Annotated in this window: 57 protein-coding genes (1 of these 57 cut by a window edge); 36 read left to right on the top strand and 21 right to left on the bottom strand. The window is 35.9% G+C overall.

The window, feature by feature from the left end; translation table 11 throughout:
- On the top strand, positions 1-58 hold the end of the coding sequence (gene map, locus MKY60_RS16000; protein WP_090568372.1) for a type I methionyl aminopeptidase. Its footprint begins 692 nt before the window's first position; 58 of the gene's 750 nt are visible here — the last part of the coding sequence; the start codon falls outside the window, past its left edge; its stop codon occupies positions 56-58.
- Positions 59-253: 195 nt separating this feature from the next.
- Here map and MKY60_RS15995 read toward each other — a convergent pair whose 3' ends face one another.
- On the bottom strand, positions 254-982 hold the full coding sequence (locus MKY60_RS15995) for a tryptophan-rich sensory protein (protein ID WP_340930540.1): 729 nt from the start codon (positions 980-982) through the stop codon (positions 254-256).
- 157 nt (positions 983-1,139) lie between these two features.
- Between MKY60_RS15995 and MKY60_RS15990 the strand changes: the two genes are divergently transcribed.
- Both MKY60_RS15990 and MKY60_RS15985 read left to right on the top strand, forming a co-directional pair.
- Positions 1,140-2,942: a M3 family oligoendopeptidase gene (locus MKY60_RS15990; protein ID WP_340930538.1), complete on the top strand. Its 1,803-nt coding sequence runs from the start codon at positions 1,140-1,142 to the stop codon at positions 2,940-2,942.
- 6 nt (positions 2,943-2,948) lie between these two features.
- Positions 2,949-3,494: a GNAT family N-acetyltransferase gene (locus tag MKY60_RS15985; protein ID WP_090568382.1), complete on the top strand. Its 546-nt coding sequence runs from the start codon at positions 2,949-2,951 to the stop codon at positions 3,492-3,494.
- Between the two features lie 99 nt (positions 3,495-3,593).
- On the opposite strand, the gene MKY60_RS15980 is transcribed toward MKY60_RS15985, so the two are convergent.
- The 4 genes from MKY60_RS15980 to MKY60_RS15965 all read right to left on the bottom strand — a co-directional run bounded on the left by MKY60_RS15980 (position 3,594) and on the right by MKY60_RS15965 (position 7,322).
- A complete protein-coding gene (locus tag MKY60_RS15980; RefSeq protein ID WP_090568385.1) occupies positions 3,594-4,163 on the bottom strand; it encodes a beta-class carbonic anhydrase in 570 nt (189 codons plus the stop codon).
- Between the two features lie 436 nt (positions 4,164-4,599).
- Positions 4,600-5,607: a rod-share determining protein MreBH gene (mreBH, locus tag MKY60_RS15975; protein WP_090568387.1), complete on the bottom strand. Its 1,008-nt coding sequence runs from the start codon at positions 5,605-5,607 to the stop codon at positions 4,600-4,602.
- Between the two features lie 256 nt (positions 5,608-5,863).
- Complete coding sequence (locus MKY60_RS15970) at positions 5,864-5,998, bottom strand: hypothetical protein (protein WP_269915757.1); 135 nt, start codon at positions 5,996-5,998, stop codon at positions 5,864-5,866.
- A gap of 91 nt (positions 5,999-6,089) precedes the next feature.
- On the bottom strand, positions 6,090-7,322 hold the full coding sequence (locus tag MKY60_RS15965) for an aminopeptidase (RefSeq protein WP_340930536.1): 1,233 nt from the start codon (positions 7,320-7,322) through the stop codon (positions 6,090-6,092).
- A gap of 191 nt (positions 7,323-7,513) precedes the next feature.
- Here MKY60_RS15965 and motA point away from each other — a divergent pair, with 191 nt between their 5' ends.
- The 4 genes from motA to MKY60_RS15945 all read left to right on the top strand — a co-directional run bounded on the left by motA (position 7,514) and on the right by MKY60_RS15945 (position 11,190).
- Positions 7,514-8,317: a flagellar motor stator protein MotA gene (motA, locus tag MKY60_RS15960; protein WP_269922350.1), complete on the top strand. Its 804-nt coding sequence runs from the start codon at positions 7,514-7,516 to the stop codon at positions 8,315-8,317.
- Positions 8,301-9,074 (top strand): flagellar motor protein MotB, encoded by a 774-nt coding sequence (gene motB / locus MKY60_RS15955; RefSeq protein WP_090568395.1) that lies wholly within the window; start codon positions 8,301-8,303, stop codon positions 9,072-9,074. Before motA ends, motB begins: the two co-directional genes overlap by 17 nt.
- Before the next feature lie 107 nt (positions 9,075-9,181).
- The gene (locus MKY60_RS15950) at positions 9,182-10,282 is read left to right on the top strand and encodes a carbohydrate kinase (RefSeq protein ID WP_090568398.1); all 1,101 of its coding nucleotides are present in this window, start codon (positions 9,182-9,184) and stop codon (positions 10,280-10,282) included.
- Complete coding sequence (locus tag MKY60_RS15945; RefSeq protein WP_090568401.1) at positions 10,279-11,190, top strand: pseudouridine-5'-phosphate glycosidase; 912 nt, start codon at positions 10,279-10,281, stop codon at positions 11,188-11,190. The genes MKY60_RS15950 and MKY60_RS15945 overlap by 4 nt, the downstream gene beginning before the upstream one ends.
- Before the next feature lie 430 nt (positions 11,191-11,620).
- On the opposite strand, the gene MKY60_RS15940 is transcribed toward MKY60_RS15945, so the two are convergent.
- Entirely contained in the window at positions 11,621-11,842 is a 222-nt protein-coding gene (locus MKY60_RS15940) for a DUF1128 domain-containing protein (RefSeq protein WP_090568404.1), read from the bottom strand.
- 65 nt (positions 11,843-11,907) lie between these two features.
- The gene (locus MKY60_RS15935) at positions 11,908-13,266 is read right to left on the bottom strand and encodes an alanine/glycine:cation symporter family protein (RefSeq protein ID WP_090568406.1); all 1,359 of its coding nucleotides are present in this window, start codon (positions 13,264-13,266) and stop codon (positions 11,908-11,910) included.
- A gap of 193 nt (positions 13,267-13,459) precedes the next feature.
- Between MKY60_RS15935 and MKY60_RS15930 the strand changes: the two genes are divergently transcribed.
- Together MKY60_RS15930 and MKY60_RS15925 are read left to right on the top strand one after the other, a co-directional pair.
- Positions 13,460-13,843 (top strand): hypothetical protein, encoded by a 384-nt coding sequence (locus tag MKY60_RS15930; RefSeq protein WP_090568409.1) that lies wholly within the window; start codon positions 13,460-13,462, stop codon positions 13,841-13,843.
- 26 nt (positions 13,844-13,869) lie between these two features.
- The gene (locus tag MKY60_RS15925) at positions 13,870-14,841 is read left to right on the top strand and encodes a YihY/virulence factor BrkB family protein (protein ID WP_340930531.1); all 972 of its coding nucleotides are present in this window, start codon (positions 13,870-13,872) and stop codon (positions 14,839-14,841) included.
- 666 nt (positions 14,842-15,507) lie between these two features.
- Here the strand turns inward: MKY60_RS15925 and MKY60_RS15920 are convergent.
- From MKY60_RS15920 to MKY60_RS15910, 3 genes are all read right to left on the bottom strand, one after another.
- A complete protein-coding gene (locus MKY60_RS15920) occupies positions 15,508-17,418 on the bottom strand; it encodes a heavy metal translocating P-type ATPase (RefSeq protein ID WP_340930529.1) in 1,911 nt (636 codons plus the stop codon).
- Positions 17,419-17,819: 401 nt separating this feature from the next.
- Positions 17,820-19,349: a fumarate hydratase gene (locus MKY60_RS15915; RefSeq protein WP_090568415.1), complete on the bottom strand. Its 1,530-nt coding sequence runs from the start codon at positions 19,347-19,349 to the stop codon at positions 17,820-17,822.
- A gap of 544 nt (positions 19,350-19,893) precedes the next feature.
- Entirely contained in the window at positions 19,894-20,079 is a 186-nt protein-coding gene (locus MKY60_RS15910) for an SE1561 family protein (protein ID WP_090568418.1), read from the bottom strand.
- Between the two features lie 394 nt (positions 20,080-20,473).
- On the opposite strand from MKY60_RS15910, the gene MKY60_RS15905 reads away from it, so the two are divergent.
- The 4 genes from MKY60_RS15905 (at position 20,474) to MKY60_RS15890 (ending at position 25,098) form a co-directional block, all read left to right on the top strand.
- Entirely contained in the window at positions 20,474-21,652 is a 1,179-nt protein-coding gene (locus tag MKY60_RS15905) for an MFS transporter (protein ID WP_090568423.1), read from the top strand.
- Entirely contained in the window at positions 21,649-23,400 is a 1,752-nt protein-coding gene (locus tag MKY60_RS15900) for a methyl-accepting chemotaxis protein (RefSeq protein ID WP_340930527.1), read from the top strand. Before MKY60_RS15905 ends, MKY60_RS15900 begins: the two co-directional genes overlap by 4 nt.
- A gap of 125 nt (positions 23,401-23,525) precedes the next feature.
- Positions 23,526-23,972 (top strand): hypothetical protein, encoded by a 447-nt coding sequence (locus MKY60_RS15895; protein ID WP_340930525.1) that lies wholly within the window; start codon positions 23,526-23,528, stop codon positions 23,970-23,972.
- Between the two features lie 286 nt (positions 23,973-24,258).
- Positions 24,259-25,098, top strand: coding sequence for a DUF2785 domain-containing protein (locus tag MKY60_RS15890; RefSeq protein ID WP_340930523.1), 840 nt, complete (start codon positions 24,259-24,261; stop codon positions 25,096-25,098).
- Positions 25,099-25,149: 51 nt separating this feature from the next.
- Here the strand turns inward: MKY60_RS15890 and MKY60_RS15885 are convergent, their stop codons facing one another.
- Positions 25,150-26,289 (bottom strand): zinc-dependent alcohol dehydrogenase, encoded by a 1,140-nt coding sequence (locus MKY60_RS15885; protein WP_340930521.1) that lies wholly within the window; start codon positions 26,287-26,289, stop codon positions 25,150-25,152.
- A gap of 142 nt (positions 26,290-26,431) precedes the next feature.
- On the opposite strand from MKY60_RS15885, the gene MKY60_RS15880 reads away from it, so the two are divergent.
- Positions 26,432-26,773, top strand: coding sequence for a MerR family transcriptional regulator (locus MKY60_RS15880; protein WP_090568442.1), 342 nt, complete (start codon positions 26,432-26,434; stop codon positions 26,771-26,773).
- Complete coding sequence (locus tag MKY60_RS15875) at positions 26,773-27,225, top strand: SRPBCC family protein (RefSeq protein ID WP_340930519.1); 453 nt, start codon at positions 26,773-26,775, stop codon at positions 27,223-27,225. The genes MKY60_RS15880 and MKY60_RS15875 overlap by 1 nt, the downstream gene beginning before the upstream one ends.
- Before the next feature lie 48 nt (positions 27,226-27,273).
- On the opposite strand, the gene rlmD is transcribed toward MKY60_RS15875, so the two are convergent.
- Genes rlmD through MKY60_RS15860 form a run of 3 tightly spaced genes read right to left on the bottom strand, consistent with a single transcriptional unit; the run spans position 27,274 to position 30,450 of the window.
- Entirely contained in the window at positions 27,274-28,647 is a 1,374-nt protein-coding gene (rlmD, locus tag MKY60_RS15870) for a 23S rRNA (uracil(1939)-C(5))-methyltransferase RlmD (protein ID WP_340930517.1), read from the bottom strand.
- Between the two features lie 42 nt (positions 28,648-28,689).
- Complete coding sequence (locus MKY60_RS15865; RefSeq protein ID WP_340930515.1) at positions 28,690-29,499, bottom strand: polysaccharide deacetylase family protein; 810 nt, start codon at positions 29,497-29,499, stop codon at positions 28,690-28,692.
- 51 nt (positions 29,500-29,550) lie between these two features.
- Positions 29,551-30,450 (bottom strand): TIGR01777 family oxidoreductase, encoded by a 900-nt coding sequence (locus tag MKY60_RS15860; protein WP_340930514.1) that lies wholly within the window; start codon positions 30,448-30,450, stop codon positions 29,551-29,553.
- A gap of 104 nt (positions 30,451-30,554) precedes the next feature.
- Here MKY60_RS15860 and recX point away from each other — a divergent pair, with 104 nt between their 5' ends.
- The 3 genes from recX to MKY60_RS15845 are packed head-to-tail and all read left to right on the top strand — an operon-like array spanning position 30,555 to position 31,957.
- Positions 30,555-31,367, top strand: coding sequence for a recombination regulator RecX (gene recX / locus MKY60_RS15855; RefSeq protein ID WP_090568457.1), 813 nt, complete (start codon positions 30,555-30,557; stop codon positions 31,365-31,367).
- Entirely contained in the window at positions 31,360-31,689 is a 330-nt protein-coding gene (locus MKY60_RS15850; RefSeq protein ID WP_340930512.1) for a YfhH family protein, read from the top strand. Before recX ends, MKY60_RS15850 begins: the two co-directional genes overlap by 8 nt.
- Before the next feature lies 1 nt (position 31,690).
- A complete protein-coding gene (locus MKY60_RS15845) occupies positions 31,691-31,957 on the top strand; it encodes a YfhJ family protein (RefSeq protein WP_090568464.1) in 267 nt (88 codons plus the stop codon).
- Between the two features lie 260 nt (positions 31,958-32,217).
- Here the strand turns inward: MKY60_RS15845 and MKY60_RS15840 are convergent, their stop codons facing one another.
- A complete protein-coding gene (locus tag MKY60_RS15840; protein WP_090568469.1) occupies positions 32,218-33,201 on the bottom strand; it encodes a metal-dependent hydrolase in 984 nt (327 codons plus the stop codon).
- Between the two features lie 120 nt (positions 33,202-33,321).
- On the opposite strand from MKY60_RS15840, the gene mutY reads away from it, so the two are divergent.
- The 10 genes from mutY (at position 33,322) to nikC (ending at position 43,974) form a co-directional block, all read left to right on the top strand.
- Positions 33,322-34,401 carry an A/G-specific adenine glycosylase gene (mutY, locus tag MKY60_RS15835; RefSeq protein WP_340930511.1) on the top strand — a complete coding sequence of 360 codons (1,080 nt, stop codon included), beginning with the start codon at positions 33,322-33,324 and terminating at the stop codon, positions 34,399-34,401.
- Entirely contained in the window at positions 34,388-35,134 is a 747-nt protein-coding gene (gene fabL, locus MKY60_RS15830; protein WP_090568475.1) for an enoyl-[acyl-carrier-protein] reductase FabL, read from the top strand. Before mutY ends, fabL begins: the two co-directional genes overlap by 14 nt.
- Positions 35,135-35,404: 270 nt before the next feature.
- A complete protein-coding gene (locus MKY60_RS15825) occupies positions 35,405-35,557 on the top strand; it encodes a gamma-type small acid-soluble spore protein (RefSeq protein WP_241598517.1) in 153 nt (50 codons plus the stop codon).
- Positions 35,558-35,822: 265 nt separating this feature from the next.
- Positions 35,823-36,362, top strand: a complete 540-nt coding sequence (gene ntdP, locus MKY60_RS15820) for a nucleoside tri-diphosphate phosphatase (RefSeq protein ID WP_090568481.1) — start codon at positions 35,823-35,825, stop codon at positions 36,360-36,362.
- 62 nt (positions 36,363-36,424) lie between these two features.
- Positions 36,425-38,176 (top strand): ABC transporter ATP-binding protein, encoded by a 1,752-nt coding sequence (locus tag MKY60_RS15815; protein WP_340930510.1) that lies wholly within the window; start codon positions 36,425-36,427, stop codon positions 38,174-38,176.
- Between the two features lie 179 nt (positions 38,177-38,355).
- Positions 38,356-39,375, top strand: a complete 1,020-nt coding sequence (locus MKY60_RS15810) for an ABC transporter ATP-binding protein (RefSeq protein ID WP_093495065.1) — start codon at positions 38,356-38,358, stop codon at positions 39,373-39,375.
- On the top strand, positions 39,350-40,333 hold the full coding sequence (locus tag MKY60_RS15805; protein ID WP_090568490.1) for an ABC transporter ATP-binding protein: 984 nt from the start codon (positions 39,350-39,352) through the stop codon (positions 40,331-40,333). The genes MKY60_RS15810 and MKY60_RS15805 overlap by 26 nt, the downstream gene beginning before the upstream one ends.
- Before the next feature lie 25 nt (positions 40,334-40,358).
- Positions 40,359-41,987: an ABC transporter substrate-binding protein gene (locus MKY60_RS15800; protein ID WP_241598524.1), complete on the top strand. Its 1,629-nt coding sequence runs from the start codon at positions 40,359-40,361 to the stop codon at positions 41,985-41,987.
- A gap of 68 nt (positions 41,988-42,055) precedes the next feature.
- A complete protein-coding gene (locus MKY60_RS15795; protein WP_340930509.1) occupies positions 42,056-43,060 on the top strand; it encodes an ABC transporter permease in 1,005 nt (334 codons plus the stop codon).
- A gap of 14 nt (positions 43,061-43,074) precedes the next feature.
- Complete coding sequence (gene nikC, locus MKY60_RS15790) at positions 43,075-43,974, top strand: nickel transporter permease (RefSeq protein WP_340930508.1); 900 nt, start codon at positions 43,075-43,077, stop codon at positions 43,972-43,974.
- 234 nt (positions 43,975-44,208) lie between these two features.
- On the opposite strand, the gene MKY60_RS15785 is transcribed toward nikC, so the two are convergent.
- Complete coding sequence (locus MKY60_RS15785) at positions 44,209-45,291, bottom strand: FUSC family protein (RefSeq protein WP_090568508.1); 1,083 nt, start codon at positions 45,289-45,291, stop codon at positions 44,209-44,211.
- 38 nt (positions 45,292-45,329) lie between these two features.
- Positions 45,330-46,616, bottom strand: coding sequence for a glutamate-1-semialdehyde 2,1-aminomutase (locus MKY60_RS15780; RefSeq protein ID WP_093495061.1), 1,287 nt, complete (start codon positions 46,614-46,616; stop codon positions 45,330-45,332).
- A 176-nt stretch (positions 46,617-46,792) separates the two neighbouring features.
- Between MKY60_RS15780 and bcp the strand changes: the two genes are divergently transcribed.
- From bcp to MKY60_RS15745, 7 genes are all read left to right on the top strand, one after another.
- Entirely contained in the window at positions 46,793-47,275 is a 483-nt protein-coding gene (gene bcp, locus MKY60_RS15775; protein ID WP_090568515.1) for a thioredoxin-dependent thiol peroxidase, read from the top strand.
- A gap of 2 nt (positions 47,276-47,277) precedes the next feature.
- Positions 47,278-48,219 (top strand): D-2-hydroxyacid dehydrogenase, encoded by a 942-nt coding sequence (locus MKY60_RS15770; RefSeq protein WP_340930506.1) that lies wholly within the window; start codon positions 47,278-47,280, stop codon positions 48,217-48,219.
- A 113-nt stretch (positions 48,220-48,332) separates the two neighbouring features.
- Positions 48,333-48,776, top strand: coding sequence for a peroxide-responsive transcriptional repressor PerR (perR, locus tag MKY60_RS15765; protein ID WP_139176021.1), 444 nt, complete (start codon positions 48,333-48,335; stop codon positions 48,774-48,776).
- Positions 48,777-49,120: 344 nt separating this feature from the next.
- Positions 49,121-49,678 (top strand): GNAT family N-acetyltransferase, encoded by a 558-nt coding sequence (locus MKY60_RS15760; RefSeq protein ID WP_340930505.1) that lies wholly within the window; start codon positions 49,121-49,123, stop codon positions 49,676-49,678.
- Positions 49,679-49,789: 111 nt separating this feature from the next.
- Positions 49,790-50,263: a GNAT family N-acetyltransferase gene (locus MKY60_RS15755; protein ID WP_340930504.1), complete on the top strand. Its 474-nt coding sequence runs from the start codon at positions 49,790-49,792 to the stop codon at positions 50,261-50,263.
- A 178-nt stretch (positions 50,264-50,441) separates the two neighbouring features.
- Complete coding sequence (locus MKY60_RS15750; RefSeq protein WP_340930503.1) at positions 50,442-50,843, top strand: hypothetical protein; 402 nt, start codon at positions 50,442-50,444, stop codon at positions 50,841-50,843.
- A gap of 146 nt (positions 50,844-50,989) precedes the next feature.
- Positions 50,990-51,565 (top strand): histidine phosphatase family protein, encoded by a 576-nt coding sequence (locus tag MKY60_RS15745; RefSeq protein WP_340930502.1) that lies wholly within the window; start codon positions 50,990-50,992, stop codon positions 51,563-51,565.
- Between the two features lie 452 nt (positions 51,566-52,017).
- Here the strand turns inward: MKY60_RS15745 and MKY60_RS15740 are convergent, their stop codons facing one another.
- The 4 genes from MKY60_RS15740 to MKY60_RS15725 all read right to left on the bottom strand — a co-directional run bounded on the left by MKY60_RS15740 (position 52,018) and on the right by MKY60_RS15725 (position 56,513).
- A complete protein-coding gene (locus tag MKY60_RS15740) occupies positions 52,018-53,481 on the bottom strand; it encodes a carbon starvation CstA family protein (protein WP_340930501.1) in 1,464 nt (487 codons plus the stop codon).
- Positions 53,482-53,614: 133 nt separating this feature from the next.
- Complete coding sequence (locus MKY60_RS15735) at positions 53,615-54,331, bottom strand: LytR/AlgR family response regulator transcription factor (protein WP_090568543.1); 717 nt, start codon at positions 54,329-54,331, stop codon at positions 53,615-53,617.
- Entirely contained in the window at positions 54,328-56,085 is a 1,758-nt protein-coding gene (locus MKY60_RS15730; RefSeq protein ID WP_093495051.1) for a LytS/YhcK type 5TM receptor domain-containing protein, read from the bottom strand. Before MKY60_RS15730 ends, MKY60_RS15735 begins: the two co-directional genes overlap by 4 nt.
- Before the next feature lie 83 nt (positions 56,086-56,168).
- A complete protein-coding gene (locus MKY60_RS15725; protein WP_093495050.1) occupies positions 56,169-56,513 on the bottom strand; it encodes a YgzB family protein in 345 nt (114 codons plus the stop codon).
- A 133-nt stretch (positions 56,514-56,646) separates the two neighbouring features.
- On the opposite strand from MKY60_RS15725, the gene MKY60_RS15720 reads away from it, so the two are divergent.
- Complete coding sequence (locus MKY60_RS15720) at positions 56,647-57,513, top strand: nucleotidyltransferase-like protein (protein WP_090568552.1); 867 nt, start codon at positions 56,647-56,649, stop codon at positions 57,511-57,513.
- Positions 57,514-57,671: the final 158 nt, after the last annotated feature.

Raw genomic sequence — 57,671 nt, 5'->3', positions numbered from 1 at the left:
TGAGCATACAATTGTTGTAACAAAAGGTGCTCCTATATTATTAACTAAATTAGACTAAAACAAAAAGCCTTCGAAATTTACTTTTTCGAAGGCTTTTTTTAAATTAAGAATATGGATTAACATACTGCGGATTTCCGTGGGTGTTGAAGTTTTAGGAGAGTGGCGGACAGGCAATACGTCATAATATTAACAAAAAAAGGGATGCTTAGTTGTGAGGTCTGTCACAACCAAGCATCCCTAAAAAGTTTTAACTTTAAAGGGGTCTTGTGCTTTTCTTAAAGAATATAATCCCCACGATTAGGACGCAGCTTAGAAAAATGGATGCTGCGGTTAGGAGTAGTTCGCTAAAGTTGTGGTGAATTGCTACTCCAATGAAAGTCCAGATAAAAACAATTGGCATAAGACGGTCTAAATAATGATAACGAAAATGAAGAGCTATAGCTGTCGCAATGGTTAAGAAAATAACTCCCCAAAGTGATTTTGTCATACCAAATCCATCAAATTCATAAAACGTTAGGAGATAAGATAGGTTTGTGAAGAAACTGATAAATGTCCAACCTAAAAGGAAGGAAATTGGCAATCGATTTTTTCGGCTTAAATCATCTAAAGGATAGGTTAGATACAATTTAAACAAGCAGCTTAGTAAGACTGTGAGAAAACCAAAAGCGTATCCAAACAGTTCGTAATGCCAGCTTAATATACACAAAATATATAACACAGAGGCTATTCCGTATAATAGAATACGCTTCGTAGGAATAGGACGAGAAGATTTATAATCCTTCATATTGTTCCAAATCCACCAAGCTAATAATATAAAAATAACAATCCATATGTAAAACACATAATTTGCTGGAGTAAAAAATACGGGAAGTCTGTTGAATATCTCGCCACTAGTTTGACCATTTATGGGTAGTAAAATAGATAATAGTTTAACAATTACAGTAGATATAAAAAATAACATTAAAAGGATTATTTTAAACATTCAGCTGCCTCCTTCTATTTAATAAGTATACCTTTGATATATAGCAACAACAAATTAGAATTATGAATGTTATGTGACGAAAATCAAACAATCTGTATTAGAAAAACATGATATACTAGAATTCTAAAATAATTGTCAATATAGGAGGAATATTTAGATGATTGAACAAACTTATCCGGTTGTCTGGGATCTCGATCGCTTTTTTGAAGGGGGAAGTAACTCACCATCTCTAAGAAGCCATTTGGATAAAGTAAAAGAAAAGCTAAGCAGCTTTGAAACTAAACTAAAAGACTTTGATTCACCAACATCTATTGCCGATGTCTCAAATATCGAGAAAATGGTTAATGAGCTAAAAGATATAGCAACTAATTTATCAGAAGGTGGAGCAGTAATTGGGTGTTTTTTAGCACAGGATACAACGGATAAGCAGGCGGCATTGTTACAGGGCGAGGTAGGGTCGCTATACGCTAAGTTCTCTTCTCAAATGCTAACCATTCAACAAGTGCTAAGTAAAACGAAGGAAACTGTGTGGGAGGAACTGCTTCAAACGACAGAACTTTCTCCTTTTGCATTTGTGTTAAATGAATGGAGAGATGAAGCAAAGCGAATGCTCTCTGAAAAAGAGGAAGACATGATTACGACACTAGGAGTGGATGGCTATCATTCATGGGGTCAACTTTATGATTTACTAGTCGGTGATATTCGCATTAAACTTACTATAGATGGTGTACAAAAAGAAATGTCGGTTGGTCAAGCAAATAATCTTAGTTCCCACGAGGATGCAATGATTCGTAAAGAGTCATTTGAAGCGTTAGAAGCTGCTTGGACAGATAAAGAGGAGTTCTTTGCGAAAACACTAAATCATATTGCAGGCTTCCGTCTTGCAATTTACGAAAAAAGAGGATGGGATTCAGTTTTAGAGGAGCCTCTTCATATTAATCGCATGAAAGAAGAAACACTAAATGCAATGTGGGGTGCTATCTCGAAAAATAAAGCTCCATTCGTAGAATACTTAAATAAAAAATCGGCAATGCTAGGCGAAAAACAAATGCATTGGTATGACTTAGATGCACCAGTTAGTACTTCTACAGAGAAAATGGATTATCAACAAGGTGCGGAGTTTATATTAAAGCATTTTAAAGAATTTGGACCGAAATTAGAATCATTTTCAAGAAATGCATTTGAAAAGGGTTGGATAGAGGCAGAGGACCGTCCAAACAAACGTCCGGGAGGATTTTGTACAGGAATGCCTGTATCAGAGGAATCACGTATTTTCATGACGTATAGTGGATCAATGTCCAATGTCTCTACATTAGCTCATGAATTAGGTCACGCCTTCCATTCATACGCTTTAAGACCAGTACACTGGATGAATCGTCAATATGCAATGGGTGTTGCTGAAACTGCCTCTACATTTGCCGAAATGATTGTAGCGGATGCTGCAGTAAAAGAAGCAAAAACAGATGATGAAAAAATTGCTTTACTGGAAGATAAAATTCAACGTAGTGTAGCATTTTTTATGAATATCCATGCTAGGTTCTTATTTGAAACTAGATTTTATGAGGAACGTAAAAATGGAATTGTTTCTGCTGCACGCCTAAATGAATTAATGGAGTTAGCCCAACAAGAAGCATATGGTGATGCATTAGATACAACACATCCGCACTTTTGGGCATCAAAGTTGCATTTTTATATTACGGAAGTACCGTTCTACAACTTCCCTTACACATTTGGTTACCTATTCTCTTTAAGTATTTATGCAAAAGCTATAAGCGAAGGCGCAAACTTTGAGGAAAAATATATTGCTTTATTGCAGGACACAGCTGTAATGTCAGTAGAAGATTTAGCGATGAAACATTTAAATGAAGACATTACACAGGAAGCATTTTGGCTAAAAGGTATTGATCTGTGTATTCAAGATGTGAGTGAGTTTATCCAATTAACTAACGCAAAAGGGTGAAGGTGTTTGATTTATCTAGAAGGAGATACATGCTATTTACGAACATTAAATACGAAAGATGCACCAGCCTTAGCGGATCTTACTTATCGTAATAAGATGTATTGGTCCGTTTATGAACCTCTGCATCGGGATGATTATTACACAACTTCTGTTCAACGGGAGAAGATTCGTGAATCTCTCACGTTATCGAAGGAAAAAAGAGAATATAGCTTCGGTATTTTCGAACATCAAACAGAAAGAATGATTGGTAGTGTATCACTATACAGTATTAAGAGAATGCCATTTTCAAGTGGGCTTATTGGATATTCCATGGATGAGCTTTATATTGGAAAAGGGATTGCTTCTGAAGCAGTTCACCTAGTAAAAATATTTGGATTTGAGCACGTCCAATTAAATCGTATCGAAGCATATGTATCTCCGCATAATAACGGCTCTATTAAAGTTTTAGAAAAAAATGGTTTCATGCAAGAGGGACTTCTACGAAAACTGCTTTATATCAATGGTAAATGGCAAGATCATTATATATATGCATCCTTAACTGAAGAGCATTGAAAGGGCAAGAGTATACTTGAGAAATTTAAAAACGGCTTATTCATGAAAACTGAATAAGCCGTTTTTTATACTATTTCTGTCGATTTCCTGGGAAATAATTTATTTTTTGTCGACATTACCGTCTGTCAATAAATCTAATCGACCAGTTTCAGGGTCAATAATCAGTCCGTGAACAGGAATTTCAGGAAGCATAAGTGGATGATTTCGAATCATTTCTACACTATGTAATACACTGCTTTCTACGTTAGAAAAACCTTCTAACCATTTTTCTAAGTTCACACCGGAATTATTTAGGATATCTAATACACGTGGATCTACTCCTCGAGTAATCATTTTATCCATAATTTTATCGGTTTGTATAGCACTCATACCACAGTCATGATGACCAATTACATATATTTCATCGGCTTGTAACTCATAAACAGCTACGATAAGGCTCCGCATAATTCCACCAAATGGATGGTTAATGATTGCTCCGGCACTTTTAACTATTTTTACATCACCATTTTTAAAATTCATGGATTTTGGGAGCATTTCTGTTAACCTAGTATCCATGCAAGTTAAGATAACAATACGTTTATTTGGAAACTTGGTAGTTAAAAAAGGTTCGTATAGTTTATTTTCCACGAAGTGATCATTGTATTTTAAAATCTCATGTAAGCTTGGCATAGTATTCCTCCTTTAGGTTGTAATTATATTTTATAGGAAATGAAAGATAATTGCTTTACTTAATACTTGAACCTGACTAAAATGAGACTTTTGCTGAGAAGGGCTTTCGACAAGAGCTCATAGTGACTACCTTGGAGAGGCATGGGGAGCATGAAACAGCTTGCTTCCTAAATATAAAGAGCTATTACACCTTCCTAAACATTTACTTGCCCGGCACAAGAAGTTACTTGCTGAGATCCATCTTTTATTTTTGATTAAATACTACTTACTTGCGGAACGGTTATAAAGTTTATAATAATTAGAATGCAACATAATCTATAAGTATGTAAAAAGCAAGGGAGTTGTTCGCCATAGTGGACAACTCTCTTGCTTTTATAGTAGAGATAACTTTATTCGAAAGAGGAATAAACCAAATTTCAATGAATAAAGTTCCACTTTATTTTGCTAGTTTTTGTTTTCGGTCTGATACAAAGAAGGATTTTCCTGTCCCTATAACCACGGACTGTAATGGCTCAGGTGCTAGATGAACTGGTACTTCAATGACCTGGGTTAACCACTCGGAAATATCCTTTAGTAATGCTCCACCACCAGTTAAGATTACGCCATGGTCAACTATATCTCCTGCAAGCTCAGGAGGGCAGGTTTCTAGTGTTGCGCGTATTGCTTCTAAAATAGTTTCCAATGATTCAGATAGAACACCCTGTATCTGAGTAGAAGATAAATGAATAGTCTTAGGTAATCCACTAACAACATCTCTACCAGTAGCTTGCATTTGTTCTACTGCATGAGGAACCAATGCATGTCCTATAGTCATTTTGATATTCTCAGCAGTGGCTTCTCCAATAATAACATTGTACTCTTTTCGAACAAAGTGAATAATTGCTTCATCCATACGATCTCCAGCTGCCTTTACTGTATGGGACGCTACTACTCCACCAAAAGAAATAATGCCAACTTCTGTCGTACCACCACCAATGTCTACAATCATACTTGCGACAGGCTCATCTACTGGAAGACCTGCACCGATTGCTGCAGCTACGGGTTCTTCCATTAATTGAACATCTTTTGCTCCACTTTGTCTTACAGCATCTTGTATTGCTCTTCTTTCTACAGAAGTTGCACCAGATGGTGTACATACAATTACAGTGGGTTTTCTTAAAGAAGTACCAAGTTTTTTCCCTGCTTTTTGCATTATAAGTTTTAGTAGTTGTGTTGTAATGTCAAAATCGGCAATTACTCCATCCTGTAATGGACGTATTACCTCGATTGAAGTAGGTGTTTTGCCAATCATTTTTTTTGCTTCTTCACCGAAAGCTACGATTTCACGCGTTTTAGTATTAACTGCTACTACTGTGGGTTCATCTATTAATAAGCCTTTGCCTTTTGTATAAACTAATGTATTTGCTGTACCTAAATCTATTCCAATATGTGAGTTTGAAAACATTTGTCTTCCTCCTATTCCAATCATACTTAGTAATTATAATAGATAAATAGTAGGTTGCCATTTGTAACATAATGGAAGTTTACATATATTTCAGAGTATCTTAGGTCATTTGAAATAGTATAGCGAGATAAATTGAACGAATAGTAATAGTTTGTCATCTAAATGTAATAGAAATGAAGTTAATTTGAAAAGAAAAAGAGAAGAGATATCAAATAAAAAAAACAACCGTCAGCTTACTCGACGGTTGTTTTATGAGTTATTGAAAAGGTTTTGGATCTATTGTAGATGCATCTTTAGAATTCATACCTTTTCCAAAGTAATGCAAAATTACATAGCCTACGATTCCCATAATTGCAGTAAAACCAAGCACTGTAACTGTGTATAAAGCCATTTTATAACACCTCACTTGTTTTCTTGTACTTATTATAACGTAAAAATGAAAGAATTGTAACTAGAAATATATAGAATTTAAGTTAACAATATTAAAATGCCCAGTTTCCATTTCGGAATATTGGCTCTGAAGTTCCATCTTCTTTAATACCGTCAATGTCCATTTTTTCTGAACCAATCATGAAATCTACATGTGTAATACTTTCGTTTAAGCCATTTTCTGCTAATTCTTCGCGACTCATTTTCTTGCCGCCTTCTATACAGAAAGCATATGCACTACCGATTGCTAAGTGATTAGAAGCGTTTTCGTCAAATAATGTGTTATAAAATAATAGATTCGAGTTAGAGATTGGTGAGTCATGTGGTACTAGTGCTACTTCACCTAAATAGTGTGACCCTTCGTCCGTTGCAACTAAGTTCTCAAGCACCTCTTGACCTTGTTCAGCTTCCACTTTTACAATGCGACCTTGTTCAAATGTAATAGTGAAGTTATCAATAATATTCCCGCCGTAGCTCAATGGTTTAGTGCTTGCTACATAACCGTTAACACCTGTTTTTAATGGAACAGAGAATACTTCCTCCGTTGGCATGTTAGCCATAAAAGAAAATCCTTTTTCGTTTGTGCTACCAGCCCCACACCATAGATGTCCCTTAGGTAATTCAATCGTTAAGTCTGTCCCAGGAGCTGTATAATGAAGTTTTTTATAATTTTTGTCGTTTAGATAATCTACCTTTGTATGTAGAAGATTATCATGTTCAATCCATGCTTCTGTTGGATTTGCGACATCCGCACGCACTGCTTGGAAAATTGCTTCCCAAAGGGCAGGTACTTGTTCTTCCACAGGTAATTTAGGGAATACCTTCTTAGCCCATTCTGTAGATGGAGATGCTATTACTGACCAACTGATTTTGTCCGATTGTACATATTGACGATATTTGCTTAAAGCTTGACCCGCAGCCTTTTGGAACGCTGAAATTCTAGAGGAATCCACTCCTTTTAAAAGGTCAGGGCTTTGACTAACAACGCTTATAAATGCAGCTCCGCCTTCTGCTAACAATTCTTTTTCTTGTGCTTTCCAAGAAGGGAAGAAATCAAATGAGTCCGCAGGTCCAAGTTCATAGCGTAATCGTGTGATTTCATCATCTGTTAAATCTACGAATACTTGTTTAGCTCCAGCTACATAAGCTTTTTTAGTAATCAATCGAACTAATTCAACGCTATCAGTGGAAGCTGCAATAAATAAATTCTGTCCTGGTTGAATATTCACTCCTACTTCTACAACAAGAGAAGCATAGTTTTCTAATTTTGTATTAAAAGATGTCATATGGATACTTCCTTTCTATTATTATCTCCATAGTATCAGTTTTGCGCTTGTATTATCAATATTCAAATTAGTCGATAAGTTAAATTTTGTTCATAATTCGAAAATTTAATATAGTCAATCGGTAGATTAATATTAAAAAAATATGAATATAGCCGAAATAAAGGAAAGAAATAGAATGTGGGGGAAGTTGAATGGATAAGTCTACAGTATTCGGTTTAATAATAGGGTTTGTTTCATTATTAGTTGGGATGGTTTTAAAAGGTGTTACATTGGGTGCATTATTAAATCCTGCAGCAATCTTAATCATCATTTTCGGTACGATTGCTACAATAGTTATTGGATTTCCAATGGCAGAATTAAAAAGAGTACCTAAGATTTTTGGAGTTATTTTTAAAGAAACAAAACTAGTACCAGATGTGGAAGTAATTAAAATGTTCTCAAGCTGGGCAGATTTAGCAAGAAGAGAAGGATTATTGGCACTTGAAAGTAAGTCAACAGATGTAGAAGACCCATTTTTAAAAAACGGTCTTACGTTAGCAATTGATGGACAAAATGCAGATTATATTAGAGATGTACTTACAGAAGAAATTGACGCACTAGAGGAAAGACATTCAGGTGGTGCTCAAATTTTTACTCAAGCGGGGACATATGCTCCCACACTTGGTGTACTTGGGGCCGTAGTAGGTTTAATAGCTGCCTTAAGTGATATGAGTGATATTGATAAATTAGCACATGCAATTTCTGCTGCCTTTGTAGCGACTCTATTAGGGATATTCACTGGGTACGTTTTATGGCATCCATTTGCGAATAAATTAAAACGTAAATCTAAACAAGAAATCAGACAAAAGACAATGATGCTAGAAGGTATCCTTTCAGTATTAGAAGGAGATTCTCCACGAGTTATTGAACAAAAATTAGCTTCCTATCTATCTATGTCAGAGCGTAAAAAAGTATTGAATGAAAGCGGGGAGGCTGGCCTTGGCAAAGAAGCATAAAAAACATAAGCATGAGGAAGAAGTAAGTGAAGCCTGGCTACTTCCGTACTCTGATGTTTTAACATTATTATTAGCCTTATTTATCGTATTATTTGCTACTAGTTCTGTAGATCAACAAAAATTGGAACAAATGTCTCAAGCGTTCAACGAAGTCCTTACTGGTGGAACCGGTATTTTTGAACAGCCATCTCCTTTGGAAGTGCCAGATGCTCCTGATGATTCAGGTCAGGGAGAAGATGGAGAGAGCACTGCATATATGGAAGACCAGCAAGCACTCTCCGAAATTCAAGATAGTGTGGATGAATATATAGCAGTAAATGCGCTAGAAAAACAGTTTGTTACTAAACTAACCGATGAAGGTTTACTTGTTACGATAAGAGATAGTATATTATTTGATACTGGAGAAGCAGAAGTAAAAGGTGAGTATCGTTCAATTGCTGAAGATATATCCGATTTACTTGTATTTGATCCTCCTAGAAATGTCGTTATCACTGGTCATACAGATAATATTCCTATCTCTAGTAGTGAATATTCTTCCAACTGGGAGCTAAGTGTAATGCGATCAGTGAATTTCCTGAAAATATTAGCAGGAAATAATACGATAGATCCGCTATATTTTAGTGCGAAAGGTTACGGTGAATTTAGACCTGTAGCTTCCAATGATACTCCAGCAGATCGGGCAAAAAATAGAAGAGTTGAAGTATTGATTCAACCACGCGTTCTAGAGGATGGTACTTTAAACGACCAACCTGAATAATAATAAAGACTGGCAACCAAAAGATGGTTGTCAGTTTTTATTTGACTTTATAAAACAAAAGTTTATAATTAAAACAAATGTTCAGTGAGGAAGAGAGGTGTAAGCAAATGAATACAAAAGAAGTGAGTATTTTAAAGTACCTGCGAGAAAATCCATATGCATCTCAAATGGAAATAGCAAACGAACTCAAAATGTCTAGACCGGCAGTTGCCAATATTATTTCCCAATTGATAAAAAATGGGAACATCACAGGAAGAGCTTATATTTTACCTGAGAACAAAGAAATTATTTGCATAGGTGGAGCCAATGTAGATAGAAAATATACAGTGATCAATAAGCTCCAAATGGGTACTTCTAACCCTACATCTAGCATACAAAGTGTAGGAGGAGTTGCAAGGAACATTGCGGAAAATTTAGGTAGATTAGGACAAACTGTACGTTTGTTATCAGTTGTTGGAACAGATATGGAATATGAAGCTATTGAAAAAGCCTCTAATAATTGGATGAACTTATTTTCCATTGAAAAGCTACCAAATTACACAACTGGAACATATTCGGCAGTGCTAGATTCAAGTGGAGAAATGCTTCTTGCTCTAGCAAATATGGATATCTATGAACAGTTGACTGTAGATTATTTGAAAAAACATGAAACACATTTAACGAATTCTCAGCTCATAATTATAGACATGAACTGCTCGAAAGAAGTGATTGAATACATCCGAACTGTTTCTATTGGGCATAATATACCACTTGCTTTAATACCCGTATCCTCACCTAAAATGGATAGAATGCCTGATTCATTAGAGGGCATTGGATGGTTAATCGCAAACAAAGATGAAGCAGAAATGTATTTAGGTATAAATATTGAGGATAAAGAATCATGGGAAGTAGCAACAAGATTATTTGTGCAGAAGGGTATTTCCCATGTAGTTATAACCTGGGGTAGTGAGGGCATAATGTACGCAGGTAGTGACATGGAAACTTCCTATTTTCCAGCAATTAAGGTAGAGGATGTGATTGATGTCACTGGTGCAGGGGACGCATTTGTTTCCGCTACTTTATATGCTTGGTTGAATGGTGAGGATATTACAACGACCATACAAACAGGCATGGTAAACGCTAGTAAAACTATTCGCTCCAGCGATACGGTAAGAACTGAGCTTTCTCGAAATAATTTAACTAATGAGATGGAGGAAAATAAAAAATGAAACAATATATCACTTATTCAGAAGAAGTAGCAAAAGGAATGCAAGAAGGAAAGGCAATCGTTGCGCTAGAATCTACAATTATCTCTCATGGTATGCCATACCCGCAAAATGTTGAAACTGCTAGAAAAGTAGAACAAATTGTGCGTGATAATGGTGCAGTTCCAGCGACTATCGCTATCATGGACGGAAAGATTAAAATTGGTTTATCCGATGCAGAATTAGAAACGCTAGGAACAAGTAAAGATGCAAGAAAAACTTCTAGAAGAGATCTTGCTTACGTTGTATCTTCAAAAGAAATTGGTGCAACTACAGTAGCAACAACTATGATTTGTGCTGAAATGGCTGGAATTAAGTTATTTGTTACCGGTGGAATTGGCGGTGTACATAGAGGCGCAGAAACGACTATGGACATCTCAGCAGATTTAGAAGAACTATCAAATACTAATGTTGCAGTAGTTTGTGCTGGTGCAAAATCTATTTTAGATATTGGTTTAACTTTAGAATACTTAGAAACTAAAGGTGTTCCTGTTGTAGGTTTCCAAACAGATTCTTTCCCAGCATTTTATACAACGACAAGTGAATTTGATGCAAACTTCCGTTTAAACAATGAAAAAGAAGTAGCAGAAATGTTGAAAGCTAAGTGGGATCTTGGGTTAAATGGTGGAGCAGTAATTGCAAATCCTATTCCTACAGAACATTCATTGGAAGAGTCTTACATTAATACGATTATCCAAACTGCTCTACAAGAAGCTGAAGAAAATGGTATCAAAGGGAAAGATGTAACTCCATTCTTGTTAGGAAAAGTAAAAGAACTAACAGAAGGTAAATCTTTAGAATCCAATATCGAACTTGTTTATAATAATGCTCGAGTTGGATCTAAAATTGCAGTTGAATTAAATAATCTATAAGAAAGAAGGCTATCTATTATCAGTAATGATGACAATAGATAGCCTTTTATTAGTATTCAATTCTATAAATTAAGGCTGTGAATTCATGTGTGTTTGGTAAAATTATCCGCTCCGCAAATAAAAGGTAATGATCCGCAAGTAAATATAGGGTTAGAGCAAGTAAATCATTCACGACAGCAAGTAAGTCATAGATGGAAGCAAGTAAACAATGGGTTAGAGCAAGTAACGAAAAACTAGAATCCAATAAGCTATTATTAATAAGCAGGCACAAGATTCTCCAGTGCATAAAGACAGTGTTCCTGGTAATAAGATAGTGATATAACTGATATATTATATAGGTTGTCCCAAAAAACGTATATTTTATATACAAAAAATGGTTAATCGTGATGTTATTCACGACTAACCATTTTTAATGAACATGATTCTGTACTTATTTTCTTAGGTTTCCTAGTTCAGATGCAATTGCTTGCATTTCACTGGGACTAAAAGTATCTCTTTTTTTAACCATTTCGTATAAGTAAACAAGATCATCATATTGTGTTGCATTGAAATCCTCTGATCTCATTGCATCTACATTGACCATACGAAGTTTCTCTTTAATTGTTTCAATCATATACGTGACATTTTCTGCTGAGGGTTGTGATAAATTCATTCGTAGTAACCTGCCTTTCATACATTAGAATTAATCATTTCACGCTAAGCCTGCAATGTCAAACACTAAATAGATTTTGCTGCCTCTTTTTCTTCTTTTAATTTCTCTTGAATTTTTTTCGTTTCATAAATAATTACACCAGAAAGTCCTAGTAGTCCTATTAAGTTAGGAATAGCCATTAATGCATTAGTTATATCTGAGAAAGTCCAGATTAAATCTAATGAAACAACAGATCCTACAAATACCATCAAGACAAAAGCAATACGATACACAATTAGAAGTGAAGGATTTTTGAATAAATATTGGAAACATTTCTCTCCGTAATAAGCCCAGCCAATTATCGTAGATGAAGCAAAGAATATCAATCCAATTGCTACTACAATTGGTCCGAAGTCACCTAAGAAGTGTCCAAACGCTCCAGTTGTAATTTCATTTGCAGCTAAACTTTTGTCGGTATATATTCCAGACATGACAATTGTGATACCAGTAATTGAACAAATGATAAATGTATCAAAAAATACCTGAGTCATCGAGATAAGCCCTTGACGACCAGGAAGGTCTGTTTTTGCCGCAGCTGCAGCAATAGGAGCAGAACCTAAACCAGCCTCATTTGAGAATACCCCACGAGCAATACCATATCTAATAGCAGCACCGATTGCTCCACCTGCCGCAGCTTCAGTTGAAAATGCCATCTTAAAAATTGTTACAAATGCTTCAGGAATAGCTGTAACATTCAAAATCATAATAATTAAACCAGAAACAATATAGAAAACCGCCATTACAGGAACAAAAATCGCAGTAACTTTACCAATGGATTTAATACCACCTAGAATAACTAAAGCAGCAAAAGCAGTTAATACAATTCCAGTTATCCATGTTTCAATTCCAAAAGTATCATTTACAACTCCTGCAACAGAATTGGATTGTGTTCCATTTCCGATACCAAATGCTGCCACTGCCCCAAAAATTGCGAATAAAACAGCCAACCACTTTTGTTTTAAACCATGTTCTAAATAGTACATAGGTCCGCCGGCCATTTCACCATTGGCATCTTTAACACGATATTTAACAGCTAGTACCGCTTCTCCATACTTTGTCGCCATTCCAAAGAATGCAGATATCCACATCCAAAATATTGCCCCAGGACCACCTAGAACTACCGCAGTGGCAACCCCAACTATATTACCAGTACCAACCGTTGCGGCCAATGCTGTAGTGAGAGCCTGAAACTGTGAGATATCTCCTTCTGCAGACTTATCATGATTTTTGGAGAAAACTTGCTTCAATGCAGCAGGTAACAAGCGTAATTGTAAAATTCCTAAACGCAATGTTAAATAAATACCAGTACCTACTATTAATACTAAGAGTGGAATTCCCCATAAAAAGGATGATACCGTTCCTAAAAACTCATTCAATTGTTCCATCAACATTACCCCCTATGTTATTGTCTAAAAAGAAATCTATCATCCTTTCATATTATTTACCCTTGTTACAATATTCGTAAAATTCAGTGTGCTAGTCAAGACTATTTTTTAAATAAATGAAAATATTGTTTGATTCTATTTTGGTGAGGGTATAATTAAAGCATCTATATAGTTAAACTTGGAGGTAATTTGGATGAGTGAAAATAAATTTTTAAAAGGTATTATATGTGGGGCAGTTGTTGGTGGAGCTCTAACAATGCTTGACAGAAAAACAAGAGATTCAGTTATGAACAAAACAAGATACATTCGAAATGAAATTCAATATTACAGTAAAAATAGGGAAGAATTAAAAACAAATATCGAACATCAAATAACAAAATGGAAATCGGTCTATGATCAGTTTTCATCAGATGCAATGTATTTAACTGAAAAAGTTAACGAGGCAAAGGAAATCACCCCTCAGGTTAAAACATTATTAACAGATACGAAAGATGCATTTTCTCAATCAAAAGAGGAGTACAAATCAATTGTAGTTCCAGAAAAGGAAGAAAAAAGTATTTTTGAACCAAAAAAGTAATCGTTGCACAGAAAGGAGAGGATGGAGTGAAAGATATTCATGAGAAAAAAGATAATAAAAAAACTTCATCCTCAAGCCCCAGCTGGTTCGAGAAGTTAAAATTTCTAAATATAAAAAAGAAGGAAAAGAAGGAAGAGGTGCATCATGATCTTACTACATGGTCTGGTTACATAAAGCATTTAATACTACATATTCAGAAAACGGATATTGCAGGCTTTGCAGCACAATTAGCCTATTTCTTCCTATTATCCCTATTTCCATTATTAATTTTCATAATAACCTTATTGCCGTACTTAAACTTAGACGAGGCACAAGTCTTTCGTCTCTTAGAAAACTATGCACCACAGGAAGTATATATTCTTATTGAGGAAACATTGACTGAAGTTTTGGTGAGTAGGAACGGTGGGTTACTATCTATCGGGATTATTGGTACGATTTGGTCTGCTTCAAATGGGATGAATGCAATTGTAAAATCTTTAAACCGTTCATATGCACTTGAAGAAACAAGACCCTTTTTCATCGTTAGACTATTATCTATTGTATTTACGTTATTAATGATTATGTTATTTATAGTAGCGCTAGTATTACCGGTATTCGGTCAACAAATTGGTACAATTCTATTTTCATACTTTGGTTTTGAAGAAAGCTTTGTAAAGCTTTGGAATAATTTGAGATGGACGATTAGTCCCTTAATTATGTTTGTGGTATTAATTGCATTGTACTGGATAGTTCCAAATACAAAATTATTCCTAAGAAGTGTATTACCAGGAGCTGCTTTTGCAGCATTTGGTTGGATTATCGTATCATTAGGATTCTCGTTCTATGTTAGTAATTTCTCTAACTATTCTTCTACGTATGGAAGTATCGGAGGGATTATTGTATTAATGTTATGGTTATATATTTCTGGCATCATTTTGTTGGTTGGTGGTCAGATAAATGCAGTTATGCAGGAACGTAAAATAGCTTTAGAAAAAAAGGAAACAGAAGGACGCGTCTAACCGACGTCCTTCTGTTTTTGTTTAAAGATTAAGAAGGTATATAAAAAGTTCCAGTGAATACAGGGCTCATGGAGCATGAGAGAATGAATAATACTGTGATTTCCGTACCAGGGGGTCAGTTCATCTCGAGAATTTCTCGGTGTTCCCGCTGGAGTAGCCACCTTACAATCTAATCAAACGGGGGTAGTACCCCACTAGAAGATTTGGAGAAGCATATCGCTTAGATGATAAGATTAGTCAACGCAAATATAGGGACAAAATGATTGGTAATCGCTGATGAAATAGAAATACTATTTTTCGCTGATAGAGGAAAGCAGACAATTTTATTCTACTAGTGGAAATAAAGAAAAATAGGGAGTGTTTATAAACTAAAGAAGCGAAATAGCACCAGAAATTGTATCTTCTGGCGCTTACCTATGAATTGGAAAGTCTCTTTTCTCTTGTTATCCAAAAACGCACTAACCTGTTTCTAATTGTTGTAGAAGGGCTAGGGACAGGAGAACGCCATAAGATTACCGAAAAAGTGAGTATTGGTTGTGACGGCAGTCACAACCAATACTCACTACAAATTCACTAGGTAATACTATAGCAAAACGTCGGTCTAAAGCACTTCGGAAACGATCGAAACAGGTTTTAACCTAGAAAGATCGGCTGTTTTTAATTCTCTTATATATTCCTATTGAGCATTCGCAATCCATTTAATATGACTAATATGGTACTACCTTCATGACCTATTACCCCTAACGGCAGGTCTACTACTTGAAGGAAATTCGAGACGATTAAAAGTGCGATTATAGTTATTGAAAAAATGATATTCTGCTTAACGATTCGACGCATTTTACGTGACATTTTCACTGCATATGCAATTTTAGATAGGTCATTTTTCATAAGAACGATATCTGCAGTTTCTAGTGCAACATCTGTTCCTTCTCCCATGGCAAATCCAGTTGTTGCTGTTGCAAGCGCGGGAGCATCATTGATGCCATCACCAACCATTCCAACAAAGCTATGTTCCTTAAGTAACGCTTTCATATGTTTCACTTTAGTTTCTGGTAGACACTCGGCAATATATTGATCAATTCCAGCTTCTTTTGCGATCACACTTGCCGTTTTGTCATTGTCACCTGTAAGCATTACTGTTTTAATACCTAGTGCTTGGAGCTGTTTAATCGCGACTTTTGCTTCTTCTCTAACTGTGTCTTTTAAAGCAGCAACAGCAGCGATTCCTTTTCCATCTCGCATGAAGATGACAGTTTTCCCTTCTTCTGTAAGGGTAGAAGCAATTCCGTTATGAAAGGTAAAGGCATCGTTTTTATTAACAAAATCAGGTTTTCCTACTAATACTGATTCTCCGTCAATTGTAGCTTGTATTCCAAATCCAGGTTTATCTTCAATATGGATTAGTGGAAGAGATCCTACGCCTTCTATTTTAGCAAAAGCTGTAATTGCTATAGCTAGGGGGTGATTGGATTGTCCCTCGATAGTTGCTAGTGTTGTTAAGGCTGACATTCTATCTAAATCTGGTCGTACTAAGAAATCTGTAACGACTGGCTTACCGGTAGTTAGCGTACCAGTTTTGTCCAATGCAATTGCATTCATTTCACTAATGTTTTCCAGATGTACTCCGCCTTTGAATAATATACCAACTTTAGCACCGTTCGAAATTGCTGCTAAAGTGGCTGGCATAATAGATGCTACGAGAGCACAAGGTGAAGCCACTACCAATAAAACCATCGCTCGGTAAAATGTTGTGTTCCAGTCCCAATCAAGTACAAAGTGAGGAAGGAAAAGCATAAATACTACTGAGATTAAAACAATTTTCACGTAGGTACTTTCAAAGCGTTCAATAAACTGTTGAGCAGGAGATTTTTCATCCTGAGCTGTTTGCACAAGATTAATGATCTTTTGGAAAAGTGAGTTCTCATTTTCCTTTGTCATTTCCATCGTAATAGCACCGCTCATATTAACTGTTCCAGCGAATAGTTCATCATGTAACTGTTTAGTTACAGGAATAGACTCACCACTAATTGCGGATTCATCAATTGCAGTATTGCCACTTACAACTTTCCCATCTGCGGGGATTCGTTCACCGGGTTTTACAATAAGTTGATTACCTACAACTAACTCGCTCACCGAGATTCGTGAAGTAGTGCCATCACTATTTAATCGCAATGCCTCTTCGGGCTGAAGTTCCATGAGAGATGAAATTTCCTTTTTGCTTTTATTCATTGTGTACGTTTCAAGAGCACCACTTACTGCAAATATAAAAATTAGGATTGCTCCTTCTGTCCAATAGCCGATGATAGAAGATCCGATTGCTGCTAATATCATCAGCAACTCTACATTTAACTCTTTTTCTTTAAATGTTTCTACTAAACCTTCTTTGGCTTTTGCATACCCACCTATTACAAATGCTAGTAAATAGAAAATGATCGATGCTGTTTCTTGCTGTGCGTTACTTAATAGCCATGCAATAAGAATCAGTACCCCAGAAAAAAGAGCTGCTACCAATTCCACATGAGACATTAAATTCGAAAGAAATAGTGGGTTAGATTTTTTATTAGTTATCGTTGTCATATAAAAACCTCCTTGATAATGAATTTCAATATTAATAGTCCTTATAAATGAAGAAAATGGACTTCCGAATAGGAAACCCACTTTATATTCATTACTAATTTATAATTATTATAATCTAGTGGTTTTTATAAGTCAACAGATTGAATTAACTTTAAAAAAGCTTAATATTAGTTCGAAGCGAGCGTATTGATGCAGAAACAAGAGAACACTTTTCGCAAGCAATAACAAAGCCTCCTTGACTTGTATTTTTAAGTCAAGGAGGGCTTAGTGCTAATGCTATTTTGTTTTAATCGAACATTCTACTTTAGACACTACAATTGATTAAAATAAAAAAAGGTGATTTCATATATAATAGTTTGTTTTTTAGTTTCATAAGTACTTATGAAATTAACTGAATCACATTAGCTAAAAACTTTTTCTTTATAAGCAGAAAGCTTTTCTAATGAAGACTTGTCCACGTCAGCATGTAAGCTATTTCCATGAGAGTCCATTGTTACAACTGCTGTGAATTTCTCAACACGAAGATGCCACATTGCTTCAGGGATTCCAAATTCCATCAGATCCACACCATCTACACCTTTAATACAATCTGCATAATACTGAGCAGCGCCGCCAATTGCATTTAAATAAACTCCGCCATGTTCGGAAAGAGCAGCAAGTGTTTTTGGACCCATTCCACCTTTTCCGATAACTGCACGGATGCCGAATTTTTTCATAATATCACCTTGGTAAGGCTCTTCACGTATTGACGTAGTTGGACCTGCAGCACGTACATGCCAATCACCAGCATCATCTTTTTGCATAACTGGACCACAGTGATAAATAATTTGTCCATTTAGGTCAACTGGTGCATCATGGCTCATCAAGTGGTGGTGTATTGCGTCACGGCCAGTATACATACGACCAGTTATCGATACGACATCCCCAACCTGTAGTTCACGAATTTGTTCTTCTGTGATAGGAGCTTGTAATTCCACTATTTTTTTTGGAGCTTCTTCTGAGGATTGGTCCTTGAACTCAATTTTCTCTCCATCTTGGTAATGCCATTCGATAATTTCACCAGTTGTTGGGTTAATATTAATCGCCATACGACGGTACGCCCAACAATTGTAAGCAACAGAAACATAGAAACTAGCAGGGATACGGTGCATGACGCCAACTTTACAGCCTAGTAAAGTCGCTTCACCACCGAAGCCCATTGTACCAATACCTAATGTGTTAGCTTTTTCAACTATATATTGCTCTAATTTTGCTAGATCAGGATTTGGATTAGTATCTTCCACATGACGGAATAATTGTTCTTTTGCTAAATCATAACCAGAAGAACGGTCACCACCGATTCCAACCCCGATGAATCCAGCAGAACAGCCTTGTCCTTGGGCCTGATAAACAGAATGTAGAATACATTTGCGAATCCCGTCTAAGTCACGACCAGCACGACCTAAACCTTCTAATTCAGTTGGTAGGCTATATTGAATATTCTTGTTTTCACAGCCGCCACCTTTTAAAATTAGTTTCATTTCGATATAGTCTTTTTCCCACTGCTCAAACTTTACAACAGGGAGCCCGTCTCCTAAGTTATCTCCACTGTTCGCACCAGTTAAAGAGTCAACTGCATTAGGACGAAGCTTTGCATCTTTAGTAGCTGTAGCTATAGCGCGCTTAATAGCAGCTTTAATTTCTATTTGGTTTACGCCAATAGGTGTTTTAATCTTGAAAGTTGGTAAACCAGTATCTTGGCAAATAGGAGAAACATTATCATCGGCCATTTGAATATTATTTGTAATCGTATCCAGACTCATCGCAGCACGTGTACCAGCATTTTCTGCTGCTTTTGCTTTTTTGATCGCACGACGAACATCTTTCGGTAAATTTGTAGAAGTTTCGGTAATCAAATCATAAATACTTTTCTCTAATTGCTCCAATTGCATGATGCAAACGCTCCTTTGATATGTATATAGGTAACAAACATTACAAGTATACTATTTTATTAGGATGAAAAAAAGAGTTGTCGGGGGAATAAATACTTGAGAATACGCTTTTGTGGTAGATGCGACACCGGAAAATTCATTCATCCATCCACATGAGAAGCGTAGTCATCCACGCACGGACCCATCGAACGCCGGAGGAACTGTAGTAGCGCCCGAGCGTTGTGGTTATCCGCTCGAGAATGGCAGTCATCCGCCCGCGAATCCGTCGAGCGCCCGAGGAACAGGAGTATGCGCCCGAGCGTTGTGGTTATTCGCTCGAGAATGGCAGTCATCCGCCCGCGAATCCGTCGAGCGCCCGAGGGAACTGTAGTAGCGCCCGAGCGTTGTGGTTATCCGCTCGAGAATGGCAGTCATCCGCCCGCGAATCCATCGAGTGCCCGAGGAACAGGAGTATGCGCCAAAGCGCAGTGGTTATCCGCCCGAGAACAGTAGTCGTACGCCAAAAACAAAAAAGTTCGGAATGAAGTCATTCCGAACTTTTCGATTATTCTTTTGTGTTTTTAAACTGCTCCATTTTTAATTCAAGGTCATCCATCATTTGGATTAGACGGTCTATATCTTCAAGTTCAGTTGTCTCGGGCTCGATTGTGTCTAATACTTCTAAAAACATTTGTAGTCGATCTTTTAAATAGGATACTTGTTGTTCTGGATTTGAAATATGATTACCCACAGAAAAACACCTCACTTTATATGTATAGGATAAAGGAATTTTCAAAGAAAAGATAGGTCTAAAGAGTTAATTTAATGATTTGTGTATTTACAATCTTTACAATATTCTGTTTATATGATAAATTATCTTTAAGATACATAGAAGGGAGGCCGTAGTGAATAGTCGACCATTCTAATCAGTAGAAGGAGGGTGTTTAGACATTTCACCGGCAAACAAGCCGAAAATGCAGTTATGAATATACAAGTGAATAGTAGTTATATGTAACGGCTCAGTCCACTATCTTAAAAAGATACCGGCTGAGCCTTTTGTTGTGTAAATATTTATATTAACAAGACGTATTCTCTGCTAAACTAATGCTATTAGATAATTAGTTTGGATAAAAAGAGGTATTACTATGCATGAATTTACAGTAGAAGAAAAAAAACGTTTCAGTATTTTAGTCATTATTGTTTCCATATCTGGTTTTTCACAAGGAATGTTGCTACCTTTAATATCTGTTATTTTTGAACAAGACGGGATTAGTGCAACCTTAAATGGGTTGAGCGCTACTGGATTATACATAGGTACATTATTAATTTCTCCGTTTATGGAACCTCCATTGCGAAAATTTGGCTATAAGCCGATTATTATTATCGGTGGGCTTTTTGTTATTGTGTCCTTAATGCTATTCCCTTTGTGGAAAAGTGTAGCGTTTTGGTTTGTTTTGCGGTTATTGATCGGAATTGGTGATCATGCACTTCATTTTTCTACGCAGACTTGGATTACTAGCTTTTCCCCACAGCATCGATTAGGTAGAAATATAGCTATTTATGGATTATCGTTTGGAATTGGTTTTGCAGTAGGACCTCTATTCGTCCAGTTGGTCGAAATTTTTGAAGGTTTACCATTCATTATTTCTAGTATTCTTTGTTTATGCGCTTGGGTCCTTGTGTTCTTCATTAAAAATGAGAAGCCAGAAGTTTTTACTGATAGTGCGTCGTTATCAGGGACATGGAAACGCTTTGGAGCAGCACTTGCAGTTGCTTGGATAGCATTTATTCCCCCTTTTAGCTATGGCTTTTTAGAATCCTCTTTAAACGCAATTTATCCTGTGTATGGACTTCGAAATGCCTTGGAAATTAAAGATCTATCTTTTATACTTGCAGCCTTCTCTATAGGCGGTGTCGTTTCACAGCTACCGTTAGGAGTATTAAGTGACCGCATTGGTAGAAGAAAAGTGCTTATATTAGTACTAGCATGTGGCGCAGTGACCTTTGGGGTAGCTAGTATGTTCGAAACCTCCGCTCTAGTAGTAGGAAGTTTGTTTTTTATAGCAGGTATATTTGTAGGTTCCACATTTTCACTTGGTATTTCGTATATGACCGATTTAACACCAAAAGAATTATTACCAACAGGTAATCTATTGTGCGGAATATTTTTTAGTTTAGGAAGTTTGTCGGGACCTTTCTTAGGTGGCCTATTTATTCAACTATTTGATGGATTAAGCTTCTTAGTTCTTATAGCACTATTGTTAGGATCATTGTCATTTCTCATATTCATCTCAAATCCACAGAAGGCAGGTAAATTGCTATGAAGCAACATTCCTCTAAGTTAGGAAATAAAATCACATTATATTTTGTCATTGGAATAATTGTACTTGTGGCATTATTCATCTCTGTCCTTATATATAATACGAATAACACGGTCAAAGATACATTAGGGCAAAATGGTATAAATATAGCGCAAAATATAGCTACGTTAGTTGATACCACAGCCTATGAAGAATTTAAAAAGAACCCTGAACAAAATGAAAAGTATTGGGAGTTAAGAGAAGAGTTAAATGATTTACTAATACAAAATGGCATATTGTATGCGTATATCACGGATATTCCTAAAGAAGGAGAAACAGCAACAATACTTGTCGATGCTGCAGAAAAAGATGATGATAGCGCTTATTTACCAGGAGATATAAGTGAAGGAACCGATTATAAAGCTGTAGAAGGTGCATTAAATGGAACTGGAAGCTACACAGATATAGTCGAGGATGAAGTATATGGGGAATACTTGTCATCATATGCTCCTTTAAAAAACGAAGCTGGTGAAACAATTGGAATTGTAGCAGTTGATATTTCTGCAGCAGATGTCCAAGTAATTCAACAAAAAAGCTTAAAAGAATCTGTTCCCTTTTCTTTGATAATGGTAATTCTTTTAGGAGCAATCATTTCTTTTATACTCTTTCGTTATATTAGAAATGCATTGAAGCCATTAACAAAAATGCAAGATGCTTCTTCTAGGTTTGCAAATGGAGACCTCCAGGGGGCTGAGGAGATATTGAAAACTGTTTCTTTAAAACAGAATAATGAAATATCGGATTTTGCGAAATCATTTCGAAAATCAATTGGACAATTATCCTCTATTCTAACAAATATGAATGGAACAGCAGGTTCACTATTAAAAGTATCTGATGAATTAGAGGAAGTAATGAAGTCGGTTAGAACGTCAAATGATGAAATATCTGAAAGTATTTATAAAATAGCTTCTGGTTCTGAAGTACAGAAAACAAATAATGATGAAGCATTAACAGCTATGGAAGAAATGACTATTGGTATTCAGAGAATTGCCGATTCTTCTACATTAGTAGCCACATCATCCAGTGACATGACAGAACTTGTTACTACAAGTGCAACAAATTCCAAGTCAGTCGTTCAACAAATTAAAAACGTGGAAGCTTCTGTACTTGCAACTGAAAAACATGTAAAAGATTTAGGAGATAAATATCATTCCATTGAAGAGATGGTTTCAGTTATTACTGGTATTGCCGATCAGACGAATCTTCTTGCATTAAATGCAGCAATTGAAGCTGCTCGTGCAGGTGAAGCAGGTAAAGGCTTTGCAATTGTTGCTGACGAAGTTAGAAAACTTGCAGAAATGTCGAGGAACTCTGCGGAAGAAATTCGTAATCATATACAAGGATTCCAAACAGTAACAGTTCAAGCGCTCGAAGAAATGGCTAAAAGTGCAGAAGATGTTCAGAATGGGTCACTAGCTGTGGAAGAAATCGGAAACGACTTAAATAAGGTGCTCAAATCTGTACTACATGTAAATGAAGAAGTACAGGATGTTTCAGCAGTAACAGAACAAATGTCTGCAAGCTCTGAAGAGGTTCTTGCATCAATGGAGCAGGTTGCAGCTATTGTAAATGTGGCAGTAGAACAGACGAAAACTGTGGCAATATCAGCGGATTACCAAGTATCTACTGTTGAAAATTTAGATAAAACTATTCAAACTTTACAACAATCAGCCGAGGAGCTTCAGAAAACAATTTCCCAATTTAAACTGTAATAACAAAAATACTAAGAGTTGTTCTATTTAAGAACAACTCTTAGTATTTTTAAAATTATGCAACTTTTCTGTCAATAAAACGTATAACTAGTAGAATATACGACTTCAAAAAATGAGGTGAAGTGATGTTGAAGATTAATACCGGAAAGAAATATAGATATAGATATATGCTTATATACTTCTTTATAGTTGTTTTTGGGATTTTCACATATTCGTTAGATTTATATCCAGGAGGACATCAAATAGATTATTTTAGTGATACGCAATCAATTACATTAACTAAAAAAGACATCTTTCACTCTGAGCAATATAAGATTAATAAAACAGAGATATCTACATTAAAAGTCGCACTTATAGAGTACGAACTTACTTTTCTTAAAGAGATTTGGCTTGTTGGTATTTTTGCAATTGGCATGTTGTTCGTTAACCTTTTAAGCTTACTTGATCAAGATAAAATTAAACCAACACTATTAATTTATGCTATTTATATCATTATCTTTATAGTTGGTTTTTTTGTATATATAGATAGGTTAAATTTTATGAATGAAGTGATTAGGGAATTAATAGTCTGAAGAAAATTACAAAGATTAATATACAGAGTTGTCAGCTGTCTACAAGAAATTAAATTTTGTGATTGAAAAATGAAGCACTAGACTCTCATAAAAGGGAATTTTAGTGCTTTGGTTCCTGATTAAAGTGGAACTTTCAGTGGATATATGCTATAAATAGAAAAATATACCATTAAATGAAAAAGGTTTTATATAATCTTTAAAGGGTAGGAACTCACGTATATACATATTTATTTATTCTATATCTTATTGACATATATTAGATAAAGGAAGGAAATGAGATTTTCAAATGGAAGCAAATGAACTTAAAAAGGTTTTAAATGAACTAAAAAGTGGAGAAAGAACTTGGGAAGCAGCACAGGAAGACGTAATTGTGTACTCAATGCTAGAGCATATAGGTTCTACTGATGGTGATCTAAGGGATCAACTAATCTACAGCATGTTTTATCAATTAATAATAGAAAAGAAATTACTAGGGCCTGAACTTCTAACGGAATTATTGGAAGTGGCGTTAAATGATTTGTTATACAAAGGAATTGGAGAGAAGGAAACAGATACTGTTTTTACGAGATCTTTTACTACTCTTTTGATAGCACTTATTCTATATAGAGATAACGAAAATGACTTTCTTGACCAAAATATGATACTAAGAGTAAAAGATAACTTGATTGATTATATTAATCTTGAAAAAGACTTAAGAGGCTATGTATCAGGTAAAGGTTGGGCTCATAGTATTGCGCATGTAGCAGATACTTTTGATGAACTGGTAAAAAGCAACAAAGTAGATTCAGAACACTTTGGAGAAATGTTAAATGCACTATGGAACAAATTATTTGTTTTCGATAGTGTTTACATACACGAAGAAGAGGAAAGAATTTTAATTCCAATTTTGGAAATGCTCGAACGAGGTTTGAAAATAAAAGAAATAGAATTACTGATACAACAAATACCAAACGAGTTAAAAAAGAAAAAGAGTATAATTAAGGAAGAAGAATATTGGTTCCTGTACGCGAACTGTAAGTTATTTTTAAAAAGCTTCCTTATTAAAGTTCAAAAAACAACCAAATTAGATCCTTTGAAAAAAAGTATAGAAGATTGTCTTAAATCAGATTGGAATCTTCTATCGTGAGGGTGAGGACAGACAAGTCAGGAAGTCTGTCCTCATCTTCACATTAATTTTTTATGGTTTTAACACAAATTTAATACTTTCGTCCTCATGATCGTGGAAAGTTTTATAAGCATCACTTGCCTTATCTAGTGGTACACTATGCGTAATAATTTCTTTCGGGTCAAATTCGCCATTCGTAATTTTATCAAACAATAGAGGCATATAATGAATGACGGGTGCCTGTCCCATTTTTAGCGATACATTCCTTTCGAAAATATTTCCTAATGGGAACATATTATATAATGATCCATAAACACCAGTTAATTGAATCGTCCCAAATTTTCTTACTGCATTTATTCCTATATCAATAGCACTTAGAGTTCCACCTTGGAGCTTTAACTTTTGCTCTACTTTTTCGACCATCGACATTTTACCGTCCATCCCTACACAGTCAATGACAACATCTACTCCTCCATTGGTGATCTCTTTAATATGGGAGCCCATATCTTTATATTGTTCAAAATTGTAGACTTCGACGTTATTCATCTTCACAGAGTGCTTTAAACGATAATCTAAGTGATCAACTGCAATTACTCGTTTTGCACCTTTCATCCACGCAAATTTCTGTACCATTAAACCAACAGGACCTGCACCTAAAACTGCAATTGTGTCTCCTTCTTTCATGCCTGAGTTTTCAACACTCCAATAGGCAGTTGGAAGAACATCTGATAGGAATAACAAAGATTCATCCTCTAGTTCACATGATTCCGGTATTAAGAAAGGCATGTAGTTTCCATAGGGGACTCTTAAATATTCAGCCTGCCCACCTGGGAAATTACCATAACGTTCGGTGTAGCCCAGATAAGCACCGGAGTCTAAGGCTGGATTATCATTTGAATTATCACACTGACTTTCCATCTCATTTTGGCAATAAAAACATTCTCCACATGAAACATTAAAAGGAATAACGACTCGATCACCTTTTTTAACTTTTGTTACCGCTGGACCAACCTCTTCCACGATACCCATTGGCTCATGACCAATAACAAAGTCCTTTTGAGTAGGTATTCCACCTCTATAAATATGGAGATCAGATCCACAAATAGCCGTAGTAGTAATACGTACTAGAATATCATCCTGTTTCTCCAGTTTTGCATCTGGAACTTCTTTTACTTGAATATCTTTGGCTCCTTGAAATGTGACTGCCTTCACTTAAACTCCTCCTTTAATTAAATGTTCACACTATTAATTCCCTTAACTTCTTCAAATAAAACGTGTCATACTATATTTAGGTTAAGTGGATTGACTCTGTGGTGCACCCCACAGTTTATAATAAAAAAAAGGGAGGCACAGAATGTATAAGATTAGTGAATTTGTCAACATAACTGGGTTAAGCAAGGAGACCTTACGATACTATGCAGAAGTCAAATTACTCGAACCAGCTTATATTGATCCACTCAATAATTACCGGTACTACGATGATGGCAGCTATTTTCTAGCCATCCTCTTAGTGAAACTGAGAAGTTTTGGATTTACTATACAAGAAATGATTTCTGTAATGGACGATAAATCATTTGCTAACCTTGAAAAAATATTACAGCAAAAAAGAAGTACAATATTGCTTCAAATAGATAATCTAACAGCCAAGTTAGGTGAGCTAGATGAATTTTTAGAATCAGGAAGGGAGAATGATTAATGATTAAATGGAGTGAAGAAACAGAAATCAAAGTAAACATCGAAAAAGTATGGAGCTTATTTATGGATAAAAACATACATAAGATTATGGATAAGGTGGAGGAGCACGTTCTAATAGAAAAACAGGAGAATGAGGTTGGCGCGAAGCATAGACAAAGTTACCGTGAAGGGAAGCGAGTAGAGACATATATCGTTGAAACAATGGCATATGAAGATCAACCAGATAAAAAGCACAAAAAAATATGCTTTGTATTAGGGAAAGCGTTTGAAATTACGTTTAGTTTTACTTTGTATAAATTGGATGATAATCATACAAAATTCATTTATGAGGGTCAAAACAAAGGCATGAATTTTGTAGGACGAGCAATGATGAAACTTGGAAGTGAGAAAAGTAATAATAAAGTGGTTGAAGAATTTATCGAAAGAGTGAATCGAGAAGCGTTGAAGCTATAAAACCAGAAAAGCTGTCGGAAGAGTTTAATTCTCTCCGACAGCTTATATTTATTTTAATTCTAATAGCGTTACCGCTTCGACATGAGCAGTTTGAGCGAACATATCAACGGGTTGAATATACTTAATGTTGTATACATCTTTAAGCGCTGCTAAATCCTTTGCAAGTGTGGACGGGTTACATGAAGTGTAAACAAAGCGTTTTGGTTTAATATCTAATAACGTTTTTAACAGATCATCATCTAAGCCTGCACGAGGTGGATCTGCTGTTAATACGTCAGGAACGAATCCTTCGCTTTTCCACTTTTGTAACCAATGCTGTGCTGTACCATGAACGTATTTTGTGTTTTTAAAACCATTTCGTTTAGCATTTTTTTTCGCGTCTTGAATAGATTCCTGAACGATATCCATTCCGCGAACTTCTTTTGCATTTTTGGCAAGCCAAAGTCCTATTGTACCAACACCACAATAAGCATCTACAATTGTTTCTTCACCTGTGAGTGCTGCTGCTTTTTCAATTTCATTGTATAAATGAACTGTTTGTTCCGGATTCAATTGGAAAAAAGCTCTAGCAGATAAGTCAAAAGCTAGTTCTCCAAGTTTTTCATGAATCGTTTCTTTACCATGTAAGTTAAATGTCGTATCTCCAAATACTAGAGAAGTATCCTCTGGATTAATATTCTGACTAATGGACACAATATTAGGGTCAATTGCTCGTATTTTTTGAACTAGTTCTTCTTTATGTGGCATTTTCTTTTGAGTTGTTACAAGTGTAACTTGAATTTGTCCAGTTTTCATACCAGTACGAACGACAATCGTACGGACGATTCCTTTAGAATTTCTACCATCGTAGATAGAAATCTTCAGTTCTTCCAGGAATCTTTTTATTTCATTCGTAATATGGGTAGTGGCTGGCTCTTGAACCGAACATTCGTTAATATCGATTAACATATTGGATTCTTCTGCATATAACCCTGCAATAACTTTATCGCCTAATTCTCTCACTTGGAACTGACTTTTGTTCCGGTAATTCCATGGGTTATCCATACCGATAGTTGGTCTTACATCAATTGTCGGAGCCAGGTCCTTCACATAACGTTCTAAAGCTTGTAATACTAAATCTCTTTTAACATGTAGCTGACTTTCATATGTCATATGCTGCAGCTGACATCCTCCACAAGCTTCATATACCGGGCAGGGGGGATTAACACGATGTGGAGAAGATTCTCTTAATGTTTTAATTTCAGCTTCGGCATACTTGGGGTTTACTACTGTAACCTTTGCAGTGATTACCTCTCCTGGAAGAGCTCCTTTTACAAAAACAACATTGCGCTTAAAAAATCCAACGCCTTCTCCGTTAATACCAAGTCGTTTAATCGTAAGGGGAAATTCTTGTCCTATTTCTATAACTGATTTTTCACTCATAACTTCACGTCCTTTATAATCTTCTTTCTATTATAAAGTAGTTTATTCAGGAATCAAAGTAAGCGGAATATCCAGATTATTCATGATTAAATCATCCAGAGTACCAAATGTATATCCCATTTTTCTAGCCTCTTTGATGAACATGGGTAAGCCTTCTGCATTATCAGGTGATACGGTATGCATTAAGATAATTGCACCAGGATGTATTTGGGACATTAATTGATCATAGGCATATTTGCCACCTTTTTTCTGATCCTTATGCCAATCAATAAATGCGACAGACCAAAATATATGTTGATGTCCTATTTCATTAGCAGCCTCAAGTACTTGTTCATTAAAAATTCCTTCTGGTGGACGAGTTACAGTAGTTCTTGTTAATGAAGTTAATTCACTCAGACGTTTATCAAATTTTTGTAATTCTTTTTGAATCCCTTCCTTGGAGAGCTTTGCTAAATTAGGGTGACCATAAGAATGGTTGCCGATTTGGTGTCCATCAGTAATCATACGTTTTACTAAAGGAGTAGCACTCTCTAAATAATGACCGGTCAAAAAGAATGTTGCTTGAATCCCTTCTGCTTTAAGGGTGTCCAAAATACTTTCGGTATAGCCGTTTTCATATCCATTATCGAATGTAAAATACAGTACCTTTTTATCCGCAGGACCTTTATAGATTGCACCATGCTTGTTAAGCATAGCATCCATTTCTCCACCAGCTTCGGCTTGCTGTTCATCAGTCGCCTTTTTTAATCCCCAATGGATTTCCTCTGCTTGTGCAGAAAAAGGTTGATACACCAATCCAATACTTAAAATAATCGTAGCAATAATAATTCCTACAAAATGAGATTTCCACATAAAAACGCAACCTTTCTTTTTTAGTAGGTTGCGCCAATGGGAGTTAGTTATTCACTTATAAATATCATGCAATGCACTTTCCAAATTTGGGAAATAGAACGAATAACCTTCTTCTAATAATACTTGTGGGATAACATGCTGACCTTCTAACACGAGTTGGCTTTTTTCTCCTAATGCAAATTTTAAAGCGAAGGATGGAATAGGGAAATAATTTGGCCTTTTTAATATGGCAGCTAAAGTTTCTCCAAAATCGTTCATCTTTTTTGCGTGTGGTGCTGTGAGATTGAATGGACCATTAATAGGATTCTCTATTGCAAAAAGTAATGCACCTGCTACATCTTTTACATGTACCCAAGACATCCAATTATCTCCGGTCCCAACTGGTCCACCAACAAATAACTTATAAGGTAGCGCCATCAATGGAAGTGCACCTTCTGATTTTCCTAAAATAATTCCAAATCTGCCGTAAGCAACCCGAATCTGAAGCTTGTTAGCACCTTGAGCTTTAAGTTCCCAATCTCGAACTGTGCGAGCCAGGAAGTCTGTTCCAATTTCATTGTTCTTTTCGGTGTATCTCGCACTAAGAGAGGCTGGATAGATACCAATTGCACTCGCATTTACTAGAACTTTTGGTTTTACAGTTAAAGCATTTAGAATTCGGAGCACTTCATCTGTCGTTTTCATCCGACTATCGTAAATTTTCTGTTTTTGTAATTCTGTCCAACGTCCATTATTAATGGACTCACCAGCTAAATTTACAAAAGCATCGACGCCTTCTAACTGCTTTTCGGGATTTGCATTTTCCGAAAGCCACTGTACATAAGTTATGCCACGTTCTGTATTACCTTGTTTTGACCGAGTTAGAATAAATACTTCATGTCCTTTATGTAAAAGTAAATCAGTTAGTTCTCTTCCTACAAAGCCAGTTCCGCCAGTAATTGCGATTTTCATTTGTCTTCAGCCTCCTTCTTAGCATTATCATAACAGTTCAATCATTTATCACCAACCAACTTATCGGTTATAATTGAGGAGTAGAGAAATGGAGAGATTTATATATGCCGGTTATTACTAAAATTGCACGACAAAAAAACAATAACGAACGGTATAATTTATATTTGGATGAAAAGTATGCATTTAGTTTAGATGAAGCAGTACTGATCAAATATCAACTATCTAAAGGAAAAGTTATCGAAGAATTTACATTAGATGAAATTGTTTTTGATGATGAAGTTAGAAAGGCATTTAATAAAGCAATTAACTTTTTAAGCTATCGTATGAGAAGTGAGCATGAAGTAAAACAGAAACTTCTGCAAAATGAGTTTGGTGAAGCTGTCATACTAGAAGCAATTCGTAAGTTATATGAGTTTGGCTTTCTAAATGATGAAAGCTTTACAAAAGCATTAGTGGAAACTCAAAAGAGAAACAGTAAAAAGGGGCCTACTGCAATTCGTCAGGAATTAAAGAAAAAGGGAATTGAAAAAGATTTACAAGAGAAAGTCCTAGGTGACTATTCAGAAGAAGAACAAGTAGGTATCGCGGTGACTTTGGCAGAGAAGATTATCAAACAAAGTCAAGATAAGACACCAAGACAAATTAAACAAAAGGTTCAAGATACACTGCAAAGAAAAGGATATAATTTTACTATAATCTCCCAAGCCCTTTCTGCCTTCGAATTAGAAAAAAACGAAGAGGAATGGATCGAAATTATTGCTACCCAGGGAGATAAAATTTGGCGGAAATATGCCTCGAAATATAATGGGAATGATTTACGAAGACGTGTAAAGCAAGCGTTGTATCAGAAAGGATTCCCAGCAGAACAAATAGATCTTTATATTGAAAAAAAGGAGTTGGAAGACCAGGATGAGTGAGAAAAAATATAGTGATATGACTGTTCCTGAACTACGAACAGAGATTGGCAATTTGAAAGAAAAATCACGTAAAGCTGAACAACTAGGTATGGTAAATGAGTACGCAGTGTATGAAAGAAAAGCATTGATGGCCCAAGCCTTTTTAATAGACCCTGCTACTATTAGACAAGGAGAGATGTATCGTATAGTTGGAGATCCAGGAGTGTTTTTTCAAGTGGAATACTTGAAGGGTAGATTTGCATGGGGGTATAGATTAGGCGGAGATAAATATGAGGAAGCCTTACCAATCTCGATGTTAGAATCCTTAGAGGAAGGAAAATAGTATGCAAACAAAAATAGATGAATTAACTTTCGCACTAATTGAGAAGAATGATAAATTATCTGCAGCAAAAGCAAGAGCGTGGATAGAGCTTCTATGGTCAGATTTTGAATCCTCGTATGCAAAGGCCGGATATGATTATAAAGGTGCTGCTGTCACGGAAATGGTCATTAGAAAATGGATAGATGGCTATGGGGAGCAGTTGCATGAATTTGCAAACACGAATGAGAAGTATAAGCATTTATTAGAAACCGATGACTTTACCAATTAAAAACGCTAGGAAATACACCCTAGCGTTTTTCTTACGGATTAAGTATATTAATATTCAGTATGAATATTGGTTTTACAGAACTTTTAAGAATGAATAATGCTACTTATTTCCGTTTCAGGTGGACGCTTTCCGTGGGGTGAGCAATGAGCTATCACCGTCGCTACGCGTCGCTGTGATATCACGGAAAGCGTCCGCTCGGAGCGGAAATCAACGGTATATCTACATTTCGAAATAAGTGAAAAGTAAAAATTTACTTACTGTTAGTTATGTGGCATGAAATCTAACTTTTTGTGTAGCTTGTCTTCGCTAAAAATCCAACCAGTGTAGGAATTGACTATTTCTAGGTCCTCATTCAAGTGGGCTACAGCTACAAATGGATAATAGTCATTACTACGATATCGAAGATCAATTAACCTTACTTCATAAATATGATCAAATTCAGTGATCTCCCATCGATATATAGGAGAAAACGAAGTAAAGGCACTTAAGTTTTTATCCTTTAATGCTGCTTTTACTAAATCAGATTCGGGAAGCGGTTTACGTTCGAACTTATCATAAATAGTGATGGATCTACCGTATGCTCGTCCGACATAATGATGTGTTTTTGAAATTGCGGCTACTCTCCATTGTAGAAATTTCATCGTTGGTGCGACGATAATTTCATCTGCATCGGGAATAGTATGCTTTACAGAATTTTTTACGGCATGCTGTACAGCAAAACGTGAAATATAGTAGACGACTATAATGGCGTACATAGTAAGAAAGGTTGGAACAGGATTTAAGCCAAACATCCAAAGCAGTAGACCAACCACATGAATGCCAAATATAATTGGATCAAATGTATTAATAACCCCTAATGCAACCCATTTCCTTGAAAATGGTCTTAATGCTTGAGTTCCATAGGAATTAAATATATCAACAAAAACATGCACAAACACTGCTAAAAAGGTCCATAACCATAGATGCAGCAAATTGGCTTCTGGCAAAATAAGCCATAACACACCTGCTATTAGGATTGGCCATAAAATAACGGCAGGAATGGAGTGGGTAATCCCGCGATGATGTCGAATATAAACAGCATTATTACGTAATTTCAGAACAGTATCTATATCAGGGGCTTGTGAGCCTATGATTGTACCTGCTATTACTGCAGTCGTTGTAAGAGTACTACCAGCAACTACGGGGTCAATAAGAGATAGACCACCTAGTGCAATACCCATAACGACATGTGTACCTGTGTCCATACAACCAGCTCCTTTAGGATTACAACTAACTACATCTTAAAATAGATTTCTTAAAAAACAAAGACACTACTATTCATATACCCATATTTATTGTCAATAATCGCAAGGAAGGATTTTACAGTGAACGAATTATATAAAGAGCAGGTTAGAGATTCTTTAGTTTCATGGTTTTTAGAAGAAAAACGTGATTTACCTTGGAGAAACACAACGGACCCATATAAGATTTGGGTTTCCGAAGTTATGCTTCAACAGACTAAGGTAGATACGGTTATTCCTTATTATGAAAGATTTATCGCAAAATATCCTTCGCTTGAATCACTAGCTTACGCAGACGAAGGTGAGTTATTAAAAGAATGGGAAGGACTGGGATATTATTCACGTGCTCGTAACCTTCAGACTGGAGTTAGAGAAGTCGTAGAACAATATGGAAGTGTTGTTCCGTCTACCAGAAAAGAAATTTCCAAGTTAAAAGGTGTAGGTCCATACACAGCTGGTGCTGTTCTTAGTATTGCTTATGGAGTCCCAGAACATGCCGTAGATGGAAATGTCATGCGTGTACTTTCTCGACTATTATTAATAAAAGAAGATATTGCGAAACCGAAAACAAAGAAAATATTTGAAGAGGCAGTGATGGATTTAATCGATTCTGAAAATCCTTCTGCATTCAACCAAGGACTTATGGAGCTCGGTGCAATAATTTGTACACCGACTAAACCAAAGTGCTTATTATGTCCTGTAAGAGAAAACTGCTCTGCATTTTTTGAGGGCATACAGGATGAACTGCCAGTAAAAACAATCCAAAAGAAGACGAAAATACATAAAGTAAAAACGGTCGTTGTACGAAATGGGAATGGCCAAATTTTACTGGAAAAACGACCTTCTAAAGGTTTACTCGCGAATATGTGGCAGTTTCCAATGGTAGAGCTACCAACGCCTAACCATACTGTAGAAGAGGTTGTCGAACATGATTACGGTGTAGCAATAACAAAAGGTCCGTCAATTATTGAATTTAAGCATGTTTTCTCTCATTTGGTATGGGAAATGGAAAGCTTTGAAGGAGTTTTAATAGAAGAAAAAGAGCTACCATCACAATGTAATTGGTTAACTATTGAAGAAGTAAATCAACAACCAATGCCAGTTCCAATGTTAAAAATATGGAATGCTTGGAAAGAAAGGGAGATTTCAGATGACAACAAGTAAAGTTGCTTTAGTTACAGGTAGTAGCAGAGGTTTAGGGAAAGCTATTGCTATTGAACTTGCCAAAAATGGCTATGATATCGTCGTAAACTATGCGAGAAGTAAAACTGCTGCCGTTGAAACAGTAAAGGAAATAGAAGCTTTAGGAAGAAAAGCACTTCTAGTGAAGACGAATGTAGGAGATGTTGAAAAGATAAGAGTCATGTTCCAAACCATCAAAGAAGAGTTTGGTCGATTAGATATTTTTGTTAGCAATGCAGCATCCGGTGTATTACGTCCTATTATGGAGCTTGAGGAGACACACTGGGACTGGACCATGAATATTAACGCAAAAGGGTTTCTCTTCGGTGCCCAAGAGGCGGCAAAGTTAATGCCAGAGGGTGGTAAAATATTAGGAATCAGTTCTCTAGGATCTATTCGCTATTTAGAAAACTATACAACGGTTGGTGTATCAAAAGCTGCTATAGAGTCACTAACAAGATATTTGGCAGTAGAACTTGCTCCTAAAGGTATTGTAGTAAACACTGTTTCAGGTGGTGCACTGGACACGGATGCGCTCAAGCATTTTCCAAATCGTGAAGAATTACTAGAGGATGCACGAGTGAATACACCTGCAGGACGAATGGTAGAAATCGAAGACATGGTAAAAACTGCAATGTTCTTATTATCAGACGACGCATCCATGATTCGTGGACAAACAATTATTGTAGATGGTGGAAGATCGATAAAAATGTAAGAGCAAGTCAATTGATTTTCTAACATGAATTGGTCTAATGAAGTCTCGCTATCAAAGTTATAGGCACAAATGCAAATGTGTTCCTTCCAAGTCGCAAGAGAGCTAAGGTACGGAGCGACTCATTCTTGCAGGCTCATAAGCAGCGAGCTGCAGCGCGAAGCAGGGCAGAAATTTTTTTATTGCTATTATTTTATTATCAAATAGACTCAAGTTGTATGAATAAAATTTCACTACCTGCACATGATAGTTATGTACGGAGGTGAAAAATCCATGAAGAATAACAGAAACCAGCAGAACCGAAACCAAGAGTTTGCTTCTGAAACTGATATTCAAAAAGTTAAAGAACAAAATCGTCAAGCAGAGTTGAAAAAACAACAAGCTAGCGGTGCACAAGCAAATCGTTCTTCTAACCGAACTAAATAACATGGATTCACCAAAAATCAGCGAGGGTAAAAATACCCTCGCTGATTTTTTTACTATAGTTTTTTACAGTGAATTGCTATAATAAGAAAATAAGTATAAAAATTCTAAATTTGCGCTTGACCCCGTATTAACGAGCACTAGGGCTTCCACTTAGAAAGGGAGGTATTTACCTGCTTGTAAAAACCCGAATGGTCAACTAACAATCCGTGGGAAAATAGAAAATTTCCACGGATTAAGTTTCACTTGATGAAAAGGTGGCTAAATCATGGCGATTCCAAACGAAGGAGAAACTATTCAAATTCACAGTTACAAGCATAATGGCCGAATCCACCGTGTCTGGCAAGAAACGATGGTTTTAAAAGGAACCAAAAATATTGTGATAGGGGCAAATGAACGGACACTTGTAATTGAATCAGATGGTAGAACTTGGATTACAAGAGAACCTTCTATTTGCTACTTTCATGCGGAATATTGGTTTAACATTATTTGTATGCTAAGAGAAGATGGTGTATACTATTACATCAACATGAGTTCTCCGTTTGTCTATAACAATGGAATGCTAAAGTACATTGATTATGATTTAGATGTGAAGGTATTTCCTGATATGACCTACACAATTCTAGATGAAGACGAATACGAGCAACATAAATTAGAAATGAAGTATCCAGAAGAAATTGATGGCATTCTAAATCGTAATGTTGAGAAACTCATTTCTTGGATCAAACAAAGAAGAGGTCCATTTGCACCAGATTTTATCGAGGCATGGACAAGTCGTTATCATTTTCAAAAACAGTTGAATGAGTAGTTAGAGAGAAACCTGTTGAAAACATGCAACAGGTTTTTCTCATGGTAGAAAGGAGTTCTAAAATGAGTACGATGAAGAGATATATGCAATTTGTAAAACCGTATAATTTTCAAATTTTCTTAACGATAGTGATTGGGATTATTAAATTTGCAATTCCATTATTTATTCCAATTCTAATTAAGATTGTAATCGATGATATTATCGGGGCAGATTCATTAACAAATGATGAAAAACTAACTCAATTATTTTATTGGCTTGGAGGGACTGCATTAGTATTTCTAATTGTTCGTCCACCAATTGAGTATTATAGACAATATTTAGCGCAGCTAGTAAGTAATAAAATATTGTTTGATATACGTAAAAAACTGTATATGCATTTACAAAAACTAAGCTTGAAATATTATTCAAATACACGTGCTGGGGAGGTTATTTCTCGAGTTATAAACGATGTAGAGCAGACCAAAAACTTTGTCATGATTGGTTTGATGAATGTCTGGTTGGATTTAGCGACTATATTAATCGCAATCGGAATCATGTTAACAATGAATGTAAAGCTTACTTTAGTCACGTTACTTGCATTTCCATTTTATGCGTTCAGTGTAAAATACTTCTTCGGAAGGTTAAGGGACTTAACGAAGGAGCGTTCGCAAGCTTTAGCGGGGGTTCAAAGTTATTTACATGAGCGTGTACAAGGCATGAGTATTATTAAAACGTTCACGTTAGAAAAACATGAACAAAAATTATTTAATGAAACAAATGGAGAGTTTCTAGATGCAGCAGTAAAACAAACAGTTTGGAATGCAAAAGCATTTGCTGTAGTTAACACGATTACAGATATTGCGCCTTTACTCGTTATCGCTTATGCAGGTTACGAAGCTATCCACGGAAGACTTTCTGTTGGTACGATGGCTGCCTTTATTGCGTATATTGAGCGTTTATATAGCCCATTAAGACGTTTAGTCAATTCATCTACAACATTAACTCAGTCATTTGCTTCTATGGATCGTGTATTCGAACTAATGGATGAAGAGTACGATATTATCGATAAAAAAGGAGCTTCTACTTTAGGAATCTCTAGTGGTGAAGTGACATTTTCAAATGTTTCATTTCAATATGAAAAAGATGGACAGATGATATTAGAGGGTGTCGACTTCCGTGTGAATGCTGGAGAAACAGTGGCTTTTGTAGGTATGAGCGGTGGAGGAAAGTCAACTATTATTAGCTTAATACCTCGGTTTTATGATGTCACTTCTGGACAAGTACTAATTGATGGTAAAGATGTTCGAGATATCACTATTGAATCGTTAAGAAAGCAGATTGGTATAGTGCTTCAAGATAATATACTTTTTAGTGACTCAGTCAAATCTAATATTTTAATGGGAAAACCAGATGCTACAGATGAAGAGGTAATGGAAGCAGCAAAAGCTGCAAATGCGCATGACTTTATCATGGAACTACCGGGTGGATATGATACTAAAGTTGGGGAACGTGGAGTGAAGCTATCAGGAGGTCAAAAGCAACGAGTTGCTATAGCACGAGTATTTTTAAAAAATCCACCTATTTTAGTTCTAGATGAAGCAACTTCTGCATTAGATTTAGAGAGTGAATCTTTAATACAGGATTCATTAGAGAGACTAGCTTCAAATCGTACGACTATTATTGTAGCTCACCGTTTATCTACTATTACTCATGCAGATAATATATTTGTTATTGAAAATGGTAAAGTAATGGAGCACGGATCGCATTCCCAATTAATGAAACAAAGAAATATTTATCATAATTTATTCCAAATCCAACAACTTGATAAAGAATAGTTATTCAAACATCTTATAAGTGTTTCTACAGCTTATAAGGTGTTTTTTTCGAACTTAAGAATATAGCACAGTCTTGTGATTTTTCAGAAAAGTATTGCATGTATGAATTTTTTGTGTAAAATATCATTTATAGTATATAAGTTAGAAGATTTGTAATTTTTGTGAAAAGAGGGAACATCATGGGAGAACGACAAACAATTTTAGAAGTGAAAGATCTTCAAACGTCCTTTTTCACAGATGATGGTGTTATTCCATCCGTAGATCATATTGATTTTCATGTTAGAGAAGGCGAAATTTTAGGCATTGTTGGGGAATCAGGTTGTGGAAAAAGTGTGACATCTCTTTCTATTATGGGACTAGTTCCTAGTCCACCTGGAAAAATTACTAGCGGTCAAATATTGTTTGAAGGTAAAGACTTAACAAAGTTTTCGGAGAAAGAAATGCGTAAAGTTCGTGGGAACGATGTTGCGATGATTTTTCAAGAGCCGATGACATCTTTAAATCCTTTGTTTACAATAGGAAATCAATTGCTAGAGGCGATTACCTTACATAAGAAAGACTGGAATAAAAAGAAAGCACATGCAAGAGCTGTGGAAATGTTAAAACTAGTTGGCTTACCGAGAGCAGAAGAGCTTATGAATGACTATCCACATCAACTCTCCGGTGGAATGAGACAAAGAGTAATGATTGCTATGGCCTTAGTCTGTGATCCAAAGCTTTTAATAGCTGATGAACCTACTACAGCTTTAGATGTAACAATTCAAGCTCAAATACTAAAGTTAATGCGTGAGTTAAATGAACGACTCAACACAGCAGTAATTTTAATAACGCATGATTTAGGGGTAGTGGCTGAAACTTGTGAAAGAGTTGTAGTAATGTATGCAGGAAAAGTAGTAGAAGAGGGAACTGTGGATACAATTTTCAACAACCCTCAGCATCCGTATACAAAAGGGTTAATCGCTTCTGTTCCAGATATGCGTTATAAAAAACAAAGACTTTACTCTATTCCTGGTAGTGTTCCAAAACCTGGATCCATCAATCAAGGCTGCAGGTTTGCTGCCCGCTGTGAATTTGTATTTGGAAGATGCACGGAGGAAAATCCTCCACTATACGAAACAACGGAAGGTCATAAAACAAGATGCTTCTTATACGATGAGAAGGAGGTTTTGGCAGATGACAGAGCCGCTGTTAAAAGTTGAAGGTTTAAAAAAGTACTTTCCAGTCCGTTCAGGATTGTTAGGAAAGCATACGGGGAATGTGAAAGCTGTTGATGATATTTCTTTTTTTGTAAATGAAGGAGAAACCTTGGGCATTGTTGGTGAATCTGGATGTGGTAAATCTACCACTGGCAGAATGCTTATGAGATTACTAGAACCTACTGAAGGAAAAGTGACATTTAACGGCAAAGAGTTAACGAATATTTCCAAGGATGAAATGAGAAAGGCTAGACGTGAAATTCAAATGGTATTCCAAGATCCATACGCATCTTTGAATCCTCGTCATACGATTGAAAAGATTTTAATGGAGCCTTTAATTGTTCATAATATTGGAGACCCAAAAAGTCGGAAAAAGAAAGTACATGACTTTCTAGAAATCGTTGGTTTAAGTAGCTACCATGCAAAACGTTATCCACATCAGTTTAGTGGAGGACAACGTCAGCGGATAGGAATTGCAAGGGCTTTGATGACTAATCCGAAGTTAATAATAGCGGATGAGCCAGTATCTGCTCTCGATGTTTCGATACAGGCGCAGGTTTTAAATCTCATGCAAGATTTACAGAAAGAGCTAAAGCTTACCTATATATTTATAGCACATGATTTAGGAGTAGTTCGTCATATCAGTGATCGTGTAGGGGTAATGTACTTGGGTAGAATGGTAGAACTCGCTACAAGCGAATCAATGTATGCTGAACCTTTACATCCTTATACAAAAGCTTTGCTTTCTGCGGTACCGGTTCCAGATCCAGAATTTAAACGTGAACAAATTATTTTAGAAGGAGACATTCCAAGTCCCTCAAATCCACCTACTGGGTGTACCTTCCATACAAGATGTCCTTTTAAAATGGATATTTGTGCGAAGGATGTTCCACAATTACAAGAAGCTAAAACTGGTCATTTTGTTGCGTGCCATTTATACAATGAGCAACTGCAACATTGATAATAAATATTATGGAGGGGTCCAAATGAGTAAATCGAAATTATGGTCATTTTTGCTGCTGATGTTCGTTGCACTTACTGTAGTACTTGCTGCGTGTTCATCTGACGATTCATCAGACGGCGATACAAAAAAAGATAATGACGAGGGCACGACAGAAACTGCTGAAGAAAAAGTATTAGTTTTCGGTCGTGGGGGTGACTCGGTTACACTAGATCCAGCAGGTGCTACGGATGGTGAATCGTTTAAAGTTACACAAAACGTATTAGAAACACTGTTGAACTTTGGTGAACAAGATACAACTATCAATGAAGGATTAGCTACAAAATGGGAGCCATCTGAGGATGGACTTACTTATACATTCACACTTCGTGAAGGAGTAAAATTCCATGATGGAACAGACTTCAACGCAGAAGCAGTAGTGAAAAACTTTGAACGTTGGGCAAATGGTTCCGAAGATCTTTTCCCGTATTATAAGTCTATGTTTGGAGGATTTGCTGGTGACGAAAGCCGCGTAATTGATTCAGTTACTGCTGAAGGAGATTACACAGTTATCTTTAAGCTTACTCGTGCTCAAGCACCTTTCTTAAAAAATATTGCAATGAGTCCTTTTGCAATTGCAAGTCCGACTGCATTTGAAGCAGCTGGCGACAAATTTGGTGATAGCCCAGTTGGTACTGGACCATTCAAATTTGTAGAATGGAAACGCAATGATTCTATTACTATTGAAAAGAATGAAGAGTATTGGAATTCTGAAGAGCCTAAATTGGATAAAGTTGTTTTCCGTGCAATTCCAGACAATTCTGCACGTTTGAACGATCTTCTAACTGGAGCAATAGACTTAGCTGATGGAGTAAATCCTTCAGATGGAAATACAGTTGAATCAGAAGCAGCGTTACAATTGTTCGAGCGTCCATCTATGAATGTTGGATACCTTGGTTTAACAAGCACTCGTCCACCGTTTGATAACCAAAAAGTTCGTCAAGCTGTAAACTATGCAATTGATAAACAAGCGATTGTTGATGCTTTCTTTGAAGGGCGCGCAGAAGTAGCCAAAAATCCTATGCCATCAACAATAAGCGGATACAATGATGATATTCCTGGATACGAATATGATCCAGAAAAAGCGAAGCAATTATTATCAGAAGCTGGTTTTGCAGACGGATTTGAAATGGAACTATGGGCAATGCCTGTTCCACGTCCATATATGCCAGATGGAGCAAAAGTTGCAGAAGCTATCCAAAAGAACTTAGCTGATGTTGGCATAACTGCTAATATCGTATCTTATGAATGGGCTACTTATTTAGAAAAAGCTAAAAATGGAGAAGCAGATGCATTCTTATTAGGTTGGACAGGTGATAATGGAGATGCAGATAACTTCATCTATGTGTTACTTGACGAAGATAATATCGGAAGCAATAACTATAGCTACTACAGTAACGAAGAGACACATAAGCTTTTGATCGAAGCACAAACAGAAGTAGACGAAGAGAAACGTAATGAACTATATAAACAAGCGCAAGAGATTATTTTTGAGGATGCTCCATGGGTTCCACTTGCACACTCAACACCTTTACTAGCGGGAGATGCAGAAATAACTAATTTCTTCCCACATCCAACTGGTTCTGATAGATTAAACAAGGTCGACTTTAAGTAATATGCTTAAGGGGGGAGGTCTTCGTGATTTCTCCCCTTTCTTTATTTTAAATTAGAGAGGTGAAGAAAATGCTTCACTATATCGGTAAACGTTTACTACAATTGATACCCGTATTACTTGGTATGACATTTGTTGTATTCATGATCATACGAGCAATTCCTGGTAATCCAGCTCAAGTAATTTTAGGACAATTAGCATCTAAAGAAGCGATAGAAGCATTGGAGATTAAACTAGGCTTAAATGAGCCTTGGTATACACAATACTTTAACTACTTAATTGGTCTCTTAAAAGGTGATTTAGGTGAATCTATGCGAACGGTTCAACCGGTTGCTGAAGAGATTTGGCCATATTTAGCTGGAACAATGGAGCTAGCTTTCTTTGCGATTATTATAGCCGTAATTATTGGAGTGAATGCAGGTATTATATCTGCTTGGTTCCAAAATTCCTGGTTTGATTATATGGCAATGATTTTAGCGCTAATTGGTGTATCCATGCCAATCTTCTGGTTAGGTTTGATGGAACAATGGATTTTTGGTGTTGAATTGCAATGGCTTCCAACGACTGGTCGAGAAGAGGTACGGGATCCCATTAATTCCATCACTAGCTTGTATATTGTCGATACAATTATACAGGGAAGATTCGATCAACTTGGTACTGTATTAAAGCATCTAGTGCTACCAGGTATTGCATTAGCTACAATTCCAATGGCAATTATTGCACGTATGACTAGATCGAGTATGCTGGAAGTAATGAGAGCAGATTATGTTCGTACTGCTAGAGCAAAAGGTCAGAAAATGTTTTTTGTTGTATATAAACATGCATTAAAAAATGCAATCATACCGGTATTAACTGTAATTGGTCTGCAAACTGGACTCTTACTTGGAGGCGCTATTTTAACAGAGACTATATTTGGCTGGCCGGGAATCGGACGGTATATATACGAAGCTATTTCGTTCCGTGATTATCCTGTTATTCAGTCTGGTATACTGGTTGTCGCTTTTATATTTGTAATGATTAATTTATTCGTAGATATTTTGTATGGGTTAGTAGATCCGAGGATCAAATATGATTAAAAGGAGGAATAGATATGTCCGAAATGGTTCCGAATTCGACAAATGATCAAGTAATAGCACCTAAAGAAACGTCGACCGGTCCTTGGCGAGATGCATGGCGAAGTTTCCGTAAAAATAAAGGAGCACTTGCAGGAGCAGGGATTGTCTTATTCTTCGTATTTTTAGCATTTGTTGGTCCTTGGCTTGCACCACAAGGTATTAATGAGCAGCTTTTAACTGATCGCTTAAAACCACCATCTGGTCAGTACTGGTTCGGTACGGATGATTTTGGTCGGGATATATTTTCTCGGATTATTCATGGAGCTAGAATTTCTTTAGTAGTAGGATTTTTCTCGGTTATTGGTTCTGTAGTAGTCGGAAGTATTTTAGGTATTGTTGCAGGTTACTATGGGAAATGGATAGATATGGTTATTTCGAGAATTTTTGATATTATGCTAGCTTTTCCAAGTATACTATTAGCAATTGCAGTAGTATCTGTTTTAGGGCCATCTTTACAAAATGCATTGATCGCTATTGCGATTATTAATATCCCTAACTTTGGTCGACTAATACGTTCGAAGGTTCTAAGTATAAAAGAAGAGGAGTACATAACATCTGCTAAAGCTATTGGGATGAGAGATATTCGAATTTTATTTTCTCATATTTTACCTAATTCAATGGCACCGGTTATTGTTGCAGGTACACTTGCAATTGCATCGGCCATTATTGAAGCAGCAGCATTAGGGTTCTTAGGGCTGGGTGCTCAGGCACCAGCTCCTGAATGGGGAAAAATGCTTGCGGATGCTCGTATGTATTTAAGAAATGCTCCGTGGACAATGATTTTCCCAGGACTGGCAATAATGTTAACAGTAGTAGGATTTAACTTGATGGGTGATGGACTCCGAGATGCACTAGATCCTAAGATGAAAAATTAAAATGATGCCACTTAGTATATTTGCTAAGTGGCATGTTTTATTAAAAAAACTATAAAATTTTGTTAACTGGACAGGCAAGACTTATAAGATTACGTGAAAAGAGAGGCAAGTTGTGACGTTAGTCACGACCAGCCTCTCTTAAAAATCAATTAGTAAAAATATAGCCAAAAATCTGTCTAAAGTCTTTCGGAGACGATAAAACAGGTTTTGTACTAAATGGATGCTTGTCATTTCTTAATAAGGTGTTTCTTCAATCTGAACAGTTAGTTCTTCACTATGAAAGTTTTGATATGATGTGATCAGTTTATCCACATGTTCTAATTGTTCTTCATATTTTAAAATAGCTGATAGTAAATGTAAGAGGTGGTAGGAGGAAAACTCTTCTTCCATTTGCGTAATGGTAATTTGCTTGACGAAAATATCCATTACCTCTTGTCTTTGTAAAAATGCCTCCGAGTCGTTCTCCTCAATATGCTCCGGTCTTAATTTACCAATGAATTTTAAATGAAGCTGTTCATGATAGGTTAAAAGAGTATCCAATCTTTCCTTTATCATCATCCGAAAATGTTCTGGTAGATCAGTTAATTCATGCTCATGGTGATGTAATTTTTTGAGTACGTCTAAGCTTTTATAAGAAGTGGATATTAACTCGCGGTAAACAACTAATTTTCTACCCTTAGTGTGATTTGCTTTTTTTGTATACCCACGTTCTTCTTTAAAGAAAGAGTATAATTGATCGACTCTAACAAGTCTTTCCTTTAATTGATGAATTGTTTGTTTGGTTGATTGATGATCTGACGCCTGTCTAACAGCTATTCGTAGCCAACGGATTATTTCATCCTGCGTAAAGTGAATGGCATTGAAAAGTTTCTTTTCAAACTTAGGTGGCAAAAATACCAAATTCACAATAAATGCGGAGATAACTCCAACAAGCATTGCTGCAAATCGTAACAATGCAAATACTAAAAAGTCGTCTCCCTGTATTTCCATAATCGCTATAACAGTTACTAAAGCGAGTGAGATAGTTTTCTCTAGCTTTAACTTAAGCATTAGTGTTATCGCAACTATTGCTGCGAATCCAACAGCAATATAATCATTTCCAAAAACCAAGGTGAAAACGACCGCAATGACAGCCCCTATTAAATTCCCTTGAATTTGCTCGGTTACTGTTAAATAGGACCTATAAATAGAAGGTTGAATGGCGAAAATGGCTGCTATTCCTGCAAAAACAGGAGTAGGAAGCTGAAGTAATTCGGCTAAGAATAAAGAGAACACAATTGCTACCCCAGTTTTAAATATTCGTGCTCCTAATTTCATTGAATCCTATCCTTTCGTAAAAACAGTGTACCTGATTATTAGAGTTCGGCAAAGGCATTATTAACTGCCTTGAGTGTTTCGTGAATATCTCTTTCAGTATGGGCAGTTGTTATAAACCAAGCCTCATATTTAGAAGGTGCTAAGTTAATGCCTTGATTTAGCATTAGCTTAAAGAATTTCGCAAACATTTCACCGTCACTTGCTTCTGCTTGCACATAATTTTCTACCCTTACATCTGTGAAGTAAACGGATAGGGCTCCTTTAATCCGATTAATAGTAATGGTTACATTATTTTTCTTGGCAGCTTCTAGAATACCAGCCTCTAGAATTGCACCTAGTCTATCTAATTCATCATATAATCCCGGAGTTTGTAGAACCTCTAAACAAGCAATCCCTGCTTGCATTGACGCTGGGTTCCCTGCCATAGTTCCCGCTTGGTATGCAGGGCCTAGTGGTGCAACCTGTTCCATAATTTCTTTTTTGCCGCCGTAAGCACCAATCGGAAGTCCTCCACCAATTATTTTACCTAAAGCTGTTAAGTCAGGTGTTTGTTCTAACATCGTAGATGCCGCACCGTAATGGAAGCGGAATGCTGTAATTACTTCATCGTAAATGACTAATGCACCTTTGTTTTTTGCGATTTTATGAACTAGAGGAAGGAAACCTTCATTTGGCTCTACCATACCGAAGTTGCCAACGATTGGTTCTACTAAAATACACGCCAATTCCTCTCCCCATTTCTCCATTGCTTCCTCATAAGCTTTTGGATCGTTGAATGGAATAGTGATCACTTCTTTTGCGATAGACTGAGGTACCCCTGCAGAATCAGGTGTACCAAGTGTCGCTGGGCCAGAGCCAGCCGCAACTAGTACTAAATCGGAATGTCCATGATAGCAACCAGCAAATTTCATAACTTTTGTTCTACCAGTGTAGGCACGAGCAACTCGAATTGTTGTCATAACTGCCTCTGTCCCCGAGTTAACAAAACGAACTTTATCCATAGAAGGAATAGCATCCTTTAACATTTTGGCAAAGGTTACTTCATGTTTAGTTGGGGTACCATATAATAGACCTGTTTGTGCAGCTTTTGTGATGGCTTCCGTAATATGAGGATGTGCATGACCAGTAATTATAGGACCGTATGCAGCTAAATAATCGATGTATTTGTTGCCATCAACGTCATAAAAATAAGCACCTTCTGCTCTTTCCATTACGATTGGTGCTCCACCGCCTACAGCTTTATATGATCTTGATGGACTATTTACACCACCAACTATATGTTCTAATGCCTCTACTTGTATCATTTCTGATTGTGTTTGTTTCAATTTAATTGCCTCCGCTCAGTTTGTTTGCCGATAGAAAGTATACCTTTACTATCCAATTATTGTCTAGTGTATTTCTTCTTTAAGTTCTCTTTAATTGTAGACAATTATAAGGAAAAATGCTAAGAAAATTGAACATAGAGACTAACTTCGATACGATATATATAGGAGGGATTATGATGGAAAAACTAGAAGGCTTGATTGCACCTAACTTTTCGTTGAAAAATGAAAAAGGAGAAATTGTTTCATTAAAAGATTTTGCAGGAAAGAAGTATGTAGTTTTATATTTTTACCCAAAGGATGCTACACCAGGCTGCACAACAGAGGCATGTGATTTTAAAAATGCATATACGAGTTTCACTGATTTAAATGCAGTTATTCTTGGAGTTAGTGCGGATGATGAAAAGGCTCATACAAAATTTATAAATAAGCATGGCTTGCCATTTTCTCTTTTAGTAGATGATACGCATGAAGTTTCCGAAGCTTATGGAGTATGGAAGTTGAAAAAGAATTTCGGAAAAGAATATATGGGTATTGAACGTTCTACTTTTTTAATCGATCCTACAGGGACGATCGTAAAAGAATGGAATAAAGTCAAAGTCGATGGACATGTCGAGGAAGCACTACTTACATTAAGATCATTAGTGACTGAAGGGCAATAAGTATGAAAATATTGTTTTCTTTTTTACCAAAACAGGAGCAACAGGATGAATTAATAAAAAAGTTTCCAAATGCAGAATTTGTATTTCAAAAAGGTCTAAATGAAGAATTATTAAAATCATCACAAATTCTAGTTACTTATGGAGAGGACTTATATGCAAGTCATCTTGAAAAAGCTGAACAGCTAAAATGGATAATGGTTGCTTCAGCTGGACTAGAAAAAATGCCGCTACAGGAAATTGCAAATCAAGGTATTGTCGTTACTAACGTGCGTGGAATTCACAAAACACCTATGGCTGAAACAATTTTAGCTCATATACTTTCTATTAAAAAGTCACTGCCGTTAATCAATGAAAATCAGCGTAACGGGGAGTGGTCTAAGCGAGTATTCCCTAATGAATTATTAGGTTCTACTGCGATAATATTAGGCCCAGGTGCTATAGGAGGGGAAGTTGGTCGAATACTGATGGCTTTTGGGGTACATACTATTGGATGTAATAGCAGTGGACGCCCTGCTCCATTTATGGAAGAAGTAGTTACCTTTGATAAATTAAATGAAGTCTTGCCAAAAGCAGATATTGTTATTTCAATTCTACCGAGCACGACACAAACAGTTAGGCTAATCACATACGAGCATTTACAGTCTATGAAACCTACAGCGATCTTTATGAACTTTGGACGTGGAGATGTGGTGAATGAAGAATATCTAATACGTGCATTAAAAGAAGAACAAATTGCATATGCTGTTCTTGATGTATTTGAGAAAGAACCACTTACAGAGGGACACCCATTTTGGAGTATGAACAATGTTATCGTTTCTCCGCATGTCTCTAGTCATTCTTCTCAATATGTGGTGCGGGCATTGCAAATTTTTTCAAGGAATTTAAACGCTTGGTTGGATCAAAAGCCACTTGAGAATGAGATCGACTTGGAAAAAGGCTACTAATCTATGTATTTCTTTCCTAAGGATGTAATAAGTTTGACAGTTCATACATTTTTTAATTATACTTATTGTAACAATTATAATCAAAGAATGAATATGAAAAGAGGTGCATTGCGATGACGGAAGTACATTTAAGAGATGCTTTAGATACATTAAAATCGACTGGTGTACGAATTACGCCTCAACGCCATGCGATACTGGAATTTATTATCCAATCTATGTCACATCCCACAGCGGACGATATATATAAAGCACTAGAAAGTAAATTTCCTAGCATGAGTGTTGCAACGGTGTATAATAACTTACGTGTTTTTAGAGAAGCAGGACTTGTAAAAGAGTTAACCTATGGGGATTCCTCTAGTCGTTTCGATTTTGTTACAAACGATCATTATCATATGATTTGTGATACTTGTGGCAAAATAGTTGATTTTCATTACCCAGGATTAGATGAAGTAGAACATTTAGCTTCTCATTTAACTGGCTTTGAAGTAAGTTATCATCGAATGGAAATATACGGTGTTTGTCCAACATGTAAAGAACATGCAACTAAAGTCCAATAAGCAATACCGAGCGTAGATTAGATTGAGACGCTCGGTTTTTTTATTTGGCTCTGTTAAGAAAAAAGGTTAAACTTTTTTGCTACATGATGGTAAAACTAGATGCCATATTACAAAAGTTAGTTGAGCAAAATTAAGTTATAACTAGATATAGTATTACTCATAACCCAGACCAATATATAGTGATGGTCTATTTTTATGTCCAATTGTCAAAGAGATTTTGGAGGTGCAATTTGAAATGTTACACTTAAACTAAAGTAGAAAGTTAGTTTAATAAGAGTAGAAGGAATTGGCAACCTCTTTATAGAAGTATTGATTCTTAGCTAGTATTTAGGGGAGGGGATTCAATGAATTTAGAAAAAATATATGGTGATTTACCAATATTAGAAACAGAACGTCTTATTCTTAGAAAAGTCACTTTAGAAGATATTGAAGATATGCATCTATATGGTTCGGATGAAGAAGTATCTAAGTATGTAACTTGGAATACCCACGAAACAATATCTGATACAACAAAATTTGTTGAATTTGTATTGAATAAATATGAAAACAAGCAGGTTTCACCGTGGGGAATTGAATACAAGGAAAATGGAAAGTTTATCGGGACTATCGATTTTGTGTGGTGGCAACCAAATCATAAAATTGCTGAAATCGGTTATGTCATTTCTAAAAACTATTGGGGAATAGGCATAACTACTGAAGTAACAAAGGAAATCATAAAATTCGGTTTTGAGGAAATGGATTTAGTTCGTATTCAAGCAAGGTGTGATGTAGAAAATATCGGTTCAGCACGAGTAATGGAAAAAGCAGGAATGACTTTTGAAGGAATAATTAGAAATGGTATATTTGTAAAAGGAAAACATCGGGATTTAAAAATGTACTCTATATTAAAAGAAGAGTTTTAATCATTCTGTAAAAAATGGTGATAAAATTTCTTTTTCAACCACCGGGTGCTTTATTTCAAGTAGGAGTAAAGCCTTTTTTCTTATTGAAATATTGATACTAGGGAGATAATTATGGGATATAAGTTTGAAATTATGACACAGGAACAAGCGGAAGAAATTGCATTTAATTGGCACTATGATGCTGAATACTCTTTTTACGATATGGTGGAAGATAAAGAAGATTTAGTTGAGTTCTTAGACCCACAAAAACGAGGTGAATCAAATTTCATTGTTACTAAAGACAATGATATTATAGGTTTCTTTAGCTTTACTAAAGTAGCTATAAATACTATTGATATAGGGTTAGGGTTGAGACCAAATCTAGTTGGTAAGGGAAACGGAATGAGATTTTTAAAAGCAGGGATAGATTTTGCTGAATTAATATATAAGCCCCAAAAAATAACGCTATCAGTAGCAACTTTCAATCAGAGGGCAATAAAAGTTTATAGAAGAATTGGATTTGAAGAAGTTGATACTTATATGCAGGATACAAACGGAGATATTTTTGAATTTTTGAAAATGGTTTATCAATGCAAAATTAGATAGTAGGTTTTATTCAACTAACTGGAGCTTTGCTTCTTGGTTGGGTAAAGCCTTTTTTCTTATTGAACTATAGAAGCAAGTAAGTTGAACAAAGCAGTTTAGTTCAATAAGAGGTATTATTATACAACTGTCGAATTAGTTGTTACGTAGGGACAAATTAGTCCGCATTTGAGGGGGAGTTATGTTGAGAAAAATACTACTTTTGCTATTTTCAATGATTTTACTTGCAGCTTGTTCAAATCAAGAAACTATTAAAGCTACTGGTGAGGGAAATTTATGGAATGCACATCTAATATACGAAATAACCGATACTCATCTTTTAGATAGAGGAGGAATTGAATATACAGGTGATGAGGAACTTCTATATGTCACTTATTCAGTAGTTACTGATGAAGGTGGACTTACTGGTGAAGTTGAGCCTCAAGAAGAACAAACAGCAATATCCTTTGGAATGAGCGGAGGGAATAATCCCCCGGCTACTAAAGATGAAGCAATTATATCGTTAAACCATGCTAATATTGAAATTACTTGGCGAACTATTACAGGTGAATATGAAGAACAAATTAACCTTAAAGTAAATTAGTACTGACGAAACTTTTATTGACATACTCGGTCTTCCACTATGTGTTTGCAATAGATTGAGGGGGAGTGAAATCCTATCCCTTTTTTATTTTCCAAGAAGTTATCAAGGTATTAGTATAGAAATCACTGATTATTAAGGGGTTCGTTATGGAGATTTCTTTAATTAGACATGGTAAATCACAATTGATTGAAAATGACAAAATAATTTTTGCAGAGTTTAAAAAGTGGGTTGAAAAATATGACTTTAACGGAGTATTTGAAGAAACAACATATCCCAAAGTGACAATTGAAAAAGTAGCAACTGCAAAGGTTGTAGTTACAAGTGACTTAAAAAGGTCTATTATCTCAGCAAGCTTATTAAAACCAAAAACAAAAACAATTTCCGATCCTTTATTTCGCGAAACAGAATTACCTACTCTCGCTAATCCAACAATATTATTTAATGTAAAATTAAAGCCAAATAACTGGGCAGTCATTTTAAGACTACTATGGTTTAGTGGCTATTCTAATGAATGCGAGTCTTTTAGCAAGGCGAAATTGAGAGCAAAGAAGGCTTCACAAAAATTAATTGAATATGCCAATGAACATGAATCAGTAGTTTTAGTTGGTCATGGTTTTTTTAATATGTTAATCGCCAAGGAATTGCAAAAAATGGGTTGGAAAGGCAAAAGAAAAGCCGGTGCAAAGCACTGGAATTGTACAACATATTTTGCGTTGAACTAAAGTGGGGTTTCACTGCATTAAGAAGAGACTCTTATGTGATAACGGTTTATTTTAGTTATTGGCTACAAATGAAATCTTATTAATTTAAATGGGAATTTAATTTTAATTGGAACTTCTATATGTGTTGAACGTATAAAAGTAAATTGGTAGGCAAATGAAAAATAAGGAGTTGATAATCCTTGATATTTTACGCAGAAGTCCTACGAACAGTTTCAATAGTTATACTTATGATTAGTTCTTCTTTCTATCTTCGGCATTTGGTAAAGACCAAAAAACAACGAAAACTTTCAGTCTTTGAATTTACAATGTACACAACCATTCAGATTGCATATATCTTCTTTGCAATTAGTTTATTGATTACTGTATTCGTTAAGTGATCGGGAACTATAGAAAAAGTTGTATAGGTATAAAAAAAGTTGGTCGCATGATTTCTACGACCAACCTTATAGTTCTTATTTTGCAGGTTGCGTTCCAAGTCCGTCATCTAAAACAATAGGCTTGAATCCACTTTCTGCTGCGTCAAGTTTACGTTTAAGTCCCCAGAAGAATCCAATAATGATTATTACGGTTACTACTATAGCTGCAATATAAGAAGTTTGCATCGATAAGTTAAACCCAATTTTCGCATTGAAGATATACGTAAATGTCGCCATTGTGATGAAAGTTGCAGGTATTGCTGCAATCCAGAAATTTTTCTTTTGGAGTGCTAGGTACATTGCGCCAACCCAAAGTGCAATTGCTGCTGTGGATTGGTTAGCCCAAGAAAAGTATCTCCATAGGATTGTAAAATCTACTTGTGTAAGTGCAATCGAAATGACAAACATAGGTATCGCTATAACGAAACGTTTTGATACTTTCTTCTGTGCCATCCCGATATAATCTGCAATGATCATACGGGCACTGCGGAAGGCAGTATCTCCGGAAGTGATCGGCAGAACAACAACTCCTAATACAGCAATTGTTCCAACTACAGCTCCAAGAGTTGTTACAGATACTTCTTTAACAATACCAGCAGTACCTACTGTATTTAGTAATGTATTTAAATCTTGACCATTGAAAATTGACATTGCAGCTGCTGCCCAAATCATAGCAATTATTGCTTCTGCAATCATCATTCCGTAGAAAATATAACGTCCTTGAGACTCTCCTTGTGTTGTACGAGAAATTATTGGTGATTGTGTTGCATGGAATCCCGATAATGCTCCACAAGAAATAGTTAGGAACAACAATGGGAAAATAGGTAAGTTATCTGGATGCATATTTTGGAATGATAGTTCTGGAATAGTATATCCTTGAATCAATAAAGCTGCTCCGATACCTACAGCACTGATTAGTAGAAGTGCTCCGAAGATTGGATACAAACGTCCGATAATCTTATCAACTGGTAATATAGTTGCTAAGATGTAATAAGCGAAAATAATAATAATCCAAACACCGACGGACATCCAACCTTTCGTCAAGTCGCCTAGAAGTGCTGCTGGAGAAGAGACGAAAACTGTACCAACTAAAACTAATAGTAAAAGTGCGAAAACGTTTACAACATGTTTGAAAGCTTTTCCTAAAAACTTCCCAGCAAGATCGGGTAAATGTGCCCCTTTGTTACGTAAGGAAATCATTCCTGTTAAATAATCATGAACTGCCCCTGCAAATATAGCACCGAGAACAATCCAGAGAAAAGCGATTGGTCCGTATAGTGCACCCATAATTGGACCGAAGATAGGACCAACTCCAGCTATATTTAATAATTGGATAAGTGAGTTTTTGTTTTTAGACATTGGAACGTAATCGACACCATCGGCAAGTGTATAAGCAGGTGTTTTACGTTCTTCCTTCACACCAAAAACCTTTTCTACGTATTTACCGTACGTGAAGTAAGCTACTATTAACAACACGATGGAAACTAAAAAAGTAATCATTGTCTTCCTCCTAAACTAATTAGTGTTTACAATTATCAGTCTATTTTAAAAACTCATGTAATAGTTAATTTAGGTGTGAGATGTTAAATTTTCCGTTTAAGATGTATAAATATCACCTTTACATGTTGTGTTCCTACATTTCTAGCAGCTCCCTTAATTCCTTGACATAATTTCTGCTTAAAGGAATTTGTTCTGAAATTCCGTTTACACGAACATGATAGATACTTGAACTCCATGTGGAAACCTCCACAATTTGATGAACATTTACTAAAAAGCTTTTATGTGTCCGGAAAAAGTGGTGATTTGTTAGTTTTTCCTCTAACTCCTTTAATGTATATTTGGAGGTGAATTCTCTTTTGGCGGTTCGAATAACCGTTTCTCGGTCATTACGCGAAATATACAAGATAGAACTAGGTTCTATATAAATAATACGGTCATCTTCGTGTACTGCGAGTTTAAGTATTACAGAGGGGGATACGGATGTTTTTGTAGTTGAATGAATTCGAGTCATCGTCTCCTTTAACCGTTTTTCCTCAAATGGTTTTAATAAATAGTCAAATGCATTTGTCTCAAAAGCATCAAGTGCATAATTTGGAAACGCTGTTGCGAATATAATTATAGGAGGTTTTTTCATTTGCTTCGTAATCCTAGCAAACTCTATACCGTTCATCCCAGTCATTTCTATATCGACAAACACAATATCTGGTTCATATTTAGCCACAAGGAGTAGTCCGCCTTCAGCAGAGTCTGCTTCAGCAATTATTTCTATTTCTTTATAAGTAGAAAGTAAGAAAGCTAGTTCTTCACGGCTAAATCGTTCATCATCAATAATAATTGTTTTATAAGTCATGAAGTTCTTTTCACCCCTTGTTCGTCATCTTTTGGGATAAAGAAGTAAATCTCTGTCCCGTTATCACTGCTTTTAATTGTTAGTCCTTCTGAGCGGTGAATCATTTTTTTGAGTCTTTGATGCAAGTTATAGAGACCAATTCCTGTACCATTTTCAGATTCTACCTTATCACTTAGGAGGGTGGATCTTCTAGATTCATTCATCCCCTTGCCATTGTCTACTACGGAAATATGGATGTAATACTGTTCATCTCTAATAGTGATTTGAATTAAACCATCTTTTTTAATCTTTTGTAGTCCATGCTTAAACGAGTTCTGTACCAAAGTAAGAATTGCCATCGGTGGAATTGAGTATCTGAGAGTGTTTGAATCAATGGAATATTTCACTTGAATCCGATCACCAAATCTTGCTTCTTCTATTAATAGATATGACTTGATGAGTTCGACTTCTTCTTTTAGTGTAACCAAACCAGCTGTTGAGCTTTCTACGTTCTGCCGTATGTAATTTGCAAGTGAAATTAATAAGCTACGTGCACGATCAGGATTGGTGCGTATTAGAGAAACGATTGTGTTCATTGCATTGAACAGGAAATGGGGATTAACCTGTGCCTGTAATGCTCGTATTTCAGCTTCTTTTGCAAGTTCCTGTAATTGATCTAGTTCAGATAATTCTAATTGGTGGCCGAACATGCTTGTTAATCCTTGGACAAGCTCTATTAAGGAAGGAGTCAGCAAATTCTCGTTATGTACATAAATTTTTAATGTAGCCACTGTTCTATTTTTAATCTTAATAGGGGCAATTATTGCAGCACCCAAAGAACAATTGGGATGATTACATAAAATTTCATTTTTCCCTATAGATAGCATGTGACCTGATTGTATAACTTGTCTCGTTGATTCGGTTTGAATAGGACTTCCAGAGCTATGATGATTACTTTCCATACCGACATGAGCCAAGATGGTATCCTTATTTGTCATAGAAACTGCAAGAGATGCAGTTTTGGAATAGATTAACTCACATACTTTTTCAGCCGACTGGAAAGTTAAACCTCCTCTAAGATGATCTAATGTCGTTTCAGCAATTTGTAAAGCTTTTTGAGCGCCATTAGCCTCCGTTCTTTCGTCATCCTTTAAGACACTTCTTATTATAAGAATGAAAAGAGCAGAGCCAATGCCATTTGTTACAATCATAGGGACCATTATTTCTTTTACTAAAATAACGGCTTGAGAGTATGGATCGGCGACTAACAAAATGACAATCATTTGAATAGTTTCTGTTGCTGTACCAACTATTAGGGCAGTCCAAGGCGAGAGGAGAGTTTGTTTACGCAGCTTAGTTCCGATTAGACCTGCTATTAAACCAGCGAGAATGGTTGCAACTCCACATGCAACCGCTGTAAAACCACCGAGAAAGAAGCGATGCACCCCAGCAATTACTCCCGCTCCAAAACCAATTCGGAACCCCCCCAGTAAACCACCAACAACCACTCCGAGAACGCGAGAATTAGCAATAGCCTCTTCATTATTTAAAGCTCTAGACCAGCGATCTTCCGTATTTTCAAATGGATTTACAATAATTCCAGTATAAGTGCCTATGATTCCGAATAATCCGAATATTAAAGTGAGAACTATTCTCTGTTTTGTAGACATTTGCGTATGATAATCAAATAACTTTCGGAAAAACTTAAATCTCGTTAAGAGAAAAGCGATTGTCGCAATAATAGCTAAGCGCTCAATCAAAGAAACGATTAACAAATAATCGACCTCCTTTTATATTAAGTTTATTCTATACTAATAAGAGCATATAAAAAACACTTTGCAAAAAGCAAAGTGCTAAGTTATCTTTTTTTATTCAATGCTTCATCAAATTCTTTTCCTTCAAGATTCGGGTCTAGCGTTAATGGTTCTTTACAGTACATGCACATGTCTACTCTACCTAAAACTTTAGTATGTTTGCCGCAGTTAGGACATACAACTGGTACTGCTTTCGTAGATAATAATCCTATCCATCCATAGACTGCAGTACTTGCTAAAATAGATAGTAAACCTAGTGTCACGAAGATGGTAACTAGTATGCCATTATCTTTAAAGAATATTGCACCATACATTATGATAAAACCAAAGAATATAAGTCCGAGTGCAAAGGAACGTATACGATTTATTTTGTTTTTATAGGGTTTCATTTTTCAACCTCCTAATTTCTACATACACTATATCATATTTTAGTATAAAGTTATGTTTAGAAACAATTATAGAAGGAAATCTAGAAAAGTTGTCGAAAATTTATAAGAAGAAGGAAATAAAGGAGGCTTCATTTTGGAAGCATTACTGAGACCGATTTATCAAGAAAGAGCTAGTGAACCTAATACGCTAGGTATTATTTTAGTAGAGAAAAGGGCAGAATTTAGCCCTATTACTGATATGTTTGATTCTATTTTATTTATCATAACGAAAGACTCATCTGTACCTGTATTCACAAAGCATTACACGTATGGAGATAAAAAAACTGCACTACATATAATAACAGAGAAGCAGCTAAGAAAGTGGCTACTATTGGGGACTAATCCGAAGATGGTGGATTGGTTGATCAATGGTCGTGTGGTATTTGATCGAAATGAATATGTGGAAAGTTTGAAGCAAGAGTTATACGTGTTCCCGATAAATGGTAGAAAAGCTCGTATGGGTATTGAGTTTGCTAAATTAACAAGAAGATACTTAGAAGGTAAATTATTTTTTGAACAACATAACTATTTGGATGCTTATAATCATATGGTAGATTCTTTACATCATTTGGCTCGCCTTGCTGTTTTTGAAAATGGTATGCATCCAGAGGTGATGGTATGGAAGCAAGTAAAGCAATTAGATCCTTCTATTTATAAATTGTACGATGAGTTAATCTCAAGTGAGGAAGCTTTAGAAAAAAGGTTAGAACTTCTATTCCTAGCAAGTGATTTCTTAATCCATTCCCGAACAAAGGATGGAGCACAGCACATTGTAGAAGTATTAGGATTAAAAGAGTTTTGGACTATCCAAGAAATTCATGAGCAAGAAGAACTTAAAAACTACTCTGTAGATTTAGAGGTTTTCATCGAGTTTCTAATAGATAAAGGATATATTTTAATTGAAAAACAACAAACAAAAAGTAATGAAATCATGCACAGATACTACAAAGTAAGGATGTAGAAACAACACATAAAAACGGACAATTAAATTTGTTCGTTTTTATTGTTGACATATGATTTTATTCCGTGCTATTATAATAAGCGTCGTCAAAAGCAATACAAACTATTTCAAGTAAATAGAACGAAAAAGTTTTTGAAAAAACTTCTTGACACTTGGTT

The sequence above is a fragment of the Psychrobacillus sp. FSL K6-1415 genome (genome assembly GCF_038003185.1).
In the GTDB taxonomy this organism is placed as follows: domain Bacteria; phylum Bacillota; class Bacilli; order Bacillales_A; family Planococcaceae; genus Psychrobacillus; species Psychrobacillus psychrodurans.
Note: the sequence above shows the minus strand (reverse complement) of the source record. Positions and strands in the feature narration are given on the sequence as shown.

Excerpts from the sequence above, each read along its gene's own strand:
- MKY60_RS15930 (WP_090568409.1), top strand. The coding sequence starts at position 13,460 with ATGAGTGAAAATAAATTTTTAAAAGGTATTATATGTGGGGCAGTTGTT.
- recX (WP_090568457.1), top strand. The coding sequence starts at position 30,555 with ATGCCGGTTATTACTAAAATTGCACGACAAAAAAACAATAACGAACGG.
- MKY60_RS15805 (WP_090568490.1), top strand. The coding sequence starts at position 39,350 with ATGACAGAGCCGCTGTTAAAAGTTGAAGGTTTAAAAAAGTACTTTCCA.
- fabL (WP_090568475.1), top strand. The coding sequence starts at position 34,388 with ATGACAACAAGTAAAGTTGCTTTAGTTACAGGTAGTAGCAGAGGTTTA.
- MKY60_RS15760 (WP_340930505.1), top strand. The coding sequence starts at position 49,121 with ATGAATTTAGAAAAAATATATGGTGATTTACCAATATTAGAAACAGAA.
- MKY60_RS15825 (WP_241598517.1), top strand. The coding sequence starts at position 35,405 with ATGAAGAATAACAGAAACCAGCAGAACCGAAACCAAGAGTTTGCTTCT.
- MKY60_RS15970 (WP_269915757.1), bottom strand. The coding sequence starts at position 5,998 with ATGGCTTTATACACAGTTACAGTGCTTGGTTTTACTGCAATTATGGGA.
- MKY60_RS15900 (WP_340930527.1), top strand. The coding sequence starts at position 21,649 with ATGAAGCAACATTCCTCTAAGTTAGGAAATAAAATCACATTATATTTT.
- MKY60_RS15945 (WP_090568401.1), top strand. The coding sequence starts at position 10,279 with ATGAAACAATATATCACTTATTCAGAAGAAGTAGCAAAAGGAATGCAA.
- MKY60_RS15915 (WP_090568415.1), bottom strand. The coding sequence starts at position 19,349 with ATGCAATTGGAGCAATTAGAGAAAAGTATTTATGATTTGATTACCGAA.
- ntdP (WP_090568481.1), top strand. The coding sequence starts at position 35,823 with ATGGCGATTCCAAACGAAGGAGAAACTATTCAAATTCACAGTTACAAG.
- MKY60_RS15990 (WP_340930538.1), top strand. The coding sequence starts at position 1,140 with ATGATTGAACAAACTTATCCGGTTGTCTGGGATCTCGATCGCTTTTTT.
- MKY60_RS15735 (WP_090568543.1), bottom strand. The coding sequence starts at position 54,331 with ATGACTTATAAAACAATTATTATTGATGATGAACGATTTAGCCGTGAA.
- MKY60_RS15895 (WP_340930525.1), top strand. The coding sequence starts at position 23,526 with ATGTTGAAGATTAATACCGGAAAGAAATATAGATATAGATATATGCTT.
- MKY60_RS15875 (WP_340930519.1), top strand. The coding sequence starts at position 26,773 with ATGATTAAATGGAGTGAAGAAACAGAAATCAAAGTAAACATCGAAAAA.
- MKY60_RS15795 (WP_340930509.1), top strand. The coding sequence starts at position 42,056 with ATGCTTCACTATATCGGTAAACGTTTACTACAATTGATACCCGTATTA.
- MKY60_RS15810 (WP_093495065.1), top strand. The coding sequence starts at position 38,356 with ATGGGAGAACGACAAACAATTTTAGAAGTGAAAGATCTTCAAACGTCC.
- mreBH (WP_090568387.1), bottom strand. The coding sequence starts at position 5,607 with ATGTTTTCAAACTCACATATTGGAATAGATTTAGGTACAGCAAATACA.
- MKY60_RS15740 (WP_340930501.1), bottom strand. The coding sequence starts at position 53,481 with ATGATTACTTTTTTAGTTTCCATCGTGTTGTTAATAGTAGCTTACTTC.
- MKY60_RS15920 (WP_340930529.1), bottom strand. The coding sequence starts at position 17,418 with ATGACAACGATAACTAATAAAAAATCTAACCCACTATTTCTTTCGAAT.
- MKY60_RS15745 (WP_340930502.1), top strand. The coding sequence starts at position 50,990 with ATGGAGATTTCTTTAATTAGACATGGTAAATCACAATTGATTGAAAAT.
- perR (WP_139176021.1), top strand. The coding sequence starts at position 48,333 with ATGACGGAAGTACATTTAAGAGATGCTTTAGATACATTAAAATCGACT.
- motA (WP_269922350.1), top strand. The coding sequence starts at position 7,514 with ATGGATAAGTCTACAGTATTCGGTTTAATAATAGGGTTTGTTTCATTA.
- MKY60_RS15845 (WP_090568464.1), top strand. The coding sequence starts at position 31,691 with ATGCAAACAAAAATAGATGAATTAACTTTCGCACTAATTGAGAAGAAT.
- MKY60_RS15725 (WP_093495050.1), bottom strand. The coding sequence starts at position 56,513 with ATGAAACCCTATAAAAACAAAATAAATCGTATACGTTCCTTTGCACTC.
- MKY60_RS15995 (WP_340930540.1), bottom strand. The coding sequence starts at position 982 with ATGTTTAAAATAATCCTTTTAATGTTATTTTTTATATCTACTGTAATT.
- MKY60_RS15840 (WP_090568469.1), bottom strand. The coding sequence starts at position 33,201 with ATGGACACAGGTACACATGTCGTTATGGGTATTGCACTAGGTGGTCTA.
- MKY60_RS15890 (WP_340930523.1), top strand. The coding sequence starts at position 24,259 with ATGGAAGCAAATGAACTTAAAAAGGTTTTAAATGAACTAAAAAGTGGA.
- MKY60_RS15880 (WP_090568442.1), top strand. The coding sequence starts at position 26,432 with ATGTATAAGATTAGTGAATTTGTCAACATAACTGGGTTAAGCAAGGAG.
- MKY60_RS15865 (WP_340930515.1), bottom strand. The coding sequence starts at position 29,499 with ATGTGGAAATCTCATTTTGTAGGAATTATTATTGCTACGATTATTTTA.
- nikC (WP_340930508.1), top strand. The coding sequence starts at position 43,075 with ATGTCCGAAATGGTTCCGAATTCGACAAATGATCAAGTAATAGCACCT.
- MKY60_RS15800 (WP_241598524.1), top strand. The coding sequence starts at position 40,359 with ATGAGTAAATCGAAATTATGGTCATTTTTGCTGCTGATGTTCGTTGCA.
- MKY60_RS15815 (WP_340930510.1), top strand. The coding sequence starts at position 36,425 with ATGAGTACGATGAAGAGATATATGCAATTTGTAAAACCGTATAATTTT.
- rlmD (WP_340930517.1), bottom strand. The coding sequence starts at position 28,647 with ATGAGTGAAAAATCAGTTATAGAAATAGGACAAGAATTTCCCCTTACG.
- MKY60_RS15935 (WP_090568406.1), bottom strand. The coding sequence starts at position 13,266 with ATGGAACAATTGAATGAGTTTTTAGGAACGGTATCATCCTTTTTATGG.
- MKY60_RS15905 (WP_090568423.1), top strand. The coding sequence starts at position 20,474 with ATGCATGAATTTACAGTAGAAGAAAAAAAACGTTTCAGTATTTTAGTC.
- MKY60_RS15770 (WP_340930506.1), top strand. The coding sequence starts at position 47,278 with ATGAAAATATTGTTTTCTTTTTTACCAAAACAGGAGCAACAGGATGAA.
- bcp (WP_090568515.1), top strand. The coding sequence starts at position 46,793 with ATGGAAAAACTAGAAGGCTTGATTGCACCTAACTTTTCGTTGAAAAAT.
- MKY60_RS15965 (WP_340930536.1), bottom strand. The coding sequence starts at position 7,322 with ATGACATCTTTTAATACAAAATTAGAAAACTATGCTTCTCTTGTTGTA.
- MKY60_RS15850 (WP_340930512.1), top strand. The coding sequence starts at position 31,360 with ATGAGTGAGAAAAAATATAGTGATATGACTGTTCCTGAACTACGAACA.
- MKY60_RS15950 (WP_090568398.1), top strand. The coding sequence starts at position 9,182 with ATGAATACAAAAGAAGTGAGTATTTTAAAGTACCTGCGAGAAAATCCA.
- MKY60_RS15750 (WP_340930503.1), top strand. The coding sequence starts at position 50,442 with ATGTTGAGAAAAATACTACTTTTGCTATTTTCAATGATTTTACTTGCA.
- MKY60_RS15980 (WP_090568385.1), bottom strand. The coding sequence starts at position 4,163 with ATGCCAAGCTTACATGAGATTTTAAAATACAATGATCACTTCGTGGAA.
- MKY60_RS15940 (WP_090568404.1), bottom strand. The coding sequence starts at position 11,842 with ATGAATTTATCACAACCCTCAGCAGAAAATGTCACGTATATGATTGAA.
- MKY60_RS15860 (WP_340930514.1), bottom strand. The coding sequence starts at position 30,450 with ATGAAAATCGCAATTACTGGCGGAACTGGCTTTGTAGGAAGAGAACTA.
- MKY60_RS15755 (WP_340930504.1), top strand. The coding sequence starts at position 49,790 with ATGGGATATAAGTTTGAAATTATGACACAGGAACAAGCGGAAGAAATT.
- MKY60_RS15785 (WP_090568508.1), bottom strand. The coding sequence starts at position 45,291 with ATGAAATTAGGAGCACGAATATTTAAAACTGGGGTAGCAATTGTGTTC.